Here is a 45,150-nt window from a genome sequence, read left to right on the forward strand (position 1 = left end):
TGAGTTCTCACTGGAACTTTAAGTTCCCTAAAGGGCCGTTGGAGACTACAACGTTGATAGGCAAGGTGTGTAAGTGCGGTAACGTATTGAGCTAACTTGTACTAATTACCCGTGAGGCTTAACCATACAACACCTAAGTAGTGTTGGTGTTTACCAAGATTGTCAAAGAAGACGTTAAAATATAAACGCTTGTGATAGCGTATTTACATATTTCTGATTGAATAGAACAACGAAAAAGAACATTAGAATGTCACTTTCCTAATTACAATTTATGCTTGGCGGCCATAGCGCTGTGGTACCACCTGATCCCATGCCGAACTCAGAAGTGAAACGCAGCTGCGCCGATGATAGTGTGGGGTCTCCCCATGTGAAAGTAGGTCATCGCCAAGCGCCTAATTAAACGAACCCTGTTGACTTACGTCGACAGGGTTTTTTTATGTCTGGAATTTAAGAGTATCTGAGCCTAGCGATATTTACCCTTCCAGTGACGAAACATCTTTTAAGGGGCGCTAGCTTCAGCCTGCAGTTTTCTGTGTTAATCTTTTTTGATGCTTAAGATCGTGGATTAATTTGACCAGTTAATTAATGGAATTGGTATAACTTGCTCCATCCTTAATAATTACGGTATGCCGATATTTGACATTACTCGTGAGTATTTTTTTAAGGTGAGCACGTATAATGACTTTATTTACATAAGGTATTACCATCGCTTGTGATGCCAGTGCGACTAAGTTAATGCCCGAGCCTCTTAATGCTACTAATATCACTAAGTAACTGATCTATTTTACTTGTTAAAATAACTTATTTCTTCGTTGTAACTTTCGTAAATAGAACAACTATTAACGAAGTTAATCGTCGAAAGGCTTAAGTTACGCCTTAAACTAAGTCATTTTTCCTGCGCAAAATTTAGATCACTTATTTAATGCAATTGGTATTAATCTCTACTATTTTTATTGAAAATATACTTACCATGTTGATATTGGTTTACTATTTTAAGAGCCGCTAATCATATTATGTGGCTGATGGTTACGAATCCCTTCATTTCTTAATTATCCAGTTTACAAAATATCTTTTAGTTTTTTCTGTTGCTTCAGTTATTAACTATATGGTTTTACAAATATTTAATAGATTTTGATTTTATATTTTAGCTTGATTGTATTATTTACATCACTAAATGAGTAGATATTAAAAGTAATAGGTACTAGTCTGTGTTTGTAAGTATCGTATTTATTCGCTTTCATATATGGAAATATAACAATGAACTTCCTTATTAAATTAATTCTATGCCTTTCTTTAACACTATCTCCATTTGTTCTTTCAGCCACCTATGTGAATTTTGATACTGACAATAATGGTCTATACGATGATCAGGAGCGAAAAACTTTATTAGACTATTTACAAGCTGAGTATCCGGAGTTAACTGCTAATTATGATGTAGATGGTGATGGTGCTGTTTCAATTTTAGAGCAAACGGATGGGCGATTACCTTTATCAATGCGAATCGCAAAAGATGAAGTTGAAAATAATGATGAAAAAGTAACTTGGGGTTTAAACCTTTTTCCTGAATGGATAATGACAGCTTATTTCCAAGATGATGTAGAAGTAGGTGAAGTAGCTACTCACAGTTCACGTGGTAATAGTGTTCGTAACGCAACACAATCAACAACTAGTTTGCGACCTGAAAAGTTGTCTAATAATAATGGTATTGAGTTTACAGAAAACTCTGGTCAATATTTAACAATGAGTGGGCAAAGAGAAGCTAGGTGGGCTTATCGTTGGACTATTTTTACTTTTCGTATCGATGCCGATTCGGGTGATGATGATACAACAGTGATGGTTGATATTAACCGAGGTAATGCTTCAAATAAATCTTCTCCTAAAATCTGGTATAACAAGAGCACAGGGTTAAATATTCAGTTTGTTGGACGCAATGAAAATGGACTGGATAAAAGAATCATGACAACCAAAACAGAAGTGGTTGCTGATGGTGAAACCTGGAATGTTATTGTCACTGGTATCCGTTATGGTCAAATGTTTGCTTCTGTGAATGGAGTTAACCTTTCTACTGAATCACCTCAACCTGAACGTTATGCCAATGCTGAAATTGGCAATGATACTTCGTCTTACATAGGCGATGATAGTGACGGTAATATGGCCTGGGCGTACGATACATTAGCCTTTGGTTTGACGGAACCAACTGAAGCAATGGTAAGAAAAATGACAGGTTGGGCCGCACATAGGCTAGACGATAGCGATAATGCTATTAATTTACCTGATACTCATGTTTATAAAATAAATAAGCCTGTAATGGACAAAGAGGACTTTCCCGATCGATATGTTCACGATAATGATCAATGGACTGAATGGGGAAGCAGTATTAATAATACTGATGTTAAAACTAATGGCGGTGGATCTCCTGTCGATATAGAAGGATTTGAGCGTGTTTTTTATGATGACTTTAGAAGTGATCGCGTAAAAGCTAGTTATAGCGGTGAATCAGACTTGTGGTCTGCTCCCGGATTCAATACGGCAGTCGGATCTTCTGCTACATTAATTGCCCCAAATGATACTACCAATGTTTATGAATATGATGAATCTGAACAAAAGCAGTCGCTTTCTTTATTGAAAGTAAATGATAGGTGGAAAGCTGCTGCTTTTTATAGTGTTAATGATCTTGGTTATGGATATACCTGGAAAGGTCCTAAAATATTCCGTATCCGTAGTATGTTTCCTGAAGTTGCACAAGCTGATTTAGCTGGAGGGTTGTTTCCTGCATTTTGGTCATATGACCCTGATTTTCTATTCTGGCGAACAGCTAATAGAATTGAAGTTGATTGGTTTGAGTTTGACGGAAAAAATGGGACTTGGTTAAATGGATTAGCCTCACATTACCACTATGCTGCCGTAGATAATATATTTGCTAAAAGTGCTGATAGTTATAAAAGTTATAAAGCATATAGTGGTCAATTGACTGAAGCAAAAAGCAAAATTGAAGGTGGTATAGAGTTTTGGGATGGTGAGTACCATACTTGGGAGTTTGTTATTGATGACGATATGACTTATATCAACGTGACGATAAAGGACACTGATGGGAATGATAAATGGGTTGAAGTAGGTAGAGTTACAACTCCTCCAACTTATCTAGAAAGGTTAGATCTACAATTAGATTATGCTTTAAGGTCATGGGATGGAGAGCCAAGCTCTGATCGAGAAGACTTCACTATCGACTCGATAGAAGTATTACAAAAAACCAGTAATATTATGGCTCTTCCTGATATATTCACCAGCAGACCTGTCATTACGGGTGATCAAACTGAAGGAAGTACAATAATTTGCCAAGCAAATGTAGAGGGTATTACAGATATTCGTTACTACTGGTTTGCAAATGCTTACCCATTAACTTACACCACTAGTAATGAGTATCAAATTACATCCGATGATGTAGGCAAAAATATTAGGTGTATGGTCAAAGCTGTTGGTGCGTTAGATATGCCTGAAGCATGGACTGAATCAATACGTGTTCCGGCAGACAATACCCCTATGGCTCCATCAAAAGTTAAACTACTAAAATCAAGTTAGTGGGGTTTTACCAACCTTAGAAAGAGAATGTTCAATACGTATATAAATTCTTTTAATTGAAATTATATTTTTACTCTTGTGTGTGATTATTAGTAATGTGATTTTTAATCAAAATATATCTATTTTCGGATAATAAAAATTAAGTTGTTTTAGACTAGATGATGAATTTATTTCATGATTAGGCATGTATGGTTAAATTTTGTATTAAATAACTTTTAAGTTATTTACATCCTGAGTCATATATTTTTAACTGATATTTTTTGTCACAAAAATGTAAGAAGATCATGCTGTGACAAGGAAGTAATAGGTAATAAGAAAAATTTCCTGATGCAAAAAATCACGCTTGTTAGCGGTTTTTATTAATGTAACTTTATGTAATAAAATTACAAATGAGTTTATTTGATTAAAATAAAGAGATCTATATCACTCTAATTAATTGTTATCTCATTTATTGCATAATTTAACGAGACATACGTCTCTTTTGTGATATTTTCCCCGCATGCTAAATGTGATTAATATCACTATTTTTAGTGCGTGAATTTTTATATTTACAGTTTGTAACAATAGTACACCTGATTTAAGTGACTTATGTATCAAAAGTAGGGCTGTTGCCATGCTTTTAGTGATCGTCTTCACAGCAATTGAGTGGCTATTCTATATTTCTTTTTATGTGCTAAATTAATTGTATCAAACCTAATACGGCAGTTTTTAATCAACTGTTAATTAACATTATTAATAACAAAATGAACGGGGAAATGAAATGATATCATCCGAAGCTAAAATCAGAGTACAGAACTTTGGTAGGTTCCTATCAAATATGGTTATGCCAAACATTGGTGCGTTTATCGCGTGGGGTTTTATTACTGCACTCTTTATTCCAACAGGTTGGTTCCCTAATGAGCAATTGTCTCAATTAGTAGGACCGATGATTAAATTCTTACTTCCTTTATTAATTGGTTATACAGGTGGTAAATTAATCGGTGGTGATCGTGGTGCTGTTGTTGGTGCTATCACTACAATGGGTGTTATCGTTGGTACTGAAATTCCAATGTTCCTAGGTGCGATGATTGTTGGTCCACTAGGTGGTTATGCAATTAGCAAATTCGATAAAGCGGTTCACGGTAAAGTGAAAAGTGGTTTTGAAATGCTAGTAAACAACTTCTCTTCAGGTATTATCGGTATGATCTTAGCGATCATCTCTTACTACTTGATTGGTCCAGCTGTAAACGTACTTTCTGAAGCACTAGCTGCAGGCGTTAACTTCCTAGTTGAAGCGGGTTTATTACCACTTACTTCAATCTTTGTTGAGCCAGCTAAAATCCTATTCTTAAACAATGCGATTAACCACGGTATTTTCTCTCCGCTAGGTATTCAGCAGTCTACAGAATTAGGTCAATCAATCTTCTTCCTTATCGAAGCAAACCCAGGTCCTGGTCTAGGTCTACTACTTGCTTACATGGTATTTGGTAAAGGTACAGCTAAACAAACTGCAAGTGGTGCATCTATCATTCACTTCTTCGGTGGTATCCATGAGATTTACTTCCCATACGTATTAATGAACCCACGTTTAATCCTTGCTGTTATCGCAGGTGGTATGACTGGTGTATTCACACTAACATTATTCAATGCGGGTCTTTTATCTCCAGCATCTCCAGGTTCTATCTTCGCAATCTTACTATTAACACCTAAAGCATCTTTAATTGGTGTTGTGTTATCAGTAGTTGCATCTGCATCTGTATCTTTCATTGTTGCTTCTGTATTAATGAAAACACAAAAAGATTTAGGTGAAGACGAAGGTGATAAACTAGCTGAAGCTTCTAGCCAAATGAAAAACATGAAAAATGCTCCAGCAGCTGCTGCACAAGGTGGTGCTGAAGTTGACATGGGTAAAGTAAACAAAATCATTGTTGCTTGTGATGCAGGTATGGGTTCTAGTGCAATGGGCGCAAGCTTATTAGCTAAGAAAGTTAAATCTGCAGGTTTAGATATTAGTGTTACTAACTGTGCTATCAACAACCTTCCTGGTGATGTTGATATCGTTATTACACATAAAGACTTAACTCCACGTGCAATCAAGCATGCTGGTCAAGCTAAGCACTTATCATTAACTAACTTCTTAGACAGCACGTTGTATGATGGATTAGTATCTGAAATCATCGCTTCATCTGGTACTCCAGCTGCTGCACCGGCTGCGCCAGTTGTTGAAGAAGCGCCTGCAGAAAAGCCTGTATTTGAGTTAACTGCTGAAAATATTCACCTTGGTCTTAAAGCAGAAAACAAAGAACAAGCTATCCAGTTTGCCGGTGAGCAACTAGTTAAACTAGGTTATGCTGAACCAGCTTACATCGAAGGTATGTTTGAGCGTGAAAAATTAGTAACGACTTACCTAGGTGAATCAATTGCGGTTCCACATGGTACGATTGAAGCGAAAGAAAGCGTAATCAAAACAGGTATCGTGGTATGTCAATACTCTGAAGGTGTATTGTTCGGTGATGATGAAGATGATATCGCTAAACTAGTTATCGGTATCGCAGCTAAAAATGATGAGCACATTAGTGTTATCACAACCATCACTAATGCATTAGATGATGAAGAAGCTATCGAAACATTGATCAATAGTAAAGATGTTCAAAAAGTATTGAGTATATTAAGTTAGTCAACTCTGGCTTAAATCAAAACGCTGGTCTTTACCGGCGTTTTTTCGTTCAATATTAATAAAAAGAAGGAAAAAACAATGAAATCAATTCATTTTGGCGCAGGTAACATTGGTCGTGGCTTTATTGGTAAACTACTAGCAGATGCAGGCATTAAAGTTACATTTGCAGATGTCGATGAAAAAGTGATCAACTTACTAAACTCTCTGAATACATACAATGTGAAGGTAGTAGGCGCAGAATGTAAAACAGAAGTTGTTTCAGGTGTAAACGCAATCAACTCTACTAGTGATGACTTAGTAGGCTTAATTAGCGAAACAGACCTTATCACAACAGCGGTAGGTCCAAACGTATTAGTGATTATTGCAAGCAAATTAGCACAAGGCCTAGCAATGCGTTTCGAAGCAAACAATGAAGCATTCTTAAATATCATTGCTTGTGAAAATATGATCCGTGGTACTAGCTTCTTAAAAGCAGAAGTATTCAAACATTTAGATGAAAAATATCACGCACAAGCAGAACGCTTAGTTGGTTTTGTTGATTCAGCGGTAGACCGTATCGTTCCACCTTCTGAGTCTGATGATCCTTTAGAAGTAACTGTGGAAAGCTTTAGCGAATGGATTGTGGATGAACAACAGTTCCGTGGTGAAGTGCCTGTTATTGAAGGTATGCAAAAAACTGACAACCTAATGGCATTTATCGAGCGTAAATTATTTACTTTAAATACAGGTCACATCATGACTGCTTATTTAGGGGCGTTAGCTGATTACGCAACGGTAAAAGATGCAATTGATGATGAAGCTATCTGTGCGCAAGTTAAGCAGGCGATGCAAGAAAGTGGTGAAGTATTAATTAACCGTTATGGCTTTGAGCGTGAAGCGCATAATGCTTACATTGAAAAAATTATTGGTCGTTTTGCTAACCCATACTTACACGATGAAATTGATCGCGTAGGCCGTCAGCCAATTCGTAAATTAGGTGAGAACGATCGTCTAGTTAAACCACTATTAGGCACAATTGAATACGCTACAGCTAATGATATGCTGTTGAAAGGTATTGCTGCAGCATTTAAGTATACTAACAGCGATGACCCACAAGCAATTGAATTACAAGCATCATTGCAAGAGATTGGATTCTTAGCGACATTATCTAAATACACTGGTTTAGCAGAAGATAGTGCCGAAGCAATCAAGATTGAGAAGCTATTTCTAGCAATGGCTTAATAAAACAGTTGTGCGGGGCACTAGCTCCGCATAACCCTAATTAGCTGAGCTTATGTCGAAACAACTACAAGAAAATGAAATACTAGAATGTTTAAATGAAAGTGCTACAGCGCGTGGTTTTTTTATCTCTACTGTTGATATTTTTGAACAGCTTATACAAGCATTAATTGAACGTATTTTTTTAAAAGATGATTTTGCAGTGCAATCTGTAGTTGGGCCTTTATTGAAAGACTCAGGGCCATTAGGCGAATTATCGGTTCGTTTGAAATTGTTATTTGGTTTAGGAGCTATTCCACACCTTGTTTATCAAGATATAGAGTGCGTTATTAAACTAAAAAACTTACTGAGTAACGATAGTGCTGATTATCATTTTACAGATGCACCTATAGCTGAAGCGATTAAATCACTGCATTTGTTTAAGAATATGAATGTAGGTATTTTTGATTCAGTGAAAGCTGTTCCAGATGATACCGATTTAACATTTTATAAAATGCAATTAGAGAGACAGCAGCAGGTCATTAAGTCCTCTTTAGCGTTAGGAATTATTTCACTTTGTGAAACGTTAAATAAAGAAAGCCCTTTTTAAACAAATATAATAGTGTTTATTATCTACTAGTAAAAAGCCCCTAATAACAACGTTATGAGGGGCTTTTTTATAACTTAATTTAAAATTAAGTTTATTTAGTCTTTATAGAATGTAACGTGTTAAATCTTCATCCTGAACCACTTCATCAAGCATATTAGCTACGTAGGCTTCATCAATAGTAATCGACTCGCCAGAGCGCTCTGTGGCTTCATATGAAAGCTCATCCATAATGTGTTCCATTAAGGTGTGTAAACGACGTGCACCAATGTTTTCAGTGGTCTCGTTTACTTGCCATGCTGATTTAGCTATTTTGTTAATTCCACATTCAGTAAAGTTAATGCTAACACCTTCCGTTGCAAGTAACGCTTGATATTGTTCACTTAACGATGCTTTTGGCTCAGTTAATATACGCGCAAGATCTTGTTCACGTAATGCTTCTAACTCAACACGAATTGGTAGGCGACCCTGTAACTCAGGAATGAGATCCGAAGGTTTAGCTACTTGGAATGCACCAGATGCAATAAATAACATGTGGTCAGTTTTTACCATACCGTGTTTAGTTTGTACTGTTGAACCTTCAATTAGTGGCAATAAGTCACGTTGTACACCTTCACGAGAAACATCTGGGCCTGATGATTCACCGCGCTTACAGATTTTATCGATCTCATCGATGAAAATGATGCCGTTATTTTCTGCTGCGTAAATTGCTTTCTCTTTAAGGTCTTCTTGATTAAGTAGTTTTGATGCTTCAGATTCAACTAAGGCTTTTAACGCATCTTTAATCTTCATCATGCGTTTCTTCGACTCACCTTTATTACCTAGGTTTTGGAACATACCTTGTAGCTGGTTAGTCATCTCTTCCATACCAGGAGGAGCCATGATTTCAACACCTATTTGTGGTGCAGGTACATCAATTTCTACTTCTTTATCATCTAATTTACCTTCACGTAATTTCTTACGGAAAGATTGTCTTGCTGGGCCTTCTTCAGCTACTTCAGAGCTATTTACATCCCATTCTGTTGCAGTTTTAGCTGGTGGAATGAGAATATCTAAGATGCGATCTTCAGCCAAGTCTTCTGCTTTAGCTGTTACTTTTGCTAATTCCTGTTCTTTAGTAATTTTGATTGCGGCTTCAACAAGATCTTTAACGATACTCTCAACTTCTTTACCAACATAACCGACTTCAGTAAATTTAGTTGCTTCTACCTTAATAAAAGGTGCATTAGCTAGTTTTGCTAAACGACGAGCAATTTCTGTTTTACCAACACCAGTTGGACCGATCATCAGAATGTTTTTAGGCGTTACTTCATGACGAATATCTTCATCAAGTTGCATACGGCGCCAGCGATTACGTAAAGCAATAGCCACTGCACGTTTTGCTTTACTTTGGCCGATGATGTGGCGATCCAATTCCTGCGCGATTTGTTGTGGAGTCATATTGTTAGTCATCATAAATCCTATTTTGTAGTGGCTACGTCGGTATCAGTATCTGTATCAATACACTCGATAGTTTGGTTTGAATTGGTAAATACACAAATGTTACCGGCAATTGTTAATGATTTTTCAACAATGTCTTGCGCTGATAATTCAGTATTTTCTAGTAAAGCCATTGCAGCTGATTGTGCAAAGTTACCACCAGAGCCAATGGCAATTAGATCATTTTCTGGTCTAACCACATCACCGTTACCGGTAATGATATAGGAATGCTTTTTATCGGCGACTGCCAGTAATGCTTCTAATTTCCTGAGCATACGATCAGTACGCCAATCTTTTGCTAGCTCAACAGCCGCTCTCTCTAAGTTACCTTGGTGAGCTTGTAGTTTCGCTTCAAAGCGCTCTAATAGGGTGAATGCATCCGCAGTACCACCAGCAAAGCCAGCAATGACTTGATTGTTGTACAGGCGGTGTACTTTACGCGCATTACCTTTCATTACAGTGTTACCAAGTGATACCTGACCATCACCACCGATAACCACTTGATTACCGCGACGTACAGAAACAATAGTAGTCATATTGATACCTTTTGTTGTTTGTTGAATAAATGAAGATGCCATTTTTATAGGCTTGATATTTATAAGGTGGGGCAGAATTTATTGAATTCAAGGGAAATAGTTAAAGAAAAGGAGAGCCTTGGCCCTCCTTGTTAAGGTTTAACGCCAAAACCAGATTTGGCAGCCATTAATTTTTGCACGTTGTAATTGGTGTCGTTGTTTTTCAGCCAGACGTTTACGTTCATATGGTCCTAAAATAACGCGATACCAGTTACCAGTTTTTTTAACTATGCTATTTAAACCTTGGAAAGCAATTTTAGCTTTCAGTGATTCAGCATCACCTTGATTTCTGAATGAGCCGCATTGCATTTGATAAGGTCGTGTAGGCTTCTTTTCCACCGGAATATCAACCTTTACTTCTTTAGTTTTTAAAATATCGACATAGTCCCACTTTGGCTGAGGCATCTCAGGTAAAGTTTCTTCAGTTTTTACCGTCTTTTTGGCAACCTGCTTTTGTACTACTGGTGGTTTATCAACACCAAATACAAAGTAGCTGATAAAGGCAATTAATAAGATAGCAATAAAGCAAGCAATATAAGGGAAACCCTGCTTAGTTTGCTTACGCGTATTGCCTCTTTTAGTTGCACCCCGTTTAGCGGGTTTTCTACGTGTGACTCGTGGCATTTTTACATGCGTTCCAATGTGTTAATACCTAATAAAGCTAGGCCTTGCTGTAACGTTTTAGCGGTTAAACCGGCTAGTTTTAAGCGGCTTTGTTTTTGTGTTTCACTTTCAGCGATTAGAATCGGGCAAGCTTCGTAAAAACTTGAGAATAAACCAGCTAATTCAAACAAATAAGCACATAGGTAGTGTGGCATACCTTGTTTACCTACTTGGTTAATGATTTCATTAAATTGCATTAACTTATTCGCTAAGTCTTTCTCTTTTTCTTCAGTAAAGGTGACCTCGGCAGTAATGCTATCAATAGTAATACCCGCTTTATTAAAGATACTTGCTACACGTGTGTAAGCGTATAATAAATAAGGTGCTGTATTACCCTCAAAGCTCAACATGCTATCGAAACTAAAGGTGTAATCGCTAGTACGGTTTTTAGAAAGATCGGCATATTTAACAGATGAAATACCAACAACAGACGCAATTTTACGTAGCTCTTGTTCAGCCATATCTTGGTTTTTTTCTTTTACTAACTCATAAGCTCGCTCTTCTGCTTCCGTTAACAAATCAGCTAGTTTAGGAGTGGAGCCAGCACGCGTTTTGAATGGTTTACCATCTTCACCCATTACAGTACCAAAAGGCATATGTTCAAGTGAGGTACCGGCTTTAACAAACTCTGCTAAACGTGCAACTTCGAATACTTGTTGGAAGTGTAAACCTTGACGAGCATCTACAAAGTATAATACGCGATCAGCATTTAATGCAGATTGACGGTAACGGATAGCGGCTAAGTCAGAAGTAGCATATAAGAAACCACCGTCTTTTTTCTTGATGATAACAGGTAATGGCTCGCCTTCTTTATTCTTAAAGTTATCTAGGAAAACACATTTTGCACCTTGGCTTTCTTGTAATAACCCTTTGCTATCTAAATCTTCTACCACTTGAGCAAGATCATCATTATAAGCGCTTTCACCACGAACATCATCCAAACCTAAGCTAACACCCATGCGCTCGTATGCTTCTTGACAGTGAGAGATACTGATCTCTTTGAATTCTTTCCATAGTGCTAAACATTCAGCGTCACCGCTTTGTAGTGCAACCACTAAGTCACGAGCACGATTAGCAAAATCTTCTGATTCGTCAAAACGACCTTTAGCAGCACGGTAGAATACTTCTAGGTTTGCTAGGTTTTTGTTGATCTCTTCCCCTTTCGCACGTAACTCTTCCATATAAGCGAGTAACATACCAAACTGCGTACCCCAGTCACCTACATGGTTTTGACGGACCACTTTATGTCCTTGGTGTTCTAAAGTACGGGTTACTGAGTCTCCGATGATTGTTGATCGTAAGTGACCAACATGCATCTCTTTTGCTAGATTAGGTGATGAGTAATCAATAACAATAGTTTGCGGTGTAGAAGTTAGTTCTACATTTAAACGTGAGTCAGCAAAAGCGCTATCTATTTGCTTTTCAAGATAGTTAGGGTTGATGAAAAAGTTAATGAAGCCAGGACCAGCAATTTCAGTTTTAATGACTAATTCAGAAGCAGGTAAATTTTTCACGATCAGTTCTGCTAATGCGCGTGGGTTTTGTTTTGCTGGTTTTGCTAACATCAATGCAAGATTGTTAGCGAAGTCGCCGTGTGATTTGTCCTTAGTGCGATCAATAGTGATACGAGGTTGAACATCTGCAGGGATAAGTTGTTGTGCTTGCAAAGAAGCGACAGCTTGTTCAAGTAGGTTTTGGATTAATGCTTTCATGTATAACTCACTAATTGATTCGGACAAATAAAGTAGTGAGATTCTACCGTTTATCTAAGGTGAAGACTAGGAAGTTAATTCAGTTCAACACCTTAAAAGTTAAAATAATGATTAAATTTACAGCGCTTTTACAGATATTCAAACTCATGACTTGCCATGACAACTTGATACAGCATCTCTTCCTCTTTAGAGGTTAAGTCTTCCAATGCGGTTTCTGCTTCAGAGGTACTGCTATTAACAGTCGCGGCTTGCATAGCTTCAATGAGCTGCATATCTAATTGAATGGCTAGCGTAACAACATCTTCTAAGGCCAGTTCAGGTTGAAACTTAAGTTCTTTGCAGCGTTGTGGAAAACTTTGATCGAATATATCTTCTAATAAAGTATTTAAGAGGCTTAATGGGGCTTGTTGTACATATTGATGGAGGTGGCAGTATGAGAGTTGCTCTTTATTTCTCATATATTCCAATAAGAGTTTTACTTTTTCGTCGTTGGCTTCAAGGCTTAGCCTTTGATATAGCTCGGCTAATGCTTTATGGCAATCTTCAATATACAGTAAAAAGTCTTTAATCAGTTTTACGCGCATAATAATCTCCTAAATATTACTCCTTGTGCTGTTTAAAAAACAAACAGAACCTTTTCATAATAGCGAGTTTTAAGCATTTAGCGAGAAGTTATGTTGGATATGTGATGTGTTATGCTTTTTATAAACAGGGTAAGTAATTGATAAGGTTTTCTTAACTCAAGAAAACCTTATCAATCTAGATATGTTGGTATTTATTGCTGGTGGAAATTAAATGACTTCTAAGCGGGCATAAGTCGTCATTAACCATTTGCTGCCAACGCCTACAAAATGCACTTGTAAGCGGCTATTTTCACCGCTACCTTCTTGTGCAGTGATAGTACCTTCGCCAAACTTAGCATGTCTGACTTGTTGGCCTAGTTTAAAACCTTGGATATCTTGAGTAATCGCTAATTTAGGCTGTTGTACTTTAGGCTCTGCGCGACGAACTTGCGCTTTCATTCTTACGTAATCTACATTTTCATCGGGTAACTCACTAATAAAGCGAGATGGTGCATGAAATTTTTCTTGTCCGTATAAACGCCTGCTTTCAGCATGACATAACGTTAATTTCACCATTGCTCGGGTTAACCCTACGTAACAGAGGCGGCGTTCTTCTGCCATACGAGTTTCATCAGTTGCTGATTGTTGGCCGGGAAACATACCTTCTTCAACACCTACAATAAATACTTGTGGAAACTCTAGACCTTTTGCAGCGTGCATTGTCATTAATTGCACGGCATCTTCAAACTCATCTGCTTGATTATCACCAGATTCTAATGCTGCATAAGCAAGAAAAGCAGTAAGCTCTTCCATCTCTTGCTCTTCTTCTGGAATAACAAACGCTTTTGTTGCAGAAACTAGCTCTTGTAAATTTTCAATTCGGCTGCGTGATTTCTCACCTTTTTCAGCCTCAAACATAGCCACTAAACCGGAATGTTGAGTCACGTGATCTACTATTTGGAAAAGTGGTAATTCTGACGTTTCTTCTTTAAAACGGTTAATTAAGGTTAAGAAACTATTTAATGATGATTTTGCAGCGGCACTGAGCAAGTTATTTTCTATTAAATACTGACTTGCTTGCCACAATGTATAGCCTTGCTCACGGGCACAAATTCGAATTTTATCTAGGCTGGTGTTACCAATTTTACGTTTTGGTTTATTAACAATACGCTCGAATGCTGCATCATCTTGATGATTGTTCATTAAACGTAAGTAAGCAATGCTGTCTTTGATTTCTAGGCGGTCGAAGAAACGCTGTCCACCATAGATATGGTAAGGGATTTGCTGTGCCATTAACTGTTCTTCAAATAGACGAGATTGCGCATTGCTGCGGTATAAAATGGCACATTCACTTAATTTATTACCGGCGTTTTTCCAGGTTTGTAGTTGGCTCGTCACATAACGTACTTCATCGTAGTCATTAAAGGCACTGTAGATAGAAATTGGTTCGCCATCTTCACCGCTGGTCCAAAGCTCTTTACCGAGACGATCGCTATTATTTTGGATCAATTGATTAGAAGCTTTAAGAATATTCCCAGTCGAGCGGTAATTTTGTTCTAAACGAATAGTCACCGGTGAATTTTTCTCTTTTAAGAAACGTTGGATATTTTCAATATCAGCACCACGCCAACCATAAATAGACTGATCGTCGTCCCCAACAATAGTTAAATAATTACCGTTATCTGTTAATAGCGTTAACCAAGCATATTGTAATTTATTGGTATCCTGGAATTCGTCTACCAATACATGTTGGAAGCGTTGTTGGTAATGTAGCAATAAAGCGGAGTTATTGAGTAATAATTCGTGTGCGCGTAATAATAACTCTGCAAAGTCTACCAAACCTGCTAATTCACAAGCCGCTTCATAGGCTTGATACACTTGTAATCGTTGCTTTTCTTGTAAACTAAAGCCTGGATCGATATGTTTAGCCCGTAAACCTTCATCTTTTTTATCGTTGATGTACCACTGTAATTCTTTAGGAGGGTAGTATTTTTCATCTAGCCCTAGGCTTTTGATAATACGTTTGATCATCTTTTGTTGATCGTCACTATCTATAATTTGAAACTGCTCTGGTAATTTAGCTTCTTGATAGTGTAAGCGTAATAATCGATGTGCTATGCCGTGGAAGGTACCAATCCACATGCTGCCGATCTGTTGAGGGCAAATATCAGCGATACGTCCACGCATCTCTTTGGCTGCTTTATTAGTAAAGGTTACTGCTAAAATACCATAAGTTGGAATATGGTTTACTTGCATTAACCAAGCGATTCTATGGGTTAATACTCGTGTTTTACCACTGCCAGCACCTGCTAATACCAGCATGTTTTGTTCTGGTGCAGAAACTGCTGCGCGTTGATGATCATTTAAACCATCGATTAGGTAAGATACGTCCATAGAAAAGCCTGTTTATTTATTCAGTAGATAAGAACTATACCGAAACATAGATTAAATGTGAATGATCTATGTCGTGACAAATGTGGTGTCTATTTATAATAATTTGAGGAGATCTTGAAGATCAGCCATCTCGATAGTCGGTAGGAGTTTTGCTCCATCCAGTGCAGAGCCATTAGGGTTAAACCAAACTGCTTGAGCATCATGCTGTTGCGCGCCAAAAACATCACTATTAAGGTGATCTCCCACATGAAGAATATCACTGATTTTAATATTCAATTGATCTGCTGCTTGCTGAAATAAGGCAATATCAGGTTTACTTTTAAAGCCATTACCCGCTTTTAAAACAAATTGGAATTTATCTTGTAGCCCTATTTTTTCAACATCAACATTACCATTGGTAATGGCTACAACAGGGTAGTGCTTAGCAAGTTGTTGTAATAGTTCGATGCTTTGATTCGGTACATCAACTTCACTGCGTAATGCTATGAAGGTTTGTAATGCTGTTTCTGAGTAAGTAATGGCATTAACAGGCGCAATACCATGTACTATCATTACGCGTTGAATAGCGGCTTTTCGCCATGCAGTAACATCGTGTTTTAAGTTAGGATCTTCTTTAACTATTAATGCTTTATATAGATTCCATCTTCTTTCTTCTAATTCGGCTAGCTTAGGGTAATTACTTTTCAGGTAATCTAAAAAATGCTTTTCTGCTTTTATGATGACCGGCTCGTTATCGTATAAGGTATCATCGAGGTCGAAGCTGATCGCTTTGAATGGACGGAGTGTTTTATAAAATATCATCGGTTATCTTACCTTATTTTTTACGTTTAGCGCGTGGGTGGGCTTTATCGTACACTTCTGCTAAATGCTGAAAATCTAAATGGGTATAAACTTGGGTCGTTGCTAGATCAGCATGACCTAATAAGGTTTGTACTGCTCTTAAATTACCGCTCGACTCTAGCATATGTGTCGCAAAGGAATGGCGAAGCTTATGCGGATTTACATGGCTAGGTAATGATTGCTCTAGACCCCATTTCTCCATGCGCATTTGTACACTACGAGTAGAAATTCGTTTTTTCTGTTTCGATAAAAATAGTGCCTTTTCTCCAGGTTCTGCAAAGTCTGGTCTGACTTTTAACCATAATCTCATCGTTTCGATTGCAGTTTTAGTGATCGGTAATAGACGTTGCTTACTGCCTTTACCTGTTACCATGATCTCTTTCGCAGATAGTTTAATATCACCTAAGTTGATATTAACTAACTCACTTAACCGTAAACCAGATGAATACATTAACTCCATCATGCAATGGTCTCTGAGTGTTAATGGATCATCTCCATCAATAGCTAATAGTTGGTCCATATCATCAACGCTGATATTTTTTGGCAAAGGTTTATCTAATTTAGGTGCAGAGACACCTTTTGCAGGGTTAAAGGTCAATAAACTATGCTTCACCATATATTCAAGAAAAGAGCGTAAAGCAGAGAGTTTGGTAGCGATCGAGCGTGCTTTAATACCATTCTGATGTAGCTGTTTTGCTAACAGACGTACTTGATGAGTATCTAATACTTGCCAGCTTTTTATTTGTTGTTCGGTTAGTAGATCTATAAATTCTGTAAGGTGTCGCTGATAGTTATTTATGGTGACCGGGCTTAATCCGCGTTGGCTGGCAATGTGAGTTAAAAAGCGTTGTACATCAGGTAATAATGGATTCATAGTAAACCCTAGGTTGAAAAAAGTGCAGTATTGCTACTGCACTTAAGCAAGCTCTATATTTGAATTTGTCCATCAAATACAAAATCTGCAGGACCGCTCATACGAACGCTTTGACCTGGTTGCCAGAAAAAGCGTAATTCGCCGCCTGGTAACTCGATTCGACAATGTGTATCTAATTTATTTTGTAATTGACCTACTACTGCTGCTGCACATGCACCAGTACCACAGGCTAGTGTTTCACCTACACCGCGTTCCCAAACTCGTAATTTAGCAAAACCACGGTCGACAACCTGCATAAAGCCTACATTCACTTTATTAGGGAATCGTTCATGCACTTCTAGCAACGGCCCTAAAGTTTCTACAGGAGCATTATCAATATCATCAACTAACACAACACAATGAGGGTTACCCATAGAAACAACACCACATAATACGGTGTGATCAGCAACGCGTAGAATGTAAGTTTTTTCCTCTTTTTGAGCCTCAAAAGGAACCTTCGCTGGCTCTAAAACAGGTTTACCCATATCCACAATGATATTGCCATCCTGCTCTATTTTAAGCTGAATTTTACCTTTTGCCGTACTAACGTTAATGACACGTTTTTGGGTTAAGCCTTTCAGTTTTACAAAACGTGCAAAACAGCGTGCGCCGTTGCCGCATTGTTCAACTTCGCTGCCATCAGCATTAAATATACGATAATGGAAGTCTAGATCTGGATCATAAGGTGGTTCAACCATTAACAATTGATCAAAACCAATACCAAAGTTACGGTCTGCTAGCTTAGCGATCGTTTCTTTAGACAAAAATACATTCTGCGTAACATTGTTAATGACCATAAAATCATTACCCAAGCCATGCATTTTAGAAAACTCAATATTCATTTCTTACCTTCATAATAGGGAAGTCTCCTTCCCTAAAGTATTGGCTTAATCTGTAACTAAGGTAAAACGTGCTCACCGCGCCATAAGTCGATATGTTTTTCACGTTGGCGTACAACAAACGCTTTATCACCATCAACCATGATCTCTGCAGGGCGACAACGAGAGTTATAGTTTGAACTCATTGTAGAGCCGTAAGCACCAGCACTACGTACCGCTAAGTAATCACCCTCAGCAATAGCCAGTGAACGTTCTTTGCCTAAGAAGTCACCCGTTTCACATATTGGACCTACGATATCGTAAACACGTGTTGGGCGTTTTTCAGGGTCATCAAGTTTATTATTAGTTGGAATAATATTTTGCCATGCACTGTATAAAGCAGGGCGAATCAAATCATTCATTGCCGCATCAACAATAGCAAAATTCTTGTAATCATTAAGTTTTAAGAATTCTACTTTAGTAACTAAAATACCCGCATTAGCCATAATTGCTCGGCCAGGTTCGAAGATAAGTTTTAACTTACGACCATTCATACGGGCAATTAATGCTTGCATGTATTGTGCTGGCTCTGGTGGTGTTTCACCATCATATGGAACACCTAAACCGCCACCTAAATCTAAATGTTTAATATCGATACCTTGTGTTGCTAGGTCATCAATCAACATTAATAGTTTATCTAAGGCCTCAATGAACGGCTCGATTTCAGTTAATTGAGAACCGATATGGCAATCAACACCTTTCACATCTAAAAATGGTAGTTCATTCGCTAGGCCAAATACGGTTAGCGCTTGCTCTATTTCGATACCGAATTTATTTTCTTTTAATCCAGTAGAAATATATGGGTGGGTACCTGCATCAATATTAGGATTAATACGAATAGAGATAGGTGCTTTGGTTTTTAAGCATCCAGCGACTTCATTGATACGGTATAACTCTGAAATAGATTCCACATTGAAACAGTAAATACCAGCTTGTAGCGCAGTAGATATTTCAATCTCGGTTTTACCTACACCTGAGAAAACTACTTTCTTCGGATCACCGCCAGCTTGAATTACACGTAGTAACTCACCAACAGATACAATATCAAAACCTGAACCTAAGCGTGCCATTAGGTTTAATACACCTAAATTTGAATTTGCTTTTACTGCATAACAGATGAGGTGAGGGTGATCGCCTGCCGCTTGATCAAAGGCATTCCAGTGACGTTCAATAGTCGCACGAGAATAAACGTATGCAGGCGTTCCAGATTTCTTGACGATATCTTCAATTGCAGTATCTTCAACTAATAAACGGCCATCGCTATGGTAATTAAAATGATCCAATGTTAAATCCTTTTTTGTTCAATTTGTTATCACTGCCTTTGAGCATACTTATTGTTAATTATTTAAGGCATCTGTTGTTGTTTCTGTCACGTTATTTTGTTGTGTTTTAGTTTCTTGTTGTTGTGGTGCTTCTTGATAGAGAGGCCCTTTCATACCGCAACCAACCAATAAACTTGAAAAACACAGGACAATTAACGATAAATAAAGATTTTTCATACCTTATCCTAGTCAAATATTTTTAGCCCTCTATAATCGCATTTCATGGTTAAAAAGCAAAGGAGAAGTAAATAACCGATGATTAATTTGTCGAATTAGCTGATTTCTTGCTGCAAAAATTTGAAAATACAGTGCTGATATCGGTGGATACTGCCTTGAGCAAGGCTTATTTCATTTTATATTAGCGTTGATGGACCAACAATCTAACGAAACAATGAGTTTCGATTTAAAGAGCACAAAACTATGTTCAAATTATTTTTTTTATATCCTTTCATCGCATTAGTATGTATTTGGTTAAGTAGTGACGTTGAGGTTGATACGTCTATTTATAAGCTAGATGATAATAGTGTCTCCATTGAGTTCCCTAAAGCACGCTTTAGAGAAACCGGATCTGAGCCTTGGTTTACCTTTTACTGGCAAGTAGATCATCAAGCACAATTCTCCGAAACATTAATCGAATTAGAATAAGCGAGATATTAATGAAAACAGTTGTTTTTCCAGGGTCTTTTGATCCCGTTACTAATGGGCACCTTGATCTTATTTCAAGAGCTAGTTGTTTAGCTGAAAAAGTGATTGTTGCTGTTGCGATGAATGACAGTAAAAATCCTTTTTTTAATCTTGAAGAGCGTTGTGCTTTATTAAAAGAGGCGACACAACATATTGAAGGAATTGAAATTATTCCATTCAGTGGTTTATTAGCTGAATTTGCTAAGCAACATCAAGCTGAAGCGCTTATTCGTGGTATCCGTGGTGGTACTGATGCTGATTACGAAATTCAACTCTCGCAAGTTAATTTCACCTTATATCCTCAACTAGAAACTATTTTATTACCCGCTCACGCTCGCACTGCTTTTATTTCTTCAACCATCGTTAAAGAGGTGTTTAAGCATCAAGGCGATATTAGCTTATTGGCACCGGAATGTGTCCAGCAAGCATTTAATAAAAAATAATAAAAACAACACGCCATTTTTAAAGTCATGCCATAGGAATAATAATGAGAACAATGACAAAAAAACTCTTACTCACTGCACTTAGCCTTTCTTTATTGGGTTGCAGCATCATTGCCGATAAAACATGGGAAAAGGATAAAATTTACAACATTACAGTGCTTCATACTAATGACCATCACGGTCGATTTTGGCAAAACCGTTATGGTGAATATGGTATGGCTGCGCGTAAGACATTAATCGATAGTATTAGAAGTGAAGTAGAAGAGGCTGGTGGTAGTGTCTTACTATTATCTGGCGGCGATATTAATACTGGTGTGCCTGAGTCTGATTTACAAAATGCAGAGCCAGATTTTAAAGGTATGAGTTTGATTGGTTACGATGCGATGGCGATCGGTAACCATGAGTTCGATAATCCATTGGCGATTTTAAAACAACAGGAAGAGTGGGCAAACTTCCCATTACTATCAGCGAATATCTATGATAAAAAAACTAATACTCGTTTATTTCAACCTTATCAAATGTTTAATTTAGGTGGAGTAAAAACTGCAGTGATAGGTTTAACCACGGAAGATACCGCGAAAGTGGGTAACCCTGAATATGTTGCCGGTATTGATTTTAAAGACCCGACGACTGAAGCGAGAAAAGTCATTGCTGAAGTCGAGAAAAGTGAACATCCAGATCTTATTTTTGCAGTAACGCATATGGGGCATTACCAAAATGCATTTTACGGTGTGAATGCACCCGGTGATGTGACATTGGCTCGTGCACTACCAGAGGGCGCCTTAGATATGATCGTTGGAGGTCATTCACAGGAGCCGGTTTGTATGGAAGGCCCTAATGTAGTTGATACCGAGTTTAAACCGGGTGATGACTGTGTACCTGATAAACAAAACGGCACTTACATTATGCAAGCGCATGAATGGGGTAAATACGTAGGACGTGCTGATTACCAATTTAAAAATGGTGTGTTAACACTGGTTAATTATCGTCTTATTCCTGTTAATTTAGTTAAGAAAGTGAAAGTAAACGGTGAATCAAAGCGTGTATTAGTAGAAGATAAAATAGAACAAGATCCTAGTTTATTAGCCTTCTTAACGCCTTTCCAAGAAAATGGCCAAGCAGAGTTAGGTAATAAAGTCGCAGAGAGTAATGCTAAGTTAGAAGGGGATCGTAATATGGTTCGTTTCCAACAAACTAATCTAGGTCGTTTAGTGGCTAAGGCGCAAAAAGAACGTGCTAAAGCAGACTTTGGTGTCGTTAACTCTGGTGGCGTACGTGACTCAATTGAAGCAGGTACGATTACTTATAAGGATGTGTTGAAGGTACAACCTTTTGCTAATCAACTAACTTATGTTGATATGAGTGGTAAAGAGGTTCTTGAGTACCTTAATGCTGTGGCGACTAAACCAGTAGATACCGGAGCTTATGCTCAATTTTACGGTATTAGTATGAGTGTGGGTAAAACGGCCGTTAGCAAGGTTAAAATCAATGGTAAAAATCTTGATTTAACAGAGAAATACCGTTTCTCTATCCCAAGCTTTAATGCCGCTGGTGGTGATGGATACCCAAATATTACTGCACACCCAGGTTTTGTAAATACAGGCTTTGTGGATGCAGAAGTATTAAAAGAATACCTAGAGTCACACTCACCACTTAAGGTTGAAGAGTACCAGCCTGCAGGGGAAATGGTTTATCAGAACTAATACTTTTACTGGTGAGAATTGATAGAAATAGTTTGTAAATAGCTCATTATCAAATAAAAGCCTAGTGACTGAGTCGTCACTAGGCTTTTTTATTGGAGTTATGACTAATCATTTTAATTAACGTTGGCAGTTGGCGCAGTACACACTATTACGTGCTGCTAACTTAACCGAGGTTAATGGGGTTTCGCAGCTTGGACATAGTTCACCTGTTTTTCCATAAACATGTAAGGTTTGTTGGAAGTAACCGGGTTTACCGTCGCCACCTACAAAGTCTTTAAGGGTTGTTCCGCCTTGTTTAATCGCTTCGGTTAGTATTTCTTTAATTGCTTCAACTAAAATCTGATAACGTTTTAAGCTGATATTGTTGGCTGCTCTTACAGGGCTGATACCCGCTTTAAATAAAGCTTCCGTTGCATAAATGTTGCCTACTCCCGTCACTACCTTTTGTTCCATAATGAACTGCTTAACGGGTAGTTTTCTATTTTTGCCTAACTCATAGAGTAATGCAGCGGTGAATTCATCAGAAAGAGGCTCAGGTCCTAATATACTTAATAAAGGGCTTTCTTCAGGCTCTTTTCCTAACCACAAAATAGCCCCAAAGCGTCTAGGGTCTGTGTAACGTAACAGGCAATTTTCAAATTCAAAATCAACATGATCATGCTTTTGCGGGGCTGTTCCTAATTCGCAAATGCGTAAATTTCCCGACATACCTAAATGAATTAATAGAGTACCTATTTCAAAGCGTAATAATAGATATTTAGCGCGGCGATCAATGGTTAATAGTGTTTGCTTTTCCAATAACGACGGTAGCTCTTTTGGTATTGGCCAACGTAATTGATGGTGGCGTAGTATTATTTTTTTGATCGTTTGCTTGACGATATGTGGGCTAATACCACGACGACTGGTTTCTACCTCTGGTAACTCTGGCATGTTTCTCTCATCATTTATTTAATAAGTAATCATGACAACAATAGCTTACTAGACTTAATTAGTTAACCGTGTTTTTTAGCAAAGGTTGGCTGGTGGAATGATTATCTGCCAATAAGTGAAGTTAGTTTCTCAATGGGTAAAGTTAAAAAAGTATCTTCATTAACTTGTAAAATATATTGGCCATCCTGCAGTTGATGTAGTTGCACAATAATAGGTTGCTGTTGTTCGATTACAAAAAACTTTAAGATAAAGTCGGAAGAGGGCAAAGATTGGATATCTAAGACCGCTAACGGAAGTGTTTGCCAGTTATTGACAATAGTTTGCAGGTTTTCATTAGAAAGGTTAATACTAGGCTCTCTTTTCCATTCACGGCCTGTTCGAGTCATTATGAAATCTGGTGTTTGTATTTCAACAATCGTTAGGTCTGGTGAGATAACCGGATGCTGTGGTGTGGAATTTGAAAAGTGTAGTTGTTGACGAAAGTTAAAGATGAAGATAATAAGTAATACGCCAAAGATAAGTATATTGTTCCAACCTTTTTTGGATAAGCGCATAAATATTCCTTTTTCTTCAGGTATAAAAAAACCCAGTATAAACTGGGTTTTTTCAAGGTTAAATCAAAATTACTTGATTTTGCCTTCTTTGTAGATAACGTGTTTACGTACTACAGGATCAAACTTTTTGATCTCAAACTTTTCAGGCATGTTCTTTTTATTCTTATCAGTAGTATAAAAATGACCAGTACCAGCGCTTGAATTTAAACGAATTTTATCACGCATTTTTAAGCTCCTTAAACTTTAACGCCATTAGCACGGATATCAGTTAAAACTGAATCAATACCTTTTTTGTCGATGATGCGCATACCTTTAGTAGATAGGCGTAATTTAACAAAACGGTTCTCACTCTCAACCCAAAAACGGTGTGTTTGTAGGTTAGGTAAGAAACGACGTCGTGTACGGTTCTTTGCGTGTGATACATTGTTACCAACAGCTGGACGCTTGCCTGTAACTTGACATACTCTAGACATGTCGAAATTCTCCAAAAATATTAGTTTTACTCGAGCAAAATAGTCGAACACCTTTTTTAGCCGTCGCCAAAGGCGTCGAGGGCGCATTTTATACATCATTAAGATTAAAAGATCAACAAATGTGAAAATAAATGCCCTAAATCCACCCTTTTTCGGCAAATGAGGTGTATTTTCCATCACCAATGATGAAATGGTCTAATATTTTAACATCAATTAATTGCAGTGTATTCACAAGTTTTTCAGTAATATTTTTATCGGATTGACTCGCCGTTGGATCACCAGAAGGATGATTATGGACAAGAATTATCGCCGCTGCATTTTCCTGTAATACTTTTTGTACTATTACTCTTGGGTGAACACTTGCACTATTAATTGTGCCGAAGAAAAATTCATGGAAGCGAATAACGCGGTGTTGGCTATCTAATAATAAACCTGCAAATACTTCATAAGGATAGTCTCGCATTTTTGCACTTAAGAACTGTTGTGTTTGTGCAGCACTGGTTAATGGGTCTCCTTTCATTAAAGGTTCTTGTAAATAGCGCCGTGACATTTCTAAAACTGCTTGTAGTTGCACATATTTGGCTTGTCCTAAGCCTCTGTGAGTACAAAACTCACTTTCGCAGGCAGAAAAAAGCGATCGCAAGGAGCCGAAATCGGTCAATAGCTGTCGAGATAATGTGACCACATCCACACCTTGACATCCAGTGCGTAAGAAAATGGCTAATAATTCACTATCAGTTAGGCTACCTGCGCCTTGTTGGATTAGTTTTTCTCTTGGCCTTTCCTGTTTTGGCCATTGCTTTATTGATGCCAAAGCCGACCTCCTTAATCAAAATATAGAGTATTAAATCTAGTTTATCTTGTGCATATTGCGTAACCTTTTTATGGTATTGTTAGTTTCTTTGTTTTATTTACATTTCCGAGAGCCTTATGTCATCAATATTACCCCTTACTGGGAAAAAGATATTATTGGGTGTTTGCGGCGGTATTGCTGCATACAAAAGCGCAGAGTTAACACGTCGTTTAATGGATCAAGGTGCTGAAGTACGTATTGTGATGACGGCTTCAGCAAAGCAGTTTATTACGCCTTTAACTATGCAAGCCGTTTCTGGGCATGTTATTTATGATGATCTTTTAGACCCTCAAGCAGAAGCTGGAATGGGGCATATTGAATTAGCTAAGTGGGCTGATTTAATTTTAATTGCTCCAGCAACGGCTAATGTTATTGCGCGCTTACGAGCTGGAATGGCGGATGAGTTATTAACTACATTATGTTTAGCAACTCCTTCTCCAATTGCGATTGCACCTGCGATGAATCAACAAATGTATTTAGCACCCGCAACACAAGATAATTTAAGTGTTTTAGCTGAACGTGGTGTATTCATTTGGGGACCTGGTCAGGGCATTCAAGCATGTGGTGATATTGGTCCTGGTCGATTATTAGATGTGCCTGATTTAGTAACGTACTGTTGTGATTTTTTTGCGCCTAAAGATCAAACGTTAGCAGATGTCAATGTGGTGATTACTGCTGGTCCTACACAAGAAGCTATTGATCCTGTACGTTATATTAGTAATCATAGCTCAGGCAAAATGGGCTTCTCGTTGGCCAATGCTGCTCTTAATATGGGGGCAACAGTGACTGTTATTGCTGGGCCGGTTAATTTAACATTGCCGCCAGAAATTAACCGTATTGACGTTAAAAGTGCAAGGGATATGCATCAAGTGGCATTAGCTTCATTAGCAACCACAGATATCTTTATTGCTTGTGCTGCTGTGGCTGATTACCGTACTGAGAATGTTCATACTGAAAAGATGAAGAAACAAACAGATACGGACTCAATTACATTAACTTTAGTAAAAAACCCAGATATTATTGCTGATGTGGCAAGTGCTTCTGATCGACCTTTTTGTGTCGGGTTTGCAGCTGAAACCAATGATGTTGAGGCCTATGCAAAAGGTAAGCTTGAACGTAAAAACCTTGATCTAATAGCTGCAAATGATGTGTCTGTTGGTACTCAGGGGTTTAATAGCGATAATAATGCATTAACTGTTTTTGCTAAAAACAAACGTTTTGATATCGGTTTAACGAGTAAAAAAGAAGTCGCAAAACAACTGCTCACAATTATTGCAAAAGAGTATCAACAACACTCTTAAGATCATACACATGACATAAATTAAAGGTAATATCTGGTTGCTAGTTAGTGACTGATAATACCTATTTAGTTTTTATAGCTATTTATTTTAAATTAATATCTTTTGTATAGATAAGTGAAGTGCACACTACGCTTTTCAATGCGAGAGGTATAACAACTGGAGACCAGCTTTGCGGACTCAGGAATACAAAAACGATAACAAAGGAAGTTATTAAGATGGTTGCAAAAAATAATAATAAAAAAGCCAATAGAAAGGATGATATCTTAAGTGCTTTAGCGATTATGTTAGAAGGAAAACCCGGGCAACGTATTACGACAGCTAAATTGGCTGCTGAAGTGGGTGTATCAGAAGCCGCTTTATACAGACACTTTCCAAGTAAAGCTCGTATGTTTGAAGGGTTAATCGATTTTACAGAAACCACTGTTTTTACACAGATCAACCTAATCAAAGAACAACAAAAAGATACCTTTGTTCGTGTTGAACATATTATCCATTTCCTATTAGGCTTTTCTGAAAGAAATCCTGGTATTACACGTATTTTAAGTGGCGATGCTTTGGTGGGGGAAAATGAGCGATTACAATTGCGTATAGAGCATGTTTTTTCTAAATTAGAAACACAATTAAAGCAAACTCTACGTGAGAGGCCGACTTCTGATGGGCAAAAATTCAATACAGATGAAGGAGTGTTAGCTAATTTGTTATTGTCTTATGTAGAAGGGAGAATGAGTCAGTTTGTACGATCTCAATTCAAACAAAAACCAACACAACATTTTAAAAGCCAATGGCAGTTTTTTTATAAACAGCTAACACAAAGCTAATATAAGGAGTGAGAGAATGTCAGAAGAAAATGGAGCGGTAAATTCTGTTGCCGAAGCTATCGAGAAAAATATGGATATACTCAGTAACAGTGTCACATGGTTCGCTGATAATCAGGACCTGATTATTGGTTATGCGCTAAATATTATTTTTGCTATCTGTACCTTGGTTATAGGGATGATGGTGGCGCGTTTTGTTGCGGGCACATTACATAAAATTTTAGGTAAACGCGGTTTTGATAGCACCATAGTCGACTTTGTTACACGTATGGTGCGTTACGTGATTGTCGCCTTTGTTATCATCGCCTCGCTGAGTAAATTAGGTGTTGAGACCACATCGTTTGTTGCAATCATTGGTGCGGCTGGTTTAGCGGTAGGTTTAGCGTTACAAGGTTCACTTTCTAACTTTGCTTCAGGGATTTTAATTATCGCATTACGTCCATTTAAAGCGGGTGAATATATTGAAGCTGCAGGAACTGCCGGTGTAGTTGAGTCTGTGCAAATTTTCTCTACGACACTAACTAGTCCTGATAATAAGTTCGTTGTTGTACCTAACTCTGCGATTTTAGGTGGCAACATCATTAACTACTCTCGTAAACCAACTCGTCGTATCGATTTAATTATTGGGGTAAGTTACAACGCTGACTTAGCTCAGACTAAAGCAGTTCTAGAGTCAGTGTTGAATAATACTAAAGGCATTCTACCAAAACCTGAGCCTACTATCGCTGTTGCAGAACTAGCGGATTCAAGTGTTAACTTAGTGGTTCGTCCATGGGTAAATGGTCCAGATTATTGGCCTATTCGTTTTGAATTAATGGAGTCGATTAAAAATGCTCTTGATGAAGCTGGCATAGAAATCCCTTATCCGCAAATGGATGTTCATATGGATAAATAGCTATCATACAGCTACCTTTAAAAACCAGCCTTCGAGCTGGTTTTTTTGTTTTTATATGATCTCTATCTTATTAAAACCGGTTTTGAATTCAAAAAAGCTTTGTTAGCTCTCTATAAAAAAATATTTTATAATTTAAAATCAGTTAGATAAGTGATTGTGAATTGAGCTGTTAGTTGTTTGTATCTAAGGCCTTTTAATTATCATATAATAACGATTGATTTATATACTTGAAGAGACATTATGCATAACCCATTCATACAAATTTCTGGTTCCAAGCGTAGTTTACATGTCCAAGTGGCACGTGAAATTGCAAGAAAAATATTATCTGGTGACGTTGCTCAGAATGAAATTATTCCTAGTGAAATGGTATTATGCGAACAGTTTAGTGTTAGCCGTACTGCCTTACGTGAAGCAATTAAACTGTTAACCTCGAAAGGGCTGTTAGAGTCTAAGCCGAAAGTCGGAACTCGCGTTAAAAGCCGTGATAACTGGAATTTCTTAGACGCTCAATTACTAGATTGGGTCATCGACCTCGGTGATAATGCATTCGTATATCAAGAATTCCTTGCATTGCGTAAAGCGATTGAGCCTGAAGCTGCCGCTTTAGCTGCTCAGAATGCAACAGCACAGCAACGCATATTGTTATCCGCTACTTTCCAGCAAATGGATTATGTGTCTAAAAACTTTGATGCCGAGAAATGGATGGAAGTCGATATGGAATTCCATCGGTTAGTTTTTCTATCAACGGGCAATAGCTTTTATCTGCCTTTTGCTAATGTGTTATGTACTATGTTTAAAAGCTTTATTAGTCACTCATCAGAGAAGGGTGGGACATGTATCGGTGAACATAGAGCAATCTATTCTGCGATAATGGCTGGTGATGCAGAAAAAGCGCGTGAAGCAAATAAACGTTTGTTAAGTACAACCAATCACCGTTTACCAACGAGTAATTAATTTTTCTTAACAAATAAACGAAAAAGCCGCGCTAAGTTAATGCTTAACGCGGCTTTTTGTTAGCTTCTTTATTAAAGAATAGCTACTGGGCCAGTCCAAGTGATTTGATCACCATTAATAGCCACGTTAGATTTTGTTTCAGCAGTCACACCAACCTGATTATTTACACATACTGTTAGTTGTTTCTCATTACTTAAATGAATCATTACTACTGATACATTATCATCGCTGTGAAGTACTTCTACAGACTCTACCAATCCACGTGCATTTAGGCTTGCTTCAACGGCTTCGTTAAAATAACCGTGTGTTTCATAAACATTAGCAAATAAATGATTAGCAGCTTTCTGACGAAGGATAAACATTGGTTCATTGCGTAAGTTGAAATCAGGGTCATTAGCTCCAGTACGAGCGAAGATAAACTCACTGTTTTCGTTGGCACTACTAATTAATGAATAATAAGTATTACCCATCAACCAAGTTGTTAAAGAAGATTTCTCTATTTTACCTTGGCCAAGGTTCCATAAGTGTTGATAACCAAATGCATCACCTAGTGTATTGAGGCTTTTGTTTGCTTCATAATCAAAATCAGTACGAATTATCTGACCGTTGTAATGAACTGGATAATCGTAGCTGTGCTCTTCGTCACTGATCATGCGGAATAAATCAATAATCAGAGGTTTTTCAAAGCCTTCAAGCTCAGCCATAATAACAGTACGTTGCTGGTCAACTCCCGGGTAATAGTCACGAGCATAAGCACTCATAGCCTGCAATGAGTCATTATCCATTAAGGTAAAGTGTTGTTCACCAAAATGTTGTTGGGCAATTGCCGTACTACCTTGATTTTGGCTCGTTTGGTCAATCACTACCGTGTTATGCGCAATTGTTTGTTTACAGTAGCTTTTATTCTCAGGAATATAACGACCGCCAAATTTAGGCTCTATGTTTACCCAACGGCCATAACCATAATCATTAATAAATTCTTGGTTATTGTTGAATAGGCTTAGGTGTAACCCATCAAAATGGCCATGATCTAATGCAGAGTGAAGTTTTGCATCACTGCCGTGTTGGCCATACCAGAGTAGCGCCATACTATCATCAGCTTGTGCATCTCGGTGGCGCAAAATAGTAACACCGCCACACTCTCCTTCAGCACCATCACTTAGACTTAGGCTACCCCAATTAAAGTTAGGAACTTCAGTATTATCTTGTAATGCATTAGATAATGTTGCGCCAGTATTATGGACCCATACATGACCTTGATGCTTTGCCATCGCTAATAATGTTTCATTCTTTTCGTAACGATCGAAACAGATATTTGTTGCTAGTAAAATACCAAGATCTTTGATGTCCATGGTACGCGATGAATCATTTAATGCAGGTAAGGTACCATTTGGGAAAGCCGTTGACATAACCGCATAAGCAGTGGTTTTGATAACTTCATCTTTTAATTGGTAAATACCAATCTCTGGCTGGCGACGTTCAATAGTTTCAGCAAATAAGAAAATAGGGCGCAGTGAAAAGCGGTGGTAATAAGGGCCTTCCATGTAGTAGCCATCTGGCGAGAAGAGTTGTGTTAATTGGGCAATAAAGCCACCAGAAACACTATCTCCTTTTAATCCATAAATAGCTTTATCAACGGTTGCTTGGTCGTTAATTGCATATGCACAAATACCAGCACTTGCTACTGACCATAAACCGTGATTATGGATAATGTCAAAATTCTCAGCATAAGTTTCAACAAACATCTCAAGCATGACTTTGAACAAATCATTTTCAATCAACTGTTGTTGCTGTTCAGTTAATTGGTGGCGAATACAGGAGTAAGCGCATGAGGAATATAACATCCACATATTTTCATTCAGCGTTTGATGGAATAAACGACCCGGTTTGTTTGAATCTCGGCTAATGTTTAATTCGCGATGTTTATAAACCTTTGCATACTCAACCAGCATAGTGGTTGCATAATCTAAATAACGCTTATCTTCAGTAATAAGATATAGGCGTCCAGCTAGATCTAAATGGATGTAATTTTGCTTATGACGGTTATGCTCGTAACCGCCAGCTTCACCGTGCCCTGGAATCTCAATACCAATTGGCATGTACGCTTCCAGTGCATCGATTTCTTCTTTAATAGACAGGCCGATTAAGGAGTTTGTATTAACATATTGGCGTAATTGAGCTGCTTGCTCATAACTCATTAATAGTGGTTGGTAACTCATGATTAAACCCTCTTACTTTCTACAACTAAGAAACCTGTCCAGCTGTACGATTGATTATTAAATTCGATAGTGGTTTTACTTGTTGCTGTCGCATCTTTAGCATTGTTGATCATCACAGTTAACGCGATGCCTTCACCTAACACTTCAATCACAGTGGCTTGTTCATTGAAACCAATAATATTAATAGTATGTATCTTGCCACGTGCATCTAAACTTGCTTCTACTGCTTCATTAAAGTAACCATGTGTTTCGATGACATTAGCGAATAAGCTATTTTTCGCGTTACGACGTAAGATAAAGCTAGTTTCACTGCGCAGGTTAAAATCAGGATCGTTAGCACCGGTACGCGTGAAGAATAGAGTATCATCAGCAGCACTTGCGCTTAACCAAGTGTAATAGCTACTGCCTTGTAACCAACTTATTAAATTAGTGTCCTGACCTTTACCTTCACTTACATTCCAAAGGTGTTGATAACCTGCATCATCACCCATCGGATTGAGTATGGCATGTTGTTTATGCTCAACATTCGTGCGGATGATTTGGCCTTGGTATTGCAGTGAATAATCATATTGGTGTGCTGTCTGACTGCTTAAACGGAATAAATCGATCAATAGTGGCTGTGTTAATTGTTCATGTTCGACTAAAACTAGAGAGCGCTGTTGTTCAACACCCGGGTAAAAATCTTCAGCAAAGGCGCTCATTGCTTGCATTTTACCTTCACCAATAAAGAAGTGGGGAGTACCGTGTTTACTATCTGCAAGTTCAACATCAAAGTCGTTCTGACAAGCGCCATCAACGGTCACTAGGTTATGTGCGATTGTTTGGCGGGCGTATGATTTGTTTTCATCTAGGTAGCGACCTCCGAACTTAGGCTCGATATTAACCCAACGACCAAATCCATAATCACGCAATACTTCTTGATCATTATTAAAGTAGGTCATGCCTAAAGTATCAAAATGCCCATGACCCATGCCGTGTTGACCATAATTCATGACTAATTGGCTGATATCACCCTGTGAATTTTGCATACGGACAAAGCCTTGTGCGCCTTTATCACCTTCAGGCCCTTCATTCAGCTCGACGCTTGGTAAACAGGGAACTTCTACAGAAGTTTGTGCTTGATAAGCTTGCGATAATGCAACGCCACAACCACTGATCCATATTTGTTCCTGAATTTTAGCAATACCGTATAGATTAGTATCTTCAGGGTAGTGTTTTGCATATAAGCTGACGGCAATTACTACGCCTTCATCTTTAATATCCATGCTTTTCGATGCATCGTTTAATGATGGGAAAACACCATTAGGGTAGGCCGTTGATAATAAAGATTGGATCGTTTTACCGATCACTTGACCTTTAAAATTAAAAATATCTAACTCAGGGCGGAAACGTTGCGTTAATTCAGCTAATAGGCACAAAGGACGAATAGCGTAACGATGGTAATAAGGCCCTTCAATGTAATAGCCTGAAGGAGCAAATAAATTGCTCAACTGTGCCAAGAATCCACCTTGAATATCATCGCCAGCTAAACCGTGCAATGCTAAGTCGATATACTTTTCTTGTCCTATTGCAGCACCACAAGCCGCAGTTGCGGCTACAGCCCAAACGCCATGGTTATGAATGCGGTCAAAATCAAAGTTATATTTAACTGTTGCCACTTCCAACATAGGCTCAAATAGTTGCTCTACAATATGTTGACGTTGTTTTTCTGTTAACCAGTGTTTAATACAGCTATAGCCTAAACTCGAATACAATAACCAAACGTGCTCATTAAGCATTTGATGGAATAAACGGCCTGGTGGGTTGGTATTACGCTGCTCTTGAAAGCCTAACACTAAATACTTATCTGCATATTGAGTTAATAACACTGCGGCAAATTGAGCGTATTTTTCGTCGCCAGTAATTAAAAATAAGCGACCAGCCTGTTCAATGTACTTATAGTTTTGCTGATGTTTGTTATGAGCATAGCCGCCTGCAGGACTATGCCCGGGAACATCTATCGGTAGCGCTAGGTAATTATCGGTATCTTCAATTAAAGCGTCTAGACTACGCCCCATTAAACTTGTTTTTCCTAGCTCTTGTTGAATCGCTTCAATTTCTTGTTGATTCATCAAAACGGCGTTAACAGTGGAGAGCATTGTGACCTCGCTACATATAAAAGTGGATAAAAATTAGTTAATAAAGTAATACAAATAAACCTTAAAATCACTTTAATTTTTTAATTTTTAAGGATGAGCTCTCTATTTTTATATTTTAAATAGCTCTGATAAACCTAAAGTCTTTTATAATTTAATCTCTTCAGTAACCGATTTAGTTTACTTTTTATTCTTTACTTATCATAAGTACTCAAGCGGGTTAGCAGAATATCGTTCGCTTTAATTTAATGTTTATATCAGATAATTATTTTGATTGTGATATAGGTGGATGATCTAGATCACACATAGTGTCTTTTTGTATTACAAATTGGGTCGTGTGATGTACAATTTTTAACTTATAAATTGTATCAATAAGATGTAATTGCATCGTCGACATTTTAGTAAGTTGATGCTGCCGTTAGTTTTAATACCGCGCTTTATATCGAGTGCATCAAGCGTACGCTATTCGCTGTAACAGATTGAGATAGTTAAGTACAAAGACAATGAATCCATTTTTTATAATAGAGGTAGCAAATGGCTAATTTCAATATCGCTTTGATCGGCGAATGTATGATTGAATTACAGGAAGTAAATGGCGTTTTACGTAGAAGCTTTGGCGGAGATACCTTAAATACAGCCATATATTTGTCACGTCTAACATCAGGTAAAGATGTTAACGTAAGTTACGTCACTGCTTTAGGTGAAGATAACATAAGCCAAGAAATGATTGATGCTTGGAATAAAGAAGGCATTGATGCGCAATTTGTACAGCGTTCTGAAACCAGACAGCCTGGTTTGTACATGGTTGAGACGGATGATACTGGTGAGCGTAGTTTTTTATATTGGCGTGATGCCGCAGCCGCTAAATATTGGCTAGAGACGGCAAGTGATGAATACCTTGAATCATTATTGAAACAAGATGTTATCTATCTATCAGGCATTAGCTTAGCCATATTGCCGCCAGCTAGTCGCGAGAAGCTTTATGATTTATTAGCTCGTTATAAAGATGCTGGTGGTAAAGTTTACTTTGATAATAACTACCGCCCTAAATTGTGGGATTCTACTGAAGAGGCAGCTGAAGGATTTAAACGTATTCTTGCTGTGACTCATACTGGTTTACTCACATTTGACGATGAACAAGCTTTATTTGGTGATACAAAAGTTGAGCAATGTATTGAGCGAACTCGTGCATTAGGTGTTCAAGAAATTGTGATTAAGCAAGGTGGTGGCGAATGTTTGATCATTACTGCCGATGACTCAATTAGTGTTGCCGCACAAAAAGTAGCACCTGAGAATGTTATTGATACCACTGCTGCGGGTGATTCATTTGCTGCAGGTTATTTGTCAAAACGAACTATAGGTGGAACAACGGTTGTTGCTGCTGAAAAAGCACACCAAGTAGCAAGTACTGTGATACAGCATAAAGGTGCAATTATTGATATGAAATATATTGCCCCATTTGTAGATTAATCATTCATATTTAGGATAGTAAAATGACAACATTAAATGAAAAATTACAATCACTTAAAGTGATCCCTGTTATTGCCATTAAAGATGCTAATGATGCTGTACCACTAGGTAAAGTATTAGTTGAAAATGGTATGCCTTGTGCGGAAATTACATTCCGTACTCCAGCGGCGGCACAATCAATTAAAAATTTACGTGAAGCGTTTCCTGAAATGTTAATTGGTGCTGGTACAGTACTAAACAGTGAAACGGTTGATTTAGCGATTGATGCTGGCGTTGATTTTATCGTTAGCCCTGGTTTTAACCCAACAACGGTTAAATATTGTCAACAACGTAATATGCCAATTATCCCGGGTGTGAATAACCCATCACTAGTTGAGCAAGCAATGGAAATGGGATTAACAACGTTGAAGTTCTTCCCTGCTGGCCCATCAGGTGGTGTGGCAATGTTAAAATCATTAACTGCCGTTTACCCAGTTAGCTTCATGCCAACGGGCGGAGTATCACCAGCGAATATTAACGACTACTTAGATATTAATGCGGTATTAGCATGTGGTGGCACGTGGATGGTGCCTGCTGATTTGATTGATAACCGTGAATGGGCAAAAATTGGCGAATTAGTGAAAGAAGCGGTAGCAGCATTAAAATAACTGCTATCGTTAAATTAGCTTAGCTAAAACCTCAATGAGTTTAACTTATTGAGGTTTTTTTATATTGATGGGGTTATTTTGCAGACTTGCTTAAGGTTTCTGAAATATTGATATTTTGACTTTTATCTAGCTCTTCATCTTCAGGTAAAGGCTGACCCGTATAAGCATGCAAAAAAGCTTCGCATAACAGCTCACTATTGGTTGCGTGGCGTAAGTTATTTACCTGACGACGAGTACGTTCATCTGTCAATATCTTCAATACCTTAGTTGGTATAGACACAGTCACTTTTTTTACCTGCTCACTTTTTTTTCCGTGTTCGGCATAAGGACTTATATATTCACCGTTCCATTGTGTTGACATAGCAATAACCTTTTAAAAAATATGCTTTATTTTACCTCGATAAATTAAACATGGCAATCTATACGTAAAGAGGGCTAGAAGTCTATAAATTTAAATAAGATGGGGGAGTAGAAAAGTCGTTAAGTAGAGTATCTTTATTGTTCGTTAGCAGGAGTCAGTGCAGAGATTAAATCCTGTGCAGAAGCAACTAAGGTACTGCTTTTAAAAGGATTGAGGGATAAGGTTTTATCTTCATTTAAAGTAATATCATAAAATTGCGGCAAGTTGAAATTAACCTGTTCTACATCTGTATTCGATAAATGATTATTTGAAGTATAAAAACGATTAACGTTTTGTACAAATTCATTTTTTGAACCTGCAAAATTTAAAAATGTTTCTACATCATTTTCTGCATTAGCAATATAAACGTTAAAGCCGTTATGATAGTTCTCAAAAAAGAATTGTATCAAGCCTTCACTAATGTGTGATTCAATCACATCGGCTGTTTGATCATAATGCGTTGTTTTTAAATTCAATGAGCTCGCAGATAATTTCTTGTTAGAAATATGGCTATAAATATCTACGGCACTTTCTAAGTGTTGCAGAGAAACGCCTTTACGCTCAAAGTAAAATCCAAATTTTCTACCACCTGTCCATAGTGTTTGTACAGATCGAGTGTGTACAGTATGCAGGCGCAATTGAATAAACTCGTTGAGTTTGCTGCCAAAAGATTGGCAAATTTGCTCGCTAAAATGGCGGCTATAACAAAAAAGGTCAATTTGCTGAGGTGGAGAAGCATCTTGATGCATTTTCGACAAGATAGTATTTAAAGCTTCAACCACTGAAAACTGGCTATTAAAGTGTAAAGTACGTACTTCATTCCATGAGTTACGGTAGATAAAGTCGATACTGCCAATTAAGCTTTCTTTATGTTCGCCATAGGCCATTACATTATCGATTTGGTTTAATTCACTTTCTTCTGTATCTTGCCAGTGTCGTGTTGGATCTTTTTCTACGTTTAAGAAAATAGATAAGTGCTTAATGGCACAAGGCTCACTGAGTGCTTTGTCACTTGCTTTAGGGACATAAATCGGAAATACAGCATATAGATCTTTAGCAAATTGATTTAGGTTTTTATCAACCAGATCAGAGCCCTGATTATATAAATGTAATGTCGTATCTTCATCGTATAATCCATTCACATAACTCCAAGCGACTAGCTTAGATAAATAAGGTGAATAACCAAGGCTTGGTGTAGATGCTAATTCAAATGGATCAAGCGTACTATTGAATAAGTACCAACCAGCTTTATTTTTACGATGTTCTGGAATTTGAATCAGACTGAGATCATGTTCAATCAGGTTAGGTGAAATATTAGGGTTAATAATATCTACTTTACCTGGTAGTGTTTCATGTGCTGCATAAAGTTTTCGAGATAGAATTCCAATATCTTCAGCGCTAATCGACTCACTAATGTCATTCACTCGAGCAAACTTAATCAAATTGCTATAACTAAGCATCAGTGCATCAAGTAATAGGTGATTAGCTTGTTTAACTTCGCGTATTTTCCAATTATTACGATTGTCTAGATCGACAATTTGGCTTGCCGTCCAACCCCATTGCTTGACGAGTTTATTTAAAATAGTACGGCGCCAGGCATTATTCTCATTATTACATTGCTTAGAGAGCATCTCTTCTGTTTTAAAGTAGAAACAAACACGCACTAGCTCTAAACGCTGTAGATCATTAATGCTAATTAAATAATTACTAACTTTATCAAGCATTAAACAATATGGGTCAAGATGCTCATCGTAGAAGTCTTGTTCTTGAAAACTTTTTTTATAAGAGGTGGATATTAACTCTGTATTAGGATACTCCCATGAATAAGCTTCCATTAAGATAGTTTTTAAGGTTGCTTTATAAGGGTTATCAATGCCTTTATATAACTGCCATAAAGTTGCACCAAACAATTCTTCTGCTGGTACGCAATGTAAACCACCAAGGTCTAACCAGTCATCAGGATTGATTTGGCCCGTTTCATATAGGTTTTTTACATAGTTATCATAATCATGTTCGTGCTCATGTGGAATTTGTCGCCATAGAATACGACGGCCTGCAACACGTAATGACGTTCGATAAAACTCATCTAACAACAGCATATGTTGTGATGTACCGCAGGACTCATTACTCATTGAAGCTTTATTGGTTACTCTGAACTTATTATCTGGGATCAGGAAGAAATTTAATTCTACTCCTAAGCTCTCAGCCCAATAGGTGATTTCCCATGATTTCTTATTAAGTAATGCTACCCGATCTGGATCTAAGGTATGTTCGTAACAGATCCAAATATCAAAATCACTTTCAGAGCATTGTCCAATAGACGAAGTGCTGCCCATGGCATATAAGCCAATGATGTCCGATTGCTCTACAGCATGATCTGGGACATTAGAAAACAGCTGCTGTGCAAGAGTTTGATGTTCTTTTGTGGGATTAAACTGGCTAATGCCAGCTGGGACATCACCTTTTATATAACCTGGTAAGCTAGGTGCGTTGTAATGGAGTAATAATGGAAAGATTTGAAACACATTTGCTTCATCTTTTTTCATCAATGCGAGAGCAGATCTAACGCGTAGACGAGAAAACTCATCGGATTTATCGCGTAATTGAATGATTTCTTGGCTCAAGCTGTGTTCCATCAGTACAGGTATTAGTGTTAATTCAACCTTATAAAAAGTGTGAGCATCATAGCATTAATTCTGGTTATTGGTAAATATAGTGTAAATTGGCATGATTTTGGAGTGGGTAAGCCCTTAATAAAATAAGGGCAAATTAATCTAGTCTTCCGCTATTTGGTAGGGTAGTGGCGCATAATAAAGTGTAGAGCCTTCTAACTCTTTAATTTGGAATATATCTTCCGGATTGGTGTCTTTTGGTAATACCGCGAGCACTTCAATATGGCCATCACCATATTGACTTGCGGAAACAACAGCACCGACTCTTTTCCAATTATTGTTTAATAATACTTCCACCGTTTGGCCTGCAGTAGGGCACTCACTTGAGCGGCCAGTTAAGATAAACATGGCGCGCTTATTGGCTCCACGATATTTAGCTCGCGCCACCGTTTCTTGACCAATGTAGCAACCTTTAGTAAAGCTAATACCATTTAATGCTTGTAAATTTAGCATTTGAGGAATGAATTGTGCTGATGTTTCCGCTGTTAAAAAGCCTACACCTGCAGCAATGTTCATTGCATTCCATAAACTATCGTCAAATATTTCTGCTTTGCCTTCTAAATCTTGTACTAGTTCATCCGCAACATCATTTTTCATTACTGCAAGATAACGTAATGAAGGGTATGGTTGCTTGATTAATACCGTACCTGTTTCTAATAAACGGCTAGTATCATGAGTTGCTGCAGTATCAACCTCTTCTGCAATATACTCTGCTGATTTACGACCTGCTAAACCTAATATTTTATATTCAGTTTCTTGCTCAATGGTGACCTTAGAAAACGCAGCATATTTCTTAAGCTCTGGTAATTGAATTGCTGATACAGAGCTCGGTTGAGTTAATAGAATACGGTCTGCCAATATAATAACCCGAGCGATAGTCCATGCTTTACCTTGAGGGTTACAATGCGCTGCTAATGTTTGCTCACCAGGTGATAACTGTGTTAAATCACAAGTGAGTTGCCCTTGCAAAAAGGTCACACGGTCTTCACCTGTTATACTGATCAAATCCCAGCTATTAAGTGGACAGAGAACTAGATCGGGTAATTGACTGATATTCTCAAGTTGGCTAAGTGTTAGCATGTTTGGCCTCATTTATGGACGAATGTGTTTTTATACAATGTTATCGCCAATCATCTATTTTACAACTGCTAAATTATGGTATTGATGTCATAGACTGGATATTTATCAGAATAAATAACTGACTAATATAGGTGCTTATAATAAGCTACTAGCCTGTTTCAAACTTTATACGGATAAGTTGCTCGACAGCTTAACGTTTTTATTCAAAAAGGAAGGTTTAGTCATGCCAAAAGAGGTTTCTCTTTCTCGTATATTATGGGCTTGTCGTCGTGGTATGTTAGAGCTCGATGTTTTATTTATGCCTTTTGCCAAAGAAGCATACAGTGATTTAAGCGAACAGCATAAACTGTATTTTCAACGTCTTTTAACTTGTGAAGACCCTGAGCTATTTGCTTGGTTTATGGGACATGAGAAATGTCCTGATCCGCAACTTGCTGAAATTGTCGATGTCATCCTTAAGCGCGTTAAAATATAAGTTAACTACAAGATCATCTGTTATCGCTAAAATATTGGCGGTAGGCCTATTATTGATGAGTGCCATTATTTTCTTATTGTTATGGGGTATTGGTTGGTTAAGTGGATTGCTATTAATACTCTATATCGCTACTTCGGTTTATTTTGTTTATTCATCGGTACAACAGCCTTTTATCTGTTTACTATCTGATGGTGGTAATATTGAAATAAGTGAACCTAAGCACTTAGTAGGCACGATTAATAGGCGTTCTTTTTATAATGAATGGGTGCTTTTCTTGTGTGTAGAGCAGGTGGATAGCTTATTAATAGAAGTGAAACACGATAACCCTAAAAAGTGGTTTATCGTGTTTCATGATAGTGTGGCTGAGCGTGAGTATCGACTGCTTGCTCGTTTAATTAATACAGCGCATGCTGGTTAGTTATTATTAGGGTTTAAAATCGTAGGCTTAGGATTATCAGCTAGCTCGGGGTGATCCAGGTTATAATGTAAACCACGACTCTCTTTTCTTTGAATTGCACTTTTTATAATCAGCTCTGCCACTTGCACTAAATTTCGTAACTCTAGTAAATTATTACCTACTTTAAAGTTACTGTAATACTCAGTGATCTCATGCTGTAACAGCTCAACACGGCTCAATGCTCTTTGTAAACGTTTATCTGTACGAACAATCCCAACATAATCCCACATAAATAAACGCAGTTCGTGCCAGTTATGTTGGATAACAACCTGCTCATCTGAGTTTTCTACTTGGCTATCATCCCAATCAGGAATGCTGGCAAATTTTCTTTGTTTATAGAAAGGAATGCGGTTAATGATATCTTTTGCACATGCATGGGCGTAAACAATGCATTCTAATAATGAGTTTGATGCTAATCGATTAGCACCATGTAACCCAGTATAAGTGACTTCACCGATTGCGTATAAGCCATCAATATCAGTTTGACCGTGGTGATCGATCATCACTCCGCCGCAAGTATAATGTGCAGCCGGTACAATTGGCATGGGTTGCTTAGCGATATCTAAGCCTAATGATAAACAGCGTTGATATATAGTAGGAAAATGCTTAATGATAAAATCTTTTGGTTTATGGCTGATATCGAGATACATACAATCCACCCCTAAGCGCTTCATCTCATAATCGATTGCTCGCGCCACAATATCACGTGGCGCTAATTCACCTCGTTCATCAAAGTCGGGCATAAACCTTGTACCATCAGGGCGAAGTAATAAAGCCCCTTCGCCGCGCAATGCTTCAGTCAATAAGAAATTTTTTGCATCTGCATGGTATAAGCATGTCGGATGAAATTGATTGAATTCCATATTGGCTACACGGCAACCGCTTCGCCAAGCCAGTGCTACACCATCGCCACTAGATACATCAGGATTACTGGTGTACTGATACACTTTACTTGCACCACCTGTTGCAAGCGTCACGAAATGTGCGTTAACGGTTTCTACTTGCTCTGCTTTTCTATTCCATACATAAGCACCTAAAACACGATTAGCAGGTAGATTTAACTTACGAGTAGTGATTAAATCGATGGCGTTATAGCCTTCCATTAGGGTGATGTTAGGGTGTTTTTTAACTGCACTTAATAGAGATTCTTCAATTTCTCTACCCGTGGCGTCGGCGGCATGCAGTATGCGACGATGTGAATGCCCACCTTCTCGTGTTAAGTGGTATTGTACTTCTTCTTGCTCATTTGTTTCAGTATCAAAATCAACACCAGTATCAATTAACCATTGCATGCTCTCTTTGGCATTAGTTACGGTAAAGTTAACTGCATCTTCATCACATAAACCGGCCCCGGCTATTAATGTATCTTTAAAATGAGAGTCGGTGCTATCGTCATCGGAGAATACTGCAGCAACACCACCTTGTGCATAATAGGTTGATCCTTCAGACAAGTTACCTTTACTTAATACTCTTACATTACTATGATCTGCAATCTTTAAGGCTAACGATAAACCTGCTGCACCTGCCCCAATGATTAGTACGTCACAAGTGTATTGATGTTCAGGTGTTGTTTTATTCTCTGCCATGGCATTATATGCTCTGTTTTGGGTTAAATAGTGTAACTAACATTTCGAGTAACTAGAGAGTTTATCCAAAAACATCATTGTTTTGAATTAATTTGGAACTTTCTTTTTTTATAAAAGTCATATCTGTGAGAATTAATAGCTCACTATAAATATAGGTAGAAAAGCTCAATGAATGAGCGTGAATTAGATTTACAGTTAATACAACGTATACAAAATGGTGAGCAGCAAGCATTTGCATTATTAGTACGTAAGTACCAGACGCGTGTAGCCAATATATTAACACGTTATGTGCGCAGCTCAGGTGATATTCCTGATGTGTCGCAAGAGGTGTTTATAAAAGTATATAAGTCATTGCCCAATTTTAGAGGTGATAGTGCTTTTTATACTTGGTTATTTCGCATTACGGTTAATACTGCAAAAAATTACTTAACCAGTCAAAGTCGACGACCGCCCGCATCGGATATTGATGCTGAAGAAGCTGATAGCTATGACGGTAGTGGTGCTTTAAAAGATGAAGATAATCCTGAGTCGATTTTACATTCTCAGGAAGTAAAACAAGTCATCTTAAAAGTGATTGGTAGTTTACCAGATGAGTTGAAGTCTGCGATTACTTTGCGCGAACTTGAAGGAATGAGCTATGACGAAATTGCACAAATTGAAAATTGTCCAATTGGTACCGTACGCTCTCGTATCTTTAGGGCTCGTGAAGCAATTGACAAGCAACTCAAACCTTTATTAGAAAATTAATTGGAATTGATGATGAAAGAATACTCACAAGATCTATCATCGCTCATTGATAATGAGTTTGATGACCAAGAGATCATCGACGCAGTACTTGAAGACGTTGAGTTACAACAACAGTTCTCAAGATACCAGCTAATTGGTGATGTTCTACGTGAAGAAAGCGATGGCTTAGATTTACGCGTGGATGTAACTGATAGCGTAATGGCCGCTATAGCAGGTGAAATGCAAGATGATAATGTTGTTCCATTAGCAACGCCTGAGAAACAAGATACTAATGTTGTTCCATTTATGAAACGATTTGGACAATATGCAATTGCAGCATCTGTGGCAGGTGTAGTGGTAGTTAGTAGCTTAATTGTTAATCAAGACGATGCTACGGATGCAAGCTCAACACCAGTGCTAAATACAGTACCATTTGGTGGGGCAGCTGCACCAGTAAGTTTACAGGCAACACCCGCACAAACAGAAAATGACATTAAAGAACGTAATGAACGTTTAGAAGCGTTAATGAAGGACCATCAGTTACAGTTGCAAACAAAACCTTAAGGTTAGCGATGAAACATCGATTATTTTTAGTTGCGTTAGTTTCACTAGTATCATTAATAGTGTCACCGCAACTAATGGCGAGCTCTGAACAAACACAATCTCAAATCGTAGAAACAGAGCAAACAGATTCACCATCCGCTTTAACTTATTTAAATAATATGAAGCAAGCTTATAATAATTTAAATTATACGCTGCTTTATTTAAATACAGCACAAAACCAAATACAGCCCAAACAACTTATCCATGGTGTTATTGATGGTAAACGTATTACCTACTTTACATACTTAAATGGCGCAATGCGTGAATCTTTACAGTTTGATGGAAAAATTAGTTTCTACCAACAGGGAAGCCAACCATACAGCTTATTAAGTCATCAAGATCAAAGTGTATTTGCTGATATAACTAACTTCGATTTTAAAAGTGGTAATAGAAACTATGAATACATTATTTTGGGTAAAGATAGAATTGCAGGAAAAAAAGCGATAGCAATTCGTATGATCAGTAAAGATAACTATCGGTATAGCTATATAGTATGGTTAGATTTAGATAGTTATTTACCATTGCGTCTAGATGTCATTGATAAGTCCAACGTCATACTTGAACAAACAATGGTTGTTTCTATGAAAATTAGTAACACAGTCAGTCCATGGATAAAGCAATTAAGTATTAAAGCTACACCTGATATATTAAACTTATCGCAGAATAGTGCAGCAGAAATGGCCGATTGGAATGTTGATTGGTTACCAACAGGGTTTAAAGTGATCAAAGATGATCAACATAAATTGATGATGCATGATACTGATCCTGTTTCTTATCTTATGCTTAATGATGGAATAGTTAGTGTGTCAGTATATATATCAAACAAAAAAGCCTTGTTAGCTGATCAGAAAAATATCATCCAACGTGGTGCGACACTTATTTACACAAAACAAATTAATAGCGTAGAAGTCAATATCATTGGTGAAATCCCATTAGTTACCGCAGAGAAAATAGCGGCTTCAGTAAAACTGGTACATTAATGCTAAAAGAAACTGGCCGTATTATTGAGATTACAGAAGTAAATGGCGAAAAGAGCGTCATCGTAGAGTGTATCTCTAAATCCGCATGTAAATCTTGTAGCAGTAATGATAATTGTGGTGTTGGCATTGTAGCAAAAGGCGCCAGTGATAAATCACATAAAATTTCTATGCCATATAAAGAAGGGATGGAAGTTAATAACCAAATTGAATTATTAGTCGATAACAAAGATATCGTACAAAGTTCTTTAGTTGTTTACATCATTCCGCTAATTTTATTTGTTGCAACTTGTATAACAACTAACCTATTAACAGATAATGAACCTCTTATTATCATATCTTCCTTGTTTGCATTACTTCTTGGTAGTGTGATTGCTAAGTTACTTTCAACGATCCTTTATCCAGCCAATAGTTTAAATAAGATGATAAGTACAAAATAACGGCACAAAAGACCGTTATTTTGAACGCTTTGTTTGTTAATTAGGCGGTCAGAAAAATAATCAAAAAAAACAGTAATAAACACTTGCTTACCTTTCGAAGATCCCTATAATGCGCATCCACAGACACGGGACGGAACGCAAGTTACCCAGCGAGTTTGAGAGCAAAACTAACGCAGTAAACGATTTGAAGTTCGCTTCAAAATAAAGTTGAAATAAGACGTTGACATTGTTCGAAAGGCGCGTAATATACGCCGCCTAGCCGAAAGGCACGCTCTTTAAC

General features: G+C 37.7%; 41 protein-coding genes and 2 rRNA genes. 21 read left to right on the forward strand and 22 right to left on the reverse strand.

Annotation, left to right across the window (positions count from 1 at the left end):
* The 6 genes from V5290_RS15450 to V5290_RS15475 form a co-directional block, all read left to right on the forward strand.
* Nucleotides 1-126: ribosomal RNA gene (locus V5290_RS15450) — 23S ribosomal RNA — on the forward strand; the annotation flags it as partial.
* A gap of 148 nt (nt 127-274) precedes the next feature.
* Nucleotides 275-390: ribosomal RNA gene (rrf, locus tag V5290_RS15455) — 5S ribosomal RNA — on the forward strand.
* Nucleotides 391-1,257: 867 nt separating this feature from the next.
* Nucleotides 1,258-3,579, forward strand: coding sequence for a hypothetical protein (locus V5290_RS15460; RefSeq protein ID WP_333387782.1), 2,322 nt, complete (start codon nt 1,258-1,260; stop codon nt 3,577-3,579).
* 760 nt (nt 3,580-4,339) lie between these two features.
* Nucleotides 4,340-6,235 (forward strand): PTS mannitol transporter subunit IICBA, encoded by a 1,896-nt coding sequence (locus V5290_RS15465; RefSeq protein WP_333387785.1) that lies wholly within the window; start codon nt 4,340-4,342, stop codon nt 6,233-6,235.
* Nucleotides 6,236-6,313: 78 nt separating this feature from the next.
* The gene (locus tag V5290_RS15470) at nt 6,314-7,456 is read left to right on the forward strand and encodes a mannitol-1-phosphate 5-dehydrogenase (protein WP_290041515.1); all 1,143 of its coding nucleotides are present in this window, start codon (nt 6,314-6,316) and stop codon (nt 7,454-7,456) included.
* A 52-nt stretch (nt 7,457-7,508) separates the two neighbouring features.
* Nucleotides 7,509-8,042 carry an MltR family transcriptional regulator gene (locus tag V5290_RS15475; RefSeq protein ID WP_333387790.1) on the forward strand — a complete coding sequence of 178 codons (534 nt, stop codon included), beginning with the start codon at nt 7,509-7,511 and terminating at the stop codon, nt 8,040-8,042.
* Between the two features lie 102 nt (nt 8,043-8,144).
* Here the strand turns inward: V5290_RS15475 and hslU are convergent, their stop codons facing one another.
* The 11 genes from hslU to lptM form a co-directional block, all read right to left on the reverse strand.
* Nucleotides 8,145-9,491: an ATP-dependent protease ATPase subunit HslU gene (gene hslU, locus V5290_RS15480; protein ID WP_333387793.1), complete on the reverse strand. Its 1,347-nt coding sequence runs from the start codon at nt 9,489-9,491 to the stop codon at nt 8,145-8,147.
* A gap of 8 nt (nt 9,492-9,499) precedes the next feature.
* On the reverse strand, nt 9,500-10,054 hold the full coding sequence (hslV, locus tag V5290_RS15485; protein WP_333387796.1) for an ATP-dependent protease subunit HslV: 555 nt from the start codon (nt 10,052-10,054) through the stop codon (nt 9,500-9,502).
* A 138-nt stretch (nt 10,055-10,192) separates the two neighbouring features.
* Entirely contained in the window at nt 10,193-10,717 is a 525-nt protein-coding gene (locus V5290_RS15490) for an SPOR domain-containing protein (protein ID WP_333387799.1), read from the reverse strand.
* Nucleotides 10,718-10,719: 2 nt separating this feature from the next.
* Complete coding sequence (gene argS, locus V5290_RS15495; RefSeq protein ID WP_333387802.1) at nt 10,720-12,468, reverse strand: arginine--tRNA ligase; 1,749 nt, start codon at nt 12,466-12,468, stop codon at nt 10,720-10,722.
* A gap of 128 nt (nt 12,469-12,596) precedes the next feature.
* Complete coding sequence (locus V5290_RS15500; protein WP_333387805.1) at nt 12,597-13,052, reverse strand: hypothetical protein; 456 nt, start codon at nt 13,050-13,052, stop codon at nt 12,597-12,599.
* Nucleotides 13,053-13,259: 207 nt separating this feature from the next.
* On the reverse strand, nt 13,260-15,425 hold the full coding sequence (gene uvrD / locus V5290_RS15505; protein ID WP_333387808.1) for a DNA helicase II: 2,166 nt from the start codon (nt 15,423-15,425) through the stop codon (nt 13,260-13,262).
* A gap of 93 nt (nt 15,426-15,518) precedes the next feature.
* Nucleotides 15,519-16,226 (reverse strand): HAD-IA family hydrolase, encoded by a 708-nt coding sequence (locus V5290_RS15510; protein ID WP_333387811.1) that lies wholly within the window; start codon nt 16,224-16,226, stop codon nt 15,519-15,521.
* Nucleotides 16,227-16,239: 13 nt separating this feature from the next.
* A complete protein-coding gene (xerC, locus tag V5290_RS15515) occupies nt 16,240-17,139 on the reverse strand; it encodes a tyrosine recombinase XerC (RefSeq protein WP_333387814.1) in 900 nt (299 codons plus the stop codon).
* A 53-nt stretch (nt 17,140-17,192) separates the two neighbouring features.
* Entirely contained in the window at nt 17,193-18,020 is an 828-nt protein-coding gene (dapF, locus tag V5290_RS15520; protein ID WP_290041502.1) for a diaminopimelate epimerase, read from the reverse strand.
* Nucleotides 18,021-18,076: 56 nt separating this feature from the next.
* Nucleotides 18,077-19,339, reverse strand: coding sequence for a diaminopimelate decarboxylase (lysA, locus tag V5290_RS15525; RefSeq protein ID WP_333387819.1), 1,263 nt, complete (start codon nt 19,337-19,339; stop codon nt 18,077-18,079).
* Between the two features lie 54 nt (nt 19,340-19,393).
* Entirely contained in the window at nt 19,394-19,555 is a 162-nt protein-coding gene (gene lptM, locus V5290_RS15530; RefSeq protein WP_333387821.1) for an LPS translocon maturation chaperone LptM, read from the reverse strand.
* A gap of 243 nt (nt 19,556-19,798) precedes the next feature.
* Between lptM and V5290_RS15535 the strand changes: the two genes are divergently transcribed.
* From V5290_RS15535 to ushA, 3 genes are read left to right on the forward strand one after another with little or no spacing between them, the layout of a single operon-like run.
* Nucleotides 19,799-20,023 (forward strand): hypothetical protein, encoded by a 225-nt coding sequence (locus V5290_RS15535; protein WP_333387824.1) that lies wholly within the window; start codon nt 19,799-19,801, stop codon nt 20,021-20,023.
* Between the two features lie 11 nt (nt 20,024-20,034).
* Nucleotides 20,035-20,505 (forward strand): pantetheine-phosphate adenylyltransferase, encoded by a 471-nt coding sequence (gene coaD, locus V5290_RS15540; RefSeq protein ID WP_333387827.1) that lies wholly within the window; start codon nt 20,035-20,037, stop codon nt 20,503-20,505.
* A gap of 53 nt (nt 20,506-20,558) precedes the next feature.
* On the forward strand, nt 20,559-22,208 hold the full coding sequence (gene ushA, locus V5290_RS15545; RefSeq protein WP_333387890.1) for a bifunctional UDP-sugar hydrolase/5'-nucleotidase UshA: 1,650 nt from the start codon (nt 20,559-20,561) through the stop codon (nt 22,206-22,208).
* 117 nt (nt 22,209-22,325) lie between these two features.
* On the opposite strand, the gene mutM is transcribed toward ushA, so the two are convergent.
* The 5 genes from mutM to radC form a co-directional block, all read right to left on the reverse strand.
* On the reverse strand, nt 22,326-23,138 hold the full coding sequence (gene mutM / locus V5290_RS15550) for a bifunctional DNA-formamidopyrimidine glycosylase/DNA-(apurinic or apyrimidinic site) lyase (protein ID WP_333387831.1): 813 nt from the start codon (nt 23,136-23,138) through the stop codon (nt 22,326-22,328).
* A 101-nt stretch (nt 23,139-23,239) separates the two neighbouring features.
* Entirely contained in the window at nt 23,240-23,692 is a 453-nt protein-coding gene (locus V5290_RS15555; protein ID WP_333387833.1) for a hypothetical protein, read from the reverse strand.
* Nucleotides 23,693-23,761: 69 nt separating this feature from the next.
* Nucleotides 23,762-23,917 carry a 50S ribosomal protein L33 gene (rpmG, locus tag V5290_RS15560; protein ID WP_025562982.1) on the reverse strand — a complete coding sequence of 52 codons (156 nt, stop codon included), beginning with the start codon at nt 23,915-23,917 and terminating at the stop codon, nt 23,762-23,764.
* Between the two features lie 11 nt (nt 23,918-23,928).
* Nucleotides 23,929-24,165 (reverse strand): 50S ribosomal protein L28, encoded by a 237-nt coding sequence (gene rpmB, locus V5290_RS15565; protein WP_113820089.1) that lies wholly within the window; start codon nt 24,163-24,165, stop codon nt 23,929-23,931.
* Nucleotides 24,166-24,301: 136 nt separating this feature from the next.
* On the reverse strand, nt 24,302-24,979 hold the full coding sequence (gene radC / locus V5290_RS15570) for a RadC family protein (RefSeq protein WP_333387837.1): 678 nt from the start codon (nt 24,977-24,979) through the stop codon (nt 24,302-24,304).
* 116 nt (nt 24,980-25,095) lie between these two features.
* On the opposite strand from radC, the gene coaBC reads away from it, so the two are divergent.
* The 4 genes from coaBC (at nt 25,096) to V5290_RS15590 (ending at nt 28,983) form a co-directional block, all read left to right on the forward strand.
* Nucleotides 25,096-26,319, forward strand: coding sequence for a bifunctional phosphopantothenoylcysteine decarboxylase/phosphopantothenate--cysteine ligase CoaBC (gene coaBC / locus V5290_RS15575; RefSeq protein ID WP_333387840.1), 1,224 nt, complete (start codon nt 25,096-25,098; stop codon nt 26,317-26,319).
* 215 nt (nt 26,320-26,534) lie between these two features.
* Nucleotides 26,535-27,137, forward strand: a complete 603-nt coding sequence (gene slmA / locus V5290_RS15580; RefSeq protein WP_333387843.1) for a nucleoid occlusion factor SlmA — start codon at nt 26,535-26,537, stop codon at nt 27,135-27,137.
* Nucleotides 27,138-27,153: 16 nt separating this feature from the next.
* Nucleotides 27,154-28,029 (forward strand): mechanosensitive ion channel domain-containing protein, encoded by an 876-nt coding sequence (locus tag V5290_RS15585; protein WP_416351620.1) that lies wholly within the window; start codon nt 27,154-27,156, stop codon nt 28,027-28,029.
* Nucleotides 28,030-28,269: 240 nt separating this feature from the next.
* Entirely contained in the window at nt 28,270-28,983 is a 714-nt protein-coding gene (locus V5290_RS15590; RefSeq protein ID WP_333387845.1) for a FadR/GntR family transcriptional regulator, read from the forward strand.
* Nucleotides 28,984-29,054: 71 nt separating this feature from the next.
* Here the strand turns inward: V5290_RS15590 and V5290_RS15595 are convergent, their stop codons facing one another.
* Nucleotides 29,055-31,202 (reverse strand): heparinase II/III domain-containing protein, encoded by a 2,148-nt coding sequence (locus V5290_RS15595; protein ID WP_333387850.1) that lies wholly within the window; start codon nt 31,200-31,202, stop codon nt 29,055-29,057.
* A gap of 2 nt (nt 31,203-31,204) precedes the next feature.
* Nucleotides 31,205-33,340: a heparinase II/III domain-containing protein gene (locus V5290_RS15600; protein WP_333387853.1), complete on the reverse strand. Its 2,136-nt coding sequence runs from the start codon at nt 33,338-33,340 to the stop codon at nt 31,205-31,207.
* Nucleotides 33,341-33,871: 531 nt separating this feature from the next.
* On the opposite strand from V5290_RS15600, the gene V5290_RS15605 reads away from it, so the two are divergent.
* Nucleotides 33,872-34,807: a sugar kinase gene (locus V5290_RS15605; RefSeq protein ID WP_333387856.1), complete on the forward strand. Its 936-nt coding sequence runs from the start codon at nt 33,872-33,874 to the stop codon at nt 34,805-34,807.
* 23 nt (nt 34,808-34,830) lie between these two features.
* Entirely contained in the window at nt 34,831-35,454 is a 624-nt protein-coding gene (locus tag V5290_RS15610) for a bifunctional 4-hydroxy-2-oxoglutarate aldolase/2-dehydro-3-deoxy-phosphogluconate aldolase (protein ID WP_333387858.1), read from the forward strand.
* A gap of 73 nt (nt 35,455-35,527) precedes the next feature.
* Here the strand turns inward: V5290_RS15610 and metJ are convergent, their stop codons facing one another.
* From metJ to ygfZ, 3 genes are all read right to left on the reverse strand, one after another.
* Nucleotides 35,528-35,815, reverse strand: a complete 288-nt coding sequence (gene metJ / locus V5290_RS15615; protein ID WP_333387862.1) for a met regulon transcriptional regulator MetJ — start codon at nt 35,813-35,815, stop codon at nt 35,528-35,530.
* Nucleotides 35,816-35,949: 134 nt separating this feature from the next.
* Entirely contained in the window at nt 35,950-38,478 is a 2,529-nt protein-coding gene (locus V5290_RS15620; protein ID WP_333387864.1) for a class I adenylate cyclase, read from the reverse strand.
* Nucleotides 38,479-38,628: 150 nt separating this feature from the next.
* The gene (ygfZ, locus tag V5290_RS15625; RefSeq protein ID WP_333387867.1) at nt 38,629-39,606 is read right to left on the reverse strand and encodes a tRNA-modifying protein YgfZ; all 978 of its coding nucleotides are present in this window, start codon (nt 39,604-39,606) and stop codon (nt 38,629-38,631) included.
* 223 nt (nt 39,607-39,829) lie between these two features.
* Here ygfZ and V5290_RS15630 point away from each other — a divergent pair, with 223 nt between their 5' ends.
* Together V5290_RS15630 and V5290_RS15635 are read left to right on the forward strand one after the other, a co-directional pair.
* Complete coding sequence (locus V5290_RS15630; RefSeq protein ID WP_333387869.1) at nt 39,830-40,081, forward strand: succinate dehydrogenase assembly factor 2; 252 nt, start codon at nt 39,830-39,832, stop codon at nt 40,079-40,081.
* The gene (locus V5290_RS15635; RefSeq protein ID WP_333387872.1) at nt 40,053-40,499 is read left to right on the forward strand and encodes a protein YgfX; all 447 of its coding nucleotides are present in this window, start codon (nt 40,053-40,055) and stop codon (nt 40,497-40,499) included. The genes V5290_RS15630 and V5290_RS15635 overlap by 29 nt, the downstream gene beginning before the upstream one ends.
* Here V5290_RS15635 and nadB read toward each other — a convergent pair.
* Nucleotides 40,496-42,124, reverse strand: a complete 1,629-nt coding sequence (nadB, locus tag V5290_RS15640) for an L-aspartate oxidase (RefSeq protein WP_333387875.1) — start codon at nt 42,122-42,124, stop codon at nt 40,496-40,498. The two genes, V5290_RS15635 and nadB, sit on opposite strands and share 4 nt — an antisense overlap.
* Nucleotides 42,125-42,292: 168 nt before the next feature.
* Between nadB and rpoE the strand changes: the two genes are divergently transcribed.
* Genes rpoE through V5290_RS15660 form a run of 4 tightly spaced genes read left to right on the forward strand, consistent with a single transcriptional unit; the run spans nt 42,293 to nt 44,870 of the window.
* On the forward strand, nt 42,293-42,871 hold the full coding sequence (gene rpoE, locus V5290_RS15645) for an RNA polymerase sigma factor RpoE (RefSeq protein WP_333387878.1): 579 nt from the start codon (nt 42,293-42,295) through the stop codon (nt 42,869-42,871).
* Between the two features lie 12 nt (nt 42,872-42,883).
* Nucleotides 42,884-43,414, forward strand: coding sequence for a sigma-E factor negative regulatory protein (locus V5290_RS15650; protein WP_333387881.1), 531 nt, complete (start codon nt 42,884-42,886; stop codon nt 43,412-43,414).
* Nucleotides 43,415-43,422: 8 nt separating this feature from the next.
* Nucleotides 43,423-44,433 carry a MucB/RseB C-terminal domain-containing protein gene (locus V5290_RS15655; RefSeq protein WP_333387884.1) on the forward strand — a complete coding sequence of 337 codons (1,011 nt, stop codon included), beginning with the start codon at nt 43,423-43,425 and terminating at the stop codon, nt 44,431-44,433.
* Nucleotides 44,433-44,870 (forward strand): SoxR reducing system RseC family protein, encoded by a 438-nt coding sequence (locus V5290_RS15660; RefSeq protein ID WP_333387887.1) that lies wholly within the window; start codon nt 44,433-44,435, stop codon nt 44,868-44,870. The genes V5290_RS15655 and V5290_RS15660 overlap by 1 nt, the downstream gene beginning before the upstream one ends.
* Nucleotides 44,871-45,150 lie beyond the last annotated feature (280 nt).

Origin of the sequence: Psychromonas arctica (genome assembly GCF_036697365.1) — a bacterium.
GTDB lineage: Bacteria > Pseudomonadota > Gammaproteobacteria > Enterobacterales > Psychromonadaceae > Psychromonas > Psychromonas arctica_A.

Bases quoted from the DNA above. Each gene is read 5' to 3' on its own strand.
- V5290_RS15460 (WP_333387782.1), top strand. From the start codon at position 1,258: ATGAACTTCCTTATTAAATTAATTCTATGCCTTTCTTTAACACTATCT.
- V5290_RS15465 (WP_333387785.1), top strand. From the start codon at position 4,340: ATGATATCATCCGAAGCTAAAATCAGAGTACAGAACTTTGGTAGGTTC.
- V5290_RS15470 (WP_290041515.1), top strand. From the start codon at position 6,314: ATGAAATCAATTCATTTTGGCGCAGGTAACATTGGTCGTGGCTTTATT.
- V5290_RS15475 (WP_333387790.1), top strand. From the start codon at position 7,509: ATGTCGAAACAACTACAAGAAAATGAAATACTAGAATGTTTAAATGAA.
- hslU (WP_333387793.1), bottom strand. From the start codon at position 9,491: ATGACTAACAATATGACTCCACAACAAATCGCGCAGGAATTGGATCGC.
- hslV (WP_333387796.1), bottom strand. From the start codon at position 10,054: ATGACTACTATTGTTTCTGTACGTCGCGGTAATCAAGTGGTTATCGGT.
- V5290_RS15490 (WP_333387799.1), bottom strand. From the start codon at position 10,717: ATGCCACGAGTCACACGTAGAAAACCCGCTAAACGGGGTGCAACTAAA.
- argS (WP_333387802.1), bottom strand. From the start codon at position 12,468: ATGAAAGCATTAATCCAAAACCTACTTGAACAAGCTGTCGCTTCTTTG.
- V5290_RS15500 (WP_333387805.1), bottom strand. From the start codon at position 13,052: ATGCGCGTAAAACTGATTAAAGACTTTTTACTGTATATTGAAGATTGC.
- uvrD (WP_333387808.1), bottom strand. From the start codon at position 15,425: ATGGACGTATCTTACCTAATCGATGGTTTAAATGATCATCAACGCGCA.
- V5290_RS15510 (WP_333387811.1), bottom strand. From the start codon at position 16,226: ATGATATTTTATAAAACACTCCGTCCATTCAAAGCGATCAGCTTCGAC.
- xerC (WP_333387814.1), bottom strand. From the start codon at position 17,139: ATGAATCCATTATTACCTGATGTACAACGCTTTTTAACTCACATTGCC.
- dapF (WP_290041502.1), bottom strand. From the start codon at position 18,020: ATGAATATTGAGTTTTCTAAAATGCATGGCTTGGGTAATGATTTTATG.
- lptM (WP_333387821.1), bottom strand. From the start codon at position 19,555: ATGAAAAATCTTTATTTATCGTTAATTGTCCTGTGTTTTTCAAGTTTA.
- V5290_RS15535 (WP_333387824.1), top strand. From the start codon at position 19,799: ATGTTCAAATTATTTTTTTTATATCCTTTCATCGCATTAGTATGTATT.
- coaD (WP_333387827.1), top strand. From the start codon at position 20,035: ATGAAAACAGTTGTTTTTCCAGGGTCTTTTGATCCCGTTACTAATGGG.
- ushA (WP_333387890.1), top strand. From the start codon at position 20,559: ATGACAAAAAAACTCTTACTCACTGCACTTAGCCTTTCTTTATTGGGT.
- mutM (WP_333387831.1), bottom strand. From the start codon at position 23,138: ATGCCAGAGTTACCAGAGGTAGAAACCAGTCGTCGTGGTATTAGCCCA.
- V5290_RS15555 (WP_333387833.1), bottom strand. From the start codon at position 23,692: ATGCGCTTATCCAAAAAAGGTTGGAACAATATACTTATCTTTGGCGTA.
- rpmG (WP_025562982.1), bottom strand. From the start codon at position 23,917: ATGCGTGATAAAATTCGTTTAAATTCAAGCGCTGGTACTGGTCATTTT.
- rpmB (WP_113820089.1), bottom strand. From the start codon at position 24,165: ATGTCTAGAGTATGTCAAGTTACAGGCAAGCGTCCAGCTGTTGGTAAC.
- coaBC (WP_333387840.1), top strand. From the start codon at position 25,096: ATGTCATCAATATTACCCCTTACTGGGAAAAAGATATTATTGGGTGTT.
- slmA (WP_333387843.1), top strand. From the start codon at position 26,535: ATGGTTGCAAAAAATAATAATAAAAAAGCCAATAGAAAGGATGATATC.
- V5290_RS15585 (WP_416351620.1), top strand. From the start codon at position 27,154: ATGTCAGAAGAAAATGGAGCGGTAAATTCTGTTGCCGAAGCTATCGAG.
- V5290_RS15590 (WP_333387845.1), top strand. From the start codon at position 28,270: ATGCATAACCCATTCATACAAATTTCTGGTTCCAAGCGTAGTTTACAT.
- V5290_RS15595 (WP_333387850.1), bottom strand. From the start codon at position 31,202: ATGAGTTACCAACCACTATTAATGAGTTATGAGCAAGCAGCTCAATTA.
- V5290_RS15600 (WP_333387853.1), bottom strand. From the start codon at position 33,340: ATGCTCTCCACTGTTAACGCCGTTTTGATGAATCAACAAGAAATTGAA.
- V5290_RS15605 (WP_333387856.1), top strand. From the start codon at position 33,872: ATGGCTAATTTCAATATCGCTTTGATCGGCGAATGTATGATTGAATTA.
- V5290_RS15610 (WP_333387858.1), top strand. From the start codon at position 34,831: ATGACAACATTAAATGAAAAATTACAATCACTTAAAGTGATCCCTGTT.
- metJ (WP_333387862.1), bottom strand. From the start codon at position 35,815: ATGTCAACACAATGGAACGGTGAATATATAAGTCCTTATGCCGAACAC.
- ygfZ (WP_333387867.1), bottom strand. From the start codon at position 39,606: ATGCTAACACTTAGCCAACTTGAGAATATCAGTCAATTACCCGATCTA.
- V5290_RS15630 (WP_333387869.1), top strand. From the start codon at position 39,830: ATGCCAAAAGAGGTTTCTCTTTCTCGTATATTATGGGCTTGTCGTCGT.
- V5290_RS15635 (WP_333387872.1), top strand. From the start codon at position 40,053: ATGTCATCCTTAAGCGCGTTAAAATATAAGTTAACTACAAGATCATCT.
- nadB (WP_333387875.1), bottom strand. From the start codon at position 42,124: ATGGCAGAGAATAAAACAACACCTGAACATCAATACACTTGTGACGTA.
- rpoE (WP_333387878.1), top strand. From the start codon at position 42,293: ATGAATGAGCGTGAATTAGATTTACAGTTAATACAACGTATACAAAAT.
- V5290_RS15650 (WP_333387881.1), top strand. From the start codon at position 42,884: ATGAAAGAATACTCACAAGATCTATCATCGCTCATTGATAATGAGTTT.
- V5290_RS15655 (WP_333387884.1), top strand. From the start codon at position 43,423: ATGAAACATCGATTATTTTTAGTTGCGTTAGTTTCACTAGTATCATTA.
- V5290_RS15660 (WP_333387887.1), top strand. From the start codon at position 44,433: ATGCTAAAAGAAACTGGCCGTATTATTGAGATTACAGAAGTAAATGGC.